The sequence below is a fragment of the Pseudomonas sp. 6D_7.1_Bac1 genome (assembly GCF_025465945.1).
Taxonomy (GTDB): Bacteria; Pseudomonadota; Gammaproteobacteria; order Pseudomonadales; family Pseudomonadaceae; genus Aquipseudomonas.
Window position 1 is genome coordinate 57672 of sequence record NZ_JANLNW010000071.1, and the last position, 53959, is coordinate 111630.

Annotated in this window: 65 protein-coding genes and 1 pseudogene (2 of these 66 only partly in view); 45 read left to right on the plus strand and 21 right to left on the minus strand. The window is 59.5% G+C overall.

Annotation, left to right across the window (positions count from 1 at the left end):
- Positions 1-659 carry the beginning of an aconitate hydratase AcnA gene (gene acnA / locus NTD87_RS19030; protein ID WP_262115716.1) on the minus strand. It extends 2092 nt beyond the left edge of the window, so the window shows 659 of its 2751 coding nt (coding positions 1-659); it begins with the start codon at positions 657-659; the stop codon falls past the left edge of the window.
- A gap of 210 nt (positions 660-869) precedes the next feature.
- On the opposite strand from acnA, the gene rlmM reads away from it, so the two are divergent.
- Both rlmM and tusA read left to right on the plus strand, forming a co-directional pair.
- Positions 870-1943, plus strand: coding sequence for a 23S rRNA (cytidine(2498)-2'-O)-methyltransferase RlmM (gene rlmM, locus NTD87_RS19035; RefSeq protein ID WP_262115718.1), 1074 nt, complete (start codon positions 870-872; stop codon positions 1941-1943).
- Between the two features lie 177 nt (positions 1944-2120).
- Positions 2121-2372, plus strand: coding sequence for a sulfurtransferase TusA (tusA, locus tag NTD87_RS19040; RefSeq protein WP_071550969.1), 252 nt, complete (start codon positions 2121-2123; stop codon positions 2370-2372).
- Here tusA and NTD87_RS19045 read toward each other — a convergent pair.
- A complete protein-coding gene (locus NTD87_RS19045) occupies positions 2369-3778 on the minus strand; it encodes an MATE family efflux transporter (RefSeq protein ID WP_262115720.1) in 1410 nt (469 codons plus the stop codon). The two genes, tusA and NTD87_RS19045, sit on opposite strands and share 4 nt — an antisense overlap.
- 334 nt (positions 3779-4112) lie before the next feature.
- Between NTD87_RS19045 and pdxB the strand changes: the two genes are divergently transcribed.
- The gene (gene pdxB / locus NTD87_RS19050; RefSeq protein ID WP_262115721.1) at positions 4113-5255 is read left to right on the plus strand and encodes a 4-phosphoerythronate dehydrogenase PdxB; all 1143 of its coding nucleotides are present in this window, start codon (positions 4113-4115) and stop codon (positions 5253-5255) included.
- A 30-nt stretch (positions 5256-5285) separates the two neighbouring features.
- Here pdxB and NTD87_RS19055 read toward each other — a convergent pair whose 3' ends face one another.
- From NTD87_RS19055 to NTD87_RS19070, 4 genes are all read right to left on the minus strand, one after another.
- Complete coding sequence (locus NTD87_RS19055; protein ID WP_262115723.1) at positions 5286-6197, minus strand: alpha/beta fold hydrolase; 912 nt, start codon at positions 6195-6197, stop codon at positions 5286-5288.
- A 147-nt stretch (positions 6198-6344) separates the two neighbouring features.
- Positions 6345-6983 (minus strand): DUF2239 family protein, encoded by a 639-nt coding sequence (locus NTD87_RS19060; RefSeq protein WP_262115725.1) that lies wholly within the window; start codon positions 6981-6983, stop codon positions 6345-6347.
- Positions 6984-7163: 180 nt separating this feature from the next.
- Positions 7164-8525 carry a heavy metal sensor histidine kinase gene (locus tag NTD87_RS19065; RefSeq protein ID WP_262115727.1) on the minus strand — a complete coding sequence of 454 codons (1362 nt, stop codon included), beginning with the start codon at positions 8523-8525 and terminating at the stop codon, positions 7164-7166.
- Positions 8525-9205, minus strand: a complete 681-nt coding sequence (locus tag NTD87_RS19070) for a heavy metal response regulator transcription factor (protein ID WP_262115729.1) — start codon at positions 9203-9205, stop codon at positions 8525-8527. The genes NTD87_RS19065 and NTD87_RS19070 overlap by 1 nt, the downstream gene beginning before the upstream one ends.
- Positions 9206-9360: 155 nt before the next feature.
- Between NTD87_RS19070 and NTD87_RS19075 the strand changes: the two genes are divergently transcribed.
- Both NTD87_RS19075 and queF read left to right on the plus strand, forming a co-directional pair.
- Positions 9361-9900 (plus strand): cupredoxin family protein, encoded by a 540-nt coding sequence (locus NTD87_RS19075; protein WP_262115731.1) that lies wholly within the window; start codon positions 9361-9363, stop codon positions 9898-9900.
- A gap of 61 nt (positions 9901-9961) precedes the next feature.
- Complete coding sequence (gene queF, locus NTD87_RS19080) at positions 9962-10792, plus strand: NADPH-dependent 7-cyano-7-deazaguanine reductase QueF (protein ID WP_262115733.1); 831 nt, start codon at positions 9962-9964, stop codon at positions 10790-10792.
- Positions 10793-11043: 251 nt separating this feature from the next.
- Here the strand turns inward: queF and NTD87_RS19085 are convergent, their stop codons facing one another.
- Positions 11044-11307 (minus strand): DUF4404 family protein, encoded by a 264-nt coding sequence (locus NTD87_RS19085; RefSeq protein ID WP_262115735.1) that lies wholly within the window; start codon positions 11305-11307, stop codon positions 11044-11046.
- Positions 11308-11430: 123 nt separating this feature from the next.
- Positions 11431-12051, minus strand: a complete 621-nt coding sequence (locus NTD87_RS19090; protein ID WP_262115737.1) for an HAD family phosphatase — start codon at positions 12049-12051, stop codon at positions 11431-11433.
- A 191-nt stretch (positions 12052-12242) separates the two neighbouring features.
- Here NTD87_RS19090 and NTD87_RS19095 point away from each other — a divergent pair, with 191 nt between their 5' ends.
- Positions 12243-12932 carry a VacJ family lipoprotein gene (locus NTD87_RS19095; protein WP_262115739.1) on the plus strand — a complete coding sequence of 230 codons (690 nt, stop codon included), beginning with the start codon at positions 12243-12245 and terminating at the stop codon, positions 12930-12932.
- Between the two features lie 60 nt (positions 12933-12992).
- Here the strand turns inward: NTD87_RS19095 and NTD87_RS19100 are convergent, their stop codons facing one another.
- On the minus strand, positions 12993-13292 hold the full coding sequence (locus tag NTD87_RS19100; protein WP_262115741.1) for a PilZ domain-containing protein: 300 nt from the start codon (positions 13290-13292) through the stop codon (positions 12993-12995).
- Between the two features lie 276 nt (positions 13293-13568).
- Here NTD87_RS19100 and rssB point away from each other — a divergent pair, with 276 nt between their 5' ends.
- Positions 13569-14750: a two-component system response regulator RssB gene (gene rssB, locus NTD87_RS19105; RefSeq protein ID WP_262115848.1), complete on the plus strand. Its 1182-nt coding sequence runs from the start codon at positions 13569-13571 to the stop codon at positions 14748-14750.
- Positions 14750-15232, plus strand: coding sequence for an anti-sigma factor antagonist RssC (gene rssC / locus NTD87_RS19110; protein WP_262115743.1), 483 nt, complete (start codon positions 14750-14752; stop codon positions 15230-15232). The genes rssB and rssC overlap by 1 nt, the downstream gene beginning before the upstream one ends.
- A 123-nt stretch (positions 15233-15355) precedes the next feature.
- On the opposite strand, the gene tal is transcribed toward rssC, so the two are convergent.
- Both tal and dusA read right to left on the minus strand, forming a co-directional pair.
- Entirely contained in the window at positions 15356-16282 is a 927-nt protein-coding gene (gene tal, locus NTD87_RS19115; RefSeq protein ID WP_262115745.1) for a transaldolase, read from the minus strand.
- A 178-nt stretch (positions 16283-16460) separates the two neighbouring features.
- Positions 16461-17471: a tRNA dihydrouridine(20/20a) synthase DusA gene (dusA, locus tag NTD87_RS19120; protein ID WP_262115747.1), complete on the minus strand. Its 1011-nt coding sequence runs from the start codon at positions 17469-17471 to the stop codon at positions 16461-16463.
- 103 nt (positions 17472-17574) lie between these two features.
- Between dusA and NTD87_RS19125 the strand changes: the two genes are divergently transcribed.
- Positions 17575-18699, plus strand: a complete 1125-nt coding sequence (locus tag NTD87_RS19125) for a site-specific integrase (RefSeq protein ID WP_262115749.1) — start codon at positions 17575-17577, stop codon at positions 18697-18699.
- Position 18700: 1 nt separating this feature from the next.
- On the opposite strand, the gene NTD87_RS19130 is transcribed toward NTD87_RS19125, so the two are convergent.
- Genes NTD87_RS19130 through NTD87_RS19170 form a run of 9 tightly spaced genes read right to left on the minus strand, consistent with a single transcriptional unit; the run spans position 18701 to position 23632 of the window.
- Positions 18701-18976, minus strand: coding sequence for a pyocin activator PrtN family protein (locus tag NTD87_RS19130; RefSeq protein ID WP_262115751.1), 276 nt, complete (start codon positions 18974-18976; stop codon positions 18701-18703).
- Positions 18973-20964, minus strand: coding sequence for a DNA cytosine methyltransferase (locus tag NTD87_RS19135; RefSeq protein ID WP_262115753.1), 1992 nt, complete (start codon positions 20962-20964; stop codon positions 18973-18975). The genes NTD87_RS19130 and NTD87_RS19135 overlap by 4 nt, the downstream gene beginning before the upstream one ends.
- Positions 20957-21565: a hypothetical protein gene (locus NTD87_RS19140; RefSeq protein ID WP_262115755.1), complete on the minus strand. Its 609-nt coding sequence runs from the start codon at positions 21563-21565 to the stop codon at positions 20957-20959. The genes NTD87_RS19135 and NTD87_RS19140 overlap by 8 nt, the downstream gene beginning before the upstream one ends.
- The gene (locus NTD87_RS19145) at positions 21562-22041 is read right to left on the minus strand and encodes a hypothetical protein (protein ID WP_262115756.1); all 480 of its coding nucleotides are present in this window, start codon (positions 22039-22041) and stop codon (positions 21562-21564) included. Before NTD87_RS19145 ends, NTD87_RS19140 begins: the two co-directional genes overlap by 4 nt.
- Before the next feature lie 57 nt (positions 22042-22098).
- A complete protein-coding gene (locus NTD87_RS19150; RefSeq protein ID WP_262115758.1) occupies positions 22099-22416 on the minus strand; it encodes a pyocin activator PrtN family protein in 318 nt (105 codons plus the stop codon).
- The gene (locus tag NTD87_RS19155) at positions 22409-22588 is read right to left on the minus strand and encodes a hypothetical protein (RefSeq protein ID WP_262115759.1); all 180 of its coding nucleotides are present in this window, start codon (positions 22586-22588) and stop codon (positions 22409-22411) included. The genes NTD87_RS19150 and NTD87_RS19155 overlap by 8 nt, the downstream gene beginning before the upstream one ends.
- Entirely contained in the window at positions 22575-22859 is a 285-nt protein-coding gene (locus NTD87_RS19160) for a phage antirepressor KilAC domain-containing protein (protein WP_262115760.1), read from the minus strand. Before NTD87_RS19160 ends, NTD87_RS19155 begins: the two co-directional genes overlap by 14 nt.
- A 9-nt stretch (positions 22860-22868) precedes the next feature.
- Positions 22869-23459: a hypothetical protein gene (locus NTD87_RS19165; RefSeq protein WP_262115761.1), complete on the minus strand. Its 591-nt coding sequence runs from the start codon at positions 23457-23459 to the stop codon at positions 22869-22871.
- On the minus strand, positions 23456-23632 hold the full coding sequence (locus tag NTD87_RS19170) for a hypothetical protein (RefSeq protein ID WP_262115763.1): 177 nt from the start codon (positions 23630-23632) through the stop codon (positions 23456-23458). The genes NTD87_RS19165 and NTD87_RS19170 overlap by 4 nt, the downstream gene beginning before the upstream one ends.
- Positions 23633-23821: 189 nt before the next feature.
- Here NTD87_RS19170 and NTD87_RS19175 point away from each other — a divergent pair, with 189 nt between their 5' ends.
- Complete coding sequence (locus tag NTD87_RS19175; protein WP_262115765.1) at positions 23822-25222, plus strand: KAP family NTPase; 1401 nt, start codon at positions 23822-23824, stop codon at positions 25220-25222.
- Positions 25223-25252: 30 nt separating this feature from the next.
- Here NTD87_RS19175 and NTD87_RS19180 read toward each other — a convergent pair whose 3' ends face one another.
- Positions 25253-25984, minus strand: a complete 732-nt coding sequence (locus tag NTD87_RS19180; protein ID WP_262115849.1) for a LexA family protein — start codon at positions 25982-25984, stop codon at positions 25253-25255.
- Between the two features lie 79 nt (positions 25985-26063).
- On the opposite strand from NTD87_RS19180, the gene NTD87_RS19185 reads away from it, so the two are divergent.
- The 35 genes and pseudogenes from NTD87_RS19185 to NTD87_RS19355 all read left to right on the plus strand — a co-directional run.
- Positions 26064-26324 (plus strand): hypothetical protein, encoded by a 261-nt coding sequence (locus tag NTD87_RS19185; protein ID WP_262115767.1) that lies wholly within the window; start codon positions 26064-26066, stop codon positions 26322-26324.
- A gap of 336 nt (positions 26325-26660) precedes the next feature.
- Positions 26661-27179 (plus strand): phage regulatory CII family protein, encoded by a 519-nt coding sequence (locus NTD87_RS19190; protein WP_262115769.1) that lies wholly within the window; start codon positions 26661-26663, stop codon positions 27177-27179.
- On the plus strand, positions 27172-27399 hold the full coding sequence (locus NTD87_RS19195; RefSeq protein ID WP_262115771.1) for a TraR/DksA family transcriptional regulator: 228 nt from the start codon (positions 27172-27174) through the stop codon (positions 27397-27399). Before NTD87_RS19190 ends, NTD87_RS19195 begins: the two co-directional genes overlap by 8 nt.
- The gene (locus NTD87_RS19200; protein ID WP_262115773.1) at positions 27389-29605 is read left to right on the plus strand and encodes a VapE domain-containing protein; all 2217 of its coding nucleotides are present in this window, start codon (positions 27389-27391) and stop codon (positions 29603-29605) included. The genes NTD87_RS19195 and NTD87_RS19200 overlap by 11 nt, the downstream gene beginning before the upstream one ends.
- Complete coding sequence (locus NTD87_RS19205) at positions 29598-29960, plus strand: hypothetical protein (RefSeq protein WP_262115774.1); 363 nt, start codon at positions 29598-29600, stop codon at positions 29958-29960. The genes NTD87_RS19200 and NTD87_RS19205 overlap by 8 nt, the downstream gene beginning before the upstream one ends.
- 527 nt (positions 29961-30487) lie before the next feature.
- A complete protein-coding gene (locus NTD87_RS19210; RefSeq protein ID WP_262115775.1) occupies positions 30488-30832 on the plus strand; it encodes a phage holin family protein in 345 nt (114 codons plus the stop codon).
- A gap of 206 nt (positions 30833-31038) precedes the next feature.
- Entirely contained in the window at positions 31039-31641 is a 603-nt protein-coding gene (locus tag NTD87_RS19215) for a terminase small subunit (RefSeq protein ID WP_262115776.1), read from the plus strand.
- A 4-nt stretch (positions 31642-31645) separates the two neighbouring features.
- The gene (locus NTD87_RS19220; RefSeq protein ID WP_262115778.1) at positions 31646-33661 is read left to right on the plus strand and encodes a phage terminase large subunit family protein; all 2016 of its coding nucleotides are present in this window, start codon (positions 31646-31648) and stop codon (positions 33659-33661) included.
- Between the two features lies 1 nt (position 33662).
- A complete protein-coding gene (locus tag NTD87_RS19225; RefSeq protein WP_123584688.1) occupies positions 33663-33869 on the plus strand; it encodes a phage head-tail joining protein in 207 nt (68 codons plus the stop codon).
- On the plus strand, positions 33869-35350 hold the full coding sequence (locus NTD87_RS19230) for a phage portal protein (RefSeq protein ID WP_123584689.1): 1482 nt from the start codon (positions 33869-33871) through the stop codon (positions 35348-35350). Before NTD87_RS19225 ends, NTD87_RS19230 begins: the two co-directional genes overlap by 1 nt.
- Positions 35347-36507, plus strand: a complete 1161-nt coding sequence (locus tag NTD87_RS19235) for a head maturation protease, ClpP-related (protein ID WP_262115780.1) — start codon at positions 35347-35349, stop codon at positions 36505-36507. The genes NTD87_RS19230 and NTD87_RS19235 overlap by 4 nt, the downstream gene beginning before the upstream one ends.
- Positions 36504-36848: a head decoration protein gene (locus NTD87_RS19240; protein WP_123584691.1), complete on the plus strand. Its 345-nt coding sequence runs from the start codon at positions 36504-36506 to the stop codon at positions 36846-36848. The genes NTD87_RS19235 and NTD87_RS19240 overlap by 4 nt, the downstream gene beginning before the upstream one ends.
- Before the next feature lie 62 nt (positions 36849-36910).
- Positions 36911-37906, plus strand: a complete 996-nt coding sequence (locus NTD87_RS19245) for a major capsid protein (protein WP_262115781.1) — start codon at positions 36911-36913, stop codon at positions 37904-37906.
- A gap of 2 nt (positions 37907-37908) precedes the next feature.
- Positions 37909-38229: a hypothetical protein gene (locus tag NTD87_RS19250; RefSeq protein ID WP_262115783.1), complete on the plus strand. Its 321-nt coding sequence runs from the start codon at positions 37909-37911 to the stop codon at positions 38227-38229.
- On the plus strand, positions 38226-38891 hold the full coding sequence (locus NTD87_RS19255) for a phage tail protein (RefSeq protein ID WP_262115784.1): 666 nt from the start codon (positions 38226-38228) through the stop codon (positions 38889-38891). The genes NTD87_RS19250 and NTD87_RS19255 overlap by 4 nt, the downstream gene beginning before the upstream one ends.
- Positions 38884-39399 (plus strand): hypothetical protein, encoded by a 516-nt coding sequence (locus tag NTD87_RS19260; protein ID WP_262115785.1) that lies wholly within the window; start codon positions 38884-38886, stop codon positions 39397-39399. Before NTD87_RS19255 ends, NTD87_RS19260 begins: the two co-directional genes overlap by 8 nt.
- A gap of 29 nt (positions 39400-39428) precedes the next feature.
- Complete coding sequence (locus NTD87_RS19265; RefSeq protein ID WP_262115850.1) at positions 39429-39962, plus strand: phage baseplate assembly protein V; 534 nt, start codon at positions 39429-39431, stop codon at positions 39960-39962.
- Positions 39963-40016: 54 nt separating this feature from the next.
- Positions 40017-40268 carry a hypothetical protein gene (locus tag NTD87_RS19270; protein WP_262115786.1) on the plus strand — a complete coding sequence of 84 codons (252 nt, stop codon included), beginning with the start codon at positions 40017-40019 and terminating at the stop codon, positions 40266-40268.
- A gap of 5 nt (positions 40269-40273) precedes the next feature.
- Positions 40274-40600, plus strand: coding sequence for a GPW/gp25 family protein (locus NTD87_RS19275; protein WP_262115787.1), 327 nt, complete (start codon positions 40274-40276; stop codon positions 40598-40600).
- Positions 40597-41478 (plus strand): baseplate J/gp47 family protein, encoded by an 882-nt coding sequence (locus NTD87_RS19280; RefSeq protein ID WP_262115788.1) that lies wholly within the window; start codon positions 40597-40599, stop codon positions 41476-41478. The genes NTD87_RS19275 and NTD87_RS19280 overlap by 4 nt, the downstream gene beginning before the upstream one ends.
- 1 nt (position 41479) lies before the next feature.
- Positions 41480-42088 (plus strand): phage tail protein I, encoded by a 609-nt coding sequence (locus NTD87_RS19285; protein ID WP_262115789.1) that lies wholly within the window; start codon positions 41480-41482, stop codon positions 42086-42088.
- On the plus strand, positions 42081-43526 hold the full coding sequence (locus NTD87_RS19290) for a phage tail protein (protein WP_262115790.1): 1446 nt from the start codon (positions 42081-42083) through the stop codon (positions 43524-43526). The genes NTD87_RS19285 and NTD87_RS19290 overlap by 8 nt, the downstream gene beginning before the upstream one ends.
- Positions 43527-43541: 15 nt before the next feature.
- Entirely contained in the window at positions 43542-43970 is a 429-nt protein-coding gene (locus NTD87_RS19295) for a phage tail assembly chaperone (protein ID WP_262115791.1), read from the plus strand.
- A 104-nt stretch (positions 43971-44074) separates the two neighbouring features.
- A complete protein-coding gene (locus NTD87_RS19300; RefSeq protein ID WP_262115792.1) occupies positions 44075-45241 on the plus strand; it encodes a phage tail sheath family protein in 1167 nt (388 codons plus the stop codon).
- A gap of 12 nt (positions 45242-45253) precedes the next feature.
- On the plus strand, positions 45254-45757 hold the full coding sequence (locus NTD87_RS19305; protein ID WP_262115793.1) for a phage major tail tube protein: 504 nt from the start codon (positions 45254-45256) through the stop codon (positions 45755-45757).
- A 14-nt stretch (positions 45758-45771) separates the two neighbouring features.
- A pseudogene (locus NTD87_RS19310) lies at positions 45772-46047 on the plus strand (phage tail assembly protein); the annotation flags it as partial.
- 39 nt (positions 46048-46086) lie between these two features.
- Positions 46087-46371 carry a phage tail assembly protein gene (locus NTD87_RS19315; protein WP_262115851.1) on the plus strand — a complete coding sequence of 95 codons (285 nt, stop codon included), beginning with the start codon at positions 46087-46089 and terminating at the stop codon, positions 46369-46371.
- A gap of 150 nt (positions 46372-46521) precedes the next feature.
- Entirely contained in the window at positions 46522-49380 is a 2859-nt protein-coding gene (locus tag NTD87_RS19320) for a phage tail tape measure protein (protein WP_262115794.1), read from the plus strand.
- Positions 49381-49389: 9 nt separating this feature from the next.
- Positions 49390-50235 (plus strand): phage tail protein, encoded by an 846-nt coding sequence (locus tag NTD87_RS19325; protein ID WP_262115795.1) that lies wholly within the window; start codon positions 49390-49392, stop codon positions 50233-50235.
- Positions 50210-50416 (plus strand): tail protein X, encoded by a 207-nt coding sequence (locus NTD87_RS19330; RefSeq protein WP_262115796.1) that lies wholly within the window; start codon positions 50210-50212, stop codon positions 50414-50416. The genes NTD87_RS19325 and NTD87_RS19330 overlap by 26 nt, the downstream gene beginning before the upstream one ends.
- Before the next feature lie 97 nt (positions 50417-50513).
- Positions 50514-51560, plus strand: a complete 1047-nt coding sequence (locus tag NTD87_RS19335) for a phage late control D family protein (protein WP_262115797.1) — start codon at positions 50514-50516, stop codon at positions 51558-51560.
- A 48-nt stretch (positions 51561-51608) separates the two neighbouring features.
- Positions 51609-52172, plus strand: a complete 564-nt coding sequence (locus tag NTD87_RS19340) for a glycoside hydrolase family 19 protein (RefSeq protein ID WP_262115798.1) — start codon at positions 51609-51611, stop codon at positions 52170-52172.
- A complete protein-coding gene (locus tag NTD87_RS19345; protein WP_262115799.1) occupies positions 52154-52696 on the plus strand; it encodes a lysis system i-spanin subunit Rz in 543 nt (180 codons plus the stop codon). Before NTD87_RS19340 ends, NTD87_RS19345 begins: the two co-directional genes overlap by 19 nt.
- A gap of 149 nt (positions 52697-52845) precedes the next feature.
- Positions 52846-53640, plus strand: a complete 795-nt coding sequence (locus tag NTD87_RS19350; RefSeq protein WP_262115800.1) for a DNA adenine methylase — start codon at positions 52846-52848, stop codon at positions 53638-53640.
- Positions 53641-53709: 69 nt separating this feature from the next.
- Positions 53710-53959, plus strand: the 5' end (the start) of a protein-coding gene (locus NTD87_RS19355) for a hypothetical protein (RefSeq protein WP_262115801.1). The gene runs 731 nt beyond the window's last position; the window shows 250 of its 981 coding nt (coding positions 1-250); the start codon lies at positions 53710-53712; its stop codon lies beyond the right edge, outside the window.

Consider the following 53959-nt stretch of genomic DNA (forward strand, 5'->3'; position numbering starts at 1 on the left):
CCATTGATCATGGTGGTGTGGGAATCGGTGCCCACCAGCGTATCCGGGAAGGCGTAAGTGCGACCGTCCTCATCCTTGGTCCACACGGTGCGGCCAAGGTATTCGAGGTTGACCTGGTGGCAGATGCCGGTGCCCGGCGGCACCACGCTGAAGTTGTCGAACGCGCTCTGGCCCCAGCGCAGAAAGGCGTAACGCTCGCCATTGCGCTGCATTTCGATGTCGACGTTTTGCGTGAAGGCGGTGCTGCTGGCGAACTTGTCGACCATCACCGAGTGGTCGATCACCAGGTCCACTGGCGACAGTGGATTGATGCGCTGCGGATCGCCGCCGGCCTTGGCCATGGCGGCGCGCATGGCCGCGAGGTCGACCACCGCCGGCACACCGGTGAAGTCCTGCATTAATACGCGCGCGGGGCGGTACTGAATTTCCCGGTCGCTGCGTCGCTCCTTGAGCCAGGCGGCGAGGGCCTTGAGGTCGGCGCCAGTGACGGTTTTTTCGTCTTCCCAGCGCAGCAGGTTTTCCAGCAGGACTTTCAGCGACATTGGCAGTTTGTCCAGATCGCCCAAGGCCTTGGCGGCTTCCGGCAAGCTGAAGTAATGGTAGGTCTTGTCGTCGATTTGCAGCGTTTTAAGGGTCTTCAGACTATCGAGGGACGGCATTGAAATGACTCCTTTGGGTCCGCACGGCTACGGACTGGCGGGACAGACAGAGTTCTTAACCTAGCCCTGTTTGGACATTAAGGCTAATAACTGGACTCTATAGGCAAGTCCAAGGTTCCGAACTCCGATATCATGCGCCGGTTTTCGTGACAGGCTTTGCTACAGGGCAAGTTTGCGCATCGATTCATCGCCATTTGCCCAGGAGATTCAATGAACACCCTCTTTATGCATTGCCGGCCGGGCTTCGAAGGTGAAGTCTGTTCCGAGATTTCCGAACACGCCGCACGGCTGAACGTGGCCGGTTATGCCAAGGCCAAAACCGCCAGCGCCTGCGCCGAGTTTGTCTGCACCGAAGAAGATGGCGCCGAACGCCTGATGCGCGGCCAGCGTTTTTCTCAGCTGATCTTCCCGCGCCAATGGGCTCGCGGCATCTTTATCGACCTGCCGGAAACCGACCGCATCAGTGTGATTCTCGCGCATCTGGCGAGCTTCCCGACGTGTGGCAGTCTGTGGCTGGAAGTGGTCGACACCAACGACGGTAAAGAGCTGTCGAACTTCTGCAAGAAATTCGAAGGCCCGCTGCGAAAAGCACTGACCGGCGCCGGCAAACTGGTAGAGGACGCCAGCAAGCCGCGTTTGCTGCTGACCTTCAAAAGCGGCCGCGAAGTGTTTGTCGGTCTGGCCGAGGCCAACAACTCGGCGATGTGGCCGATGGGTATTCCGCGCCTGAAGTTTCCGCGTGAAGCGCCAAGCCGTTCGACCTTGAAGCTGGAAGAGGCGTGGCACCATTTCATCCCGCGTGATCAGTGGGACGAGCGCTTGCACAGCGACATGACCGGCGTTGACCTGGGCGCCGCGCCTGGTGGCTGGACCTGGCAACTGGTCAATCGCGGCATGCTGGTGACCGCTATCGATAACGGCCCAATGGCTGAAAGCCTGATGGACACCGGGCTGGTTCAGCACTTGATGGCTGACGGTTTCACCTTCAAGCCCAAGCAGCCCGTGGACTGGATGGTCTGTGACATCGTCGAGAAACCAGCGCGCAATGCAGCGATGCTGGAAGAATGGATTGGCGAGGGGCATTGCCGCGAGGCGGTGGTCAACCTGAAGCTGCCGATGAAGCAGCGTTATGCCGAAGTGAAGCGCTTGCTCGAGCGCATCGAAGAAGGCTTCAAGGCGCGTGGCATTCGGGTCGATATCGGCTGCAAACAGCTGTACCACGACCGCGAAGAAGTGACCTGCCACTTGCGCCGGCATGATGTGAAAAAGCCGAAGTCCCGCTGATTCACACGGACCAATGTGGGAGCGAGCCTGCTCGCGAAAGCGGTGTATCAGCCGACTTCAATGCTGAATGACACACCGGAATCGCGAGCAGGCTCGCTCCCACAGGGACGGCGTACACCACAGATGACGATACACCCGACTTTGCGCGACAATGCCGGCAAGTTTCAGGAGTGAATGATGAGCGAAATGATCAATACGCCGGTAGACGGCACCCTTGACGCCACCGGCCTCAATTGCCCGGAACCGGTGATGATGCTGCACCAGCATATTCGTGACCTGGTGCCTGGCGGCCTGCTCAAGGTGATTGCCACTGACCCGTCGACTCGTCGCGACATTCCCAAGTTTTGCGTGTTTCTGGACCATGAACTGGTCGGGCAGCATGAAGAGGCAGGCACCTACCTCTATTGGATCCGCAAGAAACTCGCTTAACCCGCTGACCGACTGATGCGAATCCGCTTGCGTGCACTGCGTATCAGGCGGATGGACAGCATCAGCGCCGCGCAGCTCAAGCCCGCAATCAGACCTTCCCACAGCCCGCTCGGGCCGCTGGCCGGGCCGAACCAGTCGGTCAGCCCCAACACGTAACCCACCGGCAGGCCAATGCCCCAATAGGCGAACAACGTCAGGATCATGGTCACCCGGGTGTCCTGGTAACCGCGCAGGGCACCGGCGCAAATCACCTGGATAGCATCGGAAAACTGGTACAGCGCGGCATAGACGATCAGCATCGAGGCAATCTGGATGACGGTCTTGTCGGCGGTGTAGATCGAGGCGATAGGTTCGCGCAGGAGCAGAATCAGGCTCGCCGAGAACGCGGCAAACACCAGTGCCGCGCCCAGGCCGACCTTCGCCGCGAAGCGTGCCTGATACGGGTTCCCGGCCCCTAGCGCCTGACCCACTCGTACGGTGACCGCCATCCCCAGGGAATAAGGAATCATGAACAGCAGCGAGCTGATGTTCAGGGCGATCTGGTGCCCGGCCACGACGGTCGACCCGAGGCTGCCGATCAGCAGGGCGATGACAGCAAAGATGCTGGACTCGGCAAATACCGCGATACCGATCGGCAGGCCGATGCCGACCAAACGTTTGATCACCGCCCACTGAGGACGATCGAAACGCACCAGCACACGCGTGGGGGCATAGAAGGACGCCCAGCGGGTCCAGCCGGCCATGCTCAGGGCCATGAACCACATGACGATGCCGCTGGCCCAGCCGCAACCGACGCCGCCGAGGGCCGGCAGGCCGAAATGACCATAAATCAGCGCGTAGTTCACCGGAATGTTGAGCAATAGACCGCACAGGCCAATGACCATGCTTGGTCGTGTGCGGCCCATGCCATCGCTGTAACAGCGCAGTACATAGTAGAAGGCAATGCCGGGAAAGCCGAAGGCGATACCTTGCAAGTAACCCATGCTCGGTTCAATCAACTGTGGGTCGACTTTCATCCAGTGCAGGATGGGCTCGGCGCTAAGCAGCAGGCCACTGCCCATCAGGCCGACACAGAGTGCCAGCCACAACGCCTGGCGTGCCAGCGGACCGATCTCGTCGTGCTGCCCTGCGCCAAAGCGTTGGGCGATCTTCGGGGTGGTGGCCAGCAGAACGCCGGTCATCAGCAGGTAGACCGGAATCCAGATCGAATTACCCAGGGCCACCGCAGCCAGGTCCCGTGGGCTGACCCGGCCAGCCATCACGGCATCGACGAAGCCCATGGCGGTGGTTGCCAGTTGCGCGATCATGATCGGCAGGGCCAGGCCAAGCAGGCCTTTGAGTTCCAGGCGAACCGGGGCCGGGCGGTCGAGGGAAATAGCGGCGGGGCGGTCAGTTACGGAATTCACAGGCGAAGCGTCCAGAGGTTTGATGCGCAAGGCGGCGCATTCTACGCGTTGACGCACCAGTCAGGAAAAAACCTGTGTTAGGGATTTGTAATGGTTTCTTGGGTGCTCTAGATCTTCCCGTGGCGAGGGAGCTTGCTCCCGCTGGGGCGCGAAGCGGCCCCGGAATCAGCAACCGGGTTTCATCAGGCTCGCCGCATGCTGAGACTTTACGACTGCCTCGCCCGAGCGCGGACCGGCCGGCGGGGGCAAGCCCCCTCGCCACAAGTAGTGTATTGCCTGCTGGCTCATCACCTTCATCTACGCCTACACTGCCGATCCGCCAAAGGAGCCTGCCATGCTGATTGTTGCCGACGAAAATATCCCGCTGCTCGATGCGTTCTTTGAAGGTTTCGGCGAAATCCGCCGTGTACCGGGACGCTCCATCGACCGCGCCACGGTCGAACAGGCCGACGTGCTGCTGGTGCGCTCGGTGACCAAGGTCGACCGTGACTTGCTCGAAGGCAGCAAGGTGCGGTTTGTCGGCACTTGCACCATTGGCACCGATCACCTGGACCTGGACTACTTTCAGCAAGCCGGCATCACCTGGTCCAGCGCGCCAGGCTGCAATGCCCGAGGCGTGGTCGACTATGTGCTGGGTAGCCTGCTGACCCTGGCCGAAATCGAAGGCGTCGATCTGGCTGAACGCACTTATGGGGTGGTCGGTGCCGGTGAAGTGGGCGGTCGACTTGTGAAGGTTCTGCAAGGCTTGGGCTGGAAGGTGCTGGTCTGTGATCCACCACGCCAGGCTGCCGAAGGGGGCGAGTACGTCAGCCTGGAGCAGATCGTCGAACAGTGCGACGTCATCAGCTTGCACACCCCGTTGAGCAAAACCGGCGAGCAACCGACCTGGCATTTGTTTGATGAAAACCGTTTGAACCAACTCACGCCCGGTGCCTGGCTGATCAACGCCAGCCGTGGCCCGGTGGTGGACAACACCGCGCTGCGCGAAGTGCTGCTGGAGCGCGAAGACCTGCAAGCGGTGCTGGACGTGTGGGAGGGCGAGCCGAGTGTTGATATCGCGTTGGCCGAACTGTGCGTGATTGCCACCCCGCATATCGCCGGCTACAGCCTCGACGGCAAGCAGCGCGGGACTGCGCAGATCTATCAGGCGTTTTGCCAGTTCCTCGGGCAGCCCGCCCACGTCTCCCTTGATGAGCTGTTGCCGGCACCGTGGCTGGCGCAAGTCCACTTGAATGCCAGTTGTGATCCGGCCTGGGCTCTGGCGATGGTGTGTCGTGGGGTGTACGACCCGCGCCGCGATGACGCGGATTTCCGTCGCAGTCTGGTGGTCAGCGGTGCCGAACAGCGCACGGCATTTGACCTGCTGCGCAAGCATTACCCGGAACGCCGAGAGATTGATGGGCTCAAGGTACACATTGACGGCGAGTCGCCGGCCCTGCGGCAAATGGTGGCGGCGTTGGGGGCAACGGCTGTCTAGCGATTTGCAGGCCCAGCCTGCGTCACTTGATCAACACGGTTCATGACCTGACAGCGCGCGGCGTGCGTTATCTGCGATGACTCCGGCCAAAAATCCAAACAGCGGGGGTGGAAGATCGTGGCCCATTCCCTCGACTATCAGTAGTTTGGCTCCTTTAATATTAGCCGCCGTGTCCTTCCCGGCTTCCGGGGAAACGAGTGGGTCGTCTGACCCATGCAACACAAGCGTCGGAGCAGTTACGTTAGCTAGTCGTGATCTTAAGTCACCGGCTACCGCGATGGCGGCGATTTGCCGCCAAAACCCCGTTGGGTTGTATGCTCGTTTGACTTCGGCCAAGGCTTGGTCACGTTGAGCGGGTTCGTCGAACGGATAGCCTCGCCCGGCAATCACTTGAGAAAAAGCAACGCAATGTGCGAGATAGCCCTTTTCGTCTTTCAATGGATGTGGCGCGGGCAATGTCATCGCCGCCATCACTGCAGGGCTGGCCTGCGGCAGCTCACGGTTGCCAGTGCTCGACATAATGGAAACCAGCGATAGAACGCGTTCAGCATGCTCGCTGGCCAACAGTTGCGCGATCATGCCGCCCATTGATCTCCCAACCACGTGCGCTCGTTTGATCATCAACGAATCGAGAAGTCCTACAACGTCGTTCGCCATATCGAAGAGCGTATAAGGAACATTGGGCGTTTCGCCGCGAGAGACTGCGTCGGCAATTGCAGCGAGATCGGGCATTGACGCATTATCGAAGTGAGTTGAAAGACCCGCGTCGCGATTGTCAAAGCGAATCACGCGGTAGCCTTGTTCTGCCAATATCCGGCAAAACGTTTCGCTCCAGCGAATCATCTGCGTACCCAGACCGGAAATCAGCAGAACAGCTTCCGCGTCGTTATCGCCAAAACAATCGTATTCAATTTCAATTCCGTTCGCTTTAGTCTTGGGCATGGCGTGTGGTCCTTAAATGTTCTTGTGTCGGCTCGCCCCGTGATCGGGTTACGGACCGCATACACACCGGCTCGGGTTTTCATCTCCAGATACTGTCGCTTCAGCGTTTGTTTATTCGTCATCATCAAGCCTTTTGTTCCAAATCAGTCACGGCGCAAGCGATGGCGCTTCTGTCAGCGGCAGCGGGTAAGCCAGGTACCTGACGTAATCGCGAACGTCGGGCGGCCAAGCCTCGGTCTGTTGGCGGAACTTTGCCGCGTCGTTCGCGAACAGCGCACGCGAGGCCTCTTCAAAGCCAGCCATATCGCCAGCCACGGCTGACATGAAGTGGTAAGCACATTCACTTGCCCGGCGTTGCTGGTCTCGATCTACGTTGGCCCGGCGTGCCTCCTCAACCAGTTTTCGCAAAGTCACCGATGCACCGCCTGACTGTGTAGCCAACCAATCCCAGTGGCGTGGCAGTAACGTGACCTCGCGCGCGACTACCCCAAGCTTTGGCCGGCCACGGCCACGTGGCTCATCGGATTCCCCGGAATCGATCAGTGCCGATTCGTTTCCCTGAAGCTGGGGTCCCTCTGGTGGTAGACGTGCCAACATCTGGGCATCGCTTCCTCGAAGGTCTATATCGACAACTCGGCCAGTCTGGTCGCAGAAGGTCAGCAGCGGACTGAGTACGCCGGACGCCAGGGCACGTTTCACAGCCAATGCATTGACCGGCAAGCTGCCAGAGGCGATGCGCTTGTGGCCGTCGAAGCTGGTATAGGAGGGAGTAGCGGTATCAATCACGGTGAGATCTAGCTTGAGTTGGATGGGCGAATAATACCCGGGTTAAATTCTGCGTCAATAATGTCCGGGTAAAAATTGGCCGCCGTGCTCTGTGACCGGCGCGTCGGTAGTGCCAAGGCTCGCAACCGCTACGAAGCGGCAGTTCACAGCAGCAATTCTTCCAATCTTTTCTTGCTGGCCTCAAGCCCCCTTTGGCAACGCCATCAAAAACCGCGTCCACCCCTGGCCTGATTCGCAATGAATCGTTCCACCATGGGCGCGGATGATCGATTGAGTGATCGCCAACCCCAATCCCGCGTGCTCGCTGCTGCCTTCACGGCGTGTCGGGTCTGCGCGGTAGAAGCGGTCAAACAAACGTGGCAGTAATGCTTCGGGAATACCTTCTCCGGAGTTCTCGATACTCAGGCTCAACCCTGTCGGTTCATCGACAATCCGCACCTGAACCTCACCGTGTGGCGGGGTAAAGCGCAGCGCGTTGTCCAGCAGATTGGAGAGGGCGCGGCGCAGCATGCTGCGGTCGCCACTGAGCTCGGCGTCGCCGAGGCGGGTCAGCTTGACTTGGGCGTCTTCGGCCAGCGGCGCGAAAAACTCCAGCAGCAGATCTGCTTCCTCGGCCAGTTGCAGCGGTTCGCGTTTTGGCATCAGCAAGCCGTGATCGGCCTTGGCCAGGTACAGCATGTCATTGACCAGTTGCGCCATCCATTGCAGTTCTTCGAGGTTGCTGTGCAGGGCCTCGCGATAATCTTCCAGCTCGCGCGGGCGGGTGAGGGTGACCTGGGTGTGAGTCAGCAGGTTCGACAGCGGCGTGCGCAACTCGTGGGCGATGTCGGCGGAGAAGGCTGACAACCGCTGGAACGAGTCGTCGAGACGGCCGAGCATGGCGTTGAAAGTGTGGGCCAGCTCGGCGAGCTCGGCGGGCATTTGATCTTCGGGCAGGCGTTGGGTCAGCGAATGGGCGGACACCCCGGCCGCCACTTCACTCATGCGCCGCAAGGGCCGCAAACCACTGCGCGCCGCCCAGGCACCGAGCAGTGCGGTAGCCAGCGCGGACAGGCCGACGGTCAGCCAGATCAAATGCTGCATGCGCTGCAAAAAGTGCTGATGGTGGGTGATGTCGAGCATCAGCGTCAGTTGCGCGGAATCGGCCTTGTCCGGCGCCAGTGCAGCGTTGTAGACCCGATACGCCGTGCCGGTGCTGTGCAAACTGTGTAGGCCGGGCTGGGTTGGCAAGTCGGCAGGCAGGTTCGCCGCACTGTCGAACCACACGCGACCATCGGCACCGCGCACGCGCAATGTGAGGTCTGGTTGATGGCTCATTTCGTCCTGCAGCCTGGCGTTACGTTCGGCGAACAACTGCGGGTCGTCGGCACCTGCCAAGACGCTGCGCAGGGCGATCAGCTTGCCGTCGAGCAGTTGCTGGTCGAGTTCAATGAAGTGCGTCTCGCTGGCGCGACTGAACAGCACGCCAGCGAACAACGAAACCACGGCCGTGCAAGCGGCAAACAGCAAGGCCAGGCGGCCGCTCAGGGACAGGCGGCGCATCAGGCGGGACGCTCTTCAAGCACGTAACCCATGCCGCGCACGGTATGAATCAATTTGTTCGGGAAGTCGTCGTCGATCTTCAGGCGCAGACGGCGGATCGCCACTTCAATGACGTTGGTGTCGCTGTCGAAATTCATGTCCCAGACCTGCGAAGCGATCAGCGATTTTGGCAGCACCTCGCCCTGACGGCGCAGGAGCATTTCCAGCAGGGCGAACTCCTTGGCGGTCAGGTCGATGCGCTGGCCGCTGCGCTCGACCCGGCGCCGAATCAGGTCCAGGCGCAAATCCGCCAGTTGCAGGCTGGTTTCCTGCGGCGTCGTGTTGCCGCGCCGCAATAGGCTGCGCACGCGTGCCAGGAGTTCGGAGAAGGCGAAGGGCTTGACCAGGTAATCGTCGGCGCCCAGTTCCAGGCCATGGACCCGATCTTCAACGGCGTCGCGAGCCGTGAGAAACAGCACCGGGGTGTCCAGGCCGGCGCTGCGCACCGCGTGCAGGATCTGCCAGCCGTCACGGTCGGGGAGCATCACGTCGAGGATCAGCAAGGCGTAATCACCGGTCAGCGCCAGATGCTGGCCAGTGTTGCCGTCGGCCACCAGTTCGGCGTTGAAACCGGCCTCAGTCAGGCCCTGGCGCAAGTAATGGCCGGTTTTCGGTTGGTCTTCGACGATCAGCAGTTTCATGGGCAACTCAAGATAAATGGAACAGATGCGTTATACCGTGGCCGGCAGCCATGCAGCGCAACCTTACAAAGTTGTAATCTACTCGTCAGCTGGCTGGCAGCGGCGCGACAGTAGAGTTTCCCACAGGCTGAACCTCATCTTGTTGGAGTGTGATCATGTTTTTGCGTCATCGATTGGTACTGGCTGGCTGCTTGTTGGCGTTGAGCTTTCCCGTGTGGGCGTCCCCTGCGCAGACCTATGCGTTCGGCGAGCCGGCCCCGGCGGCCAAGGCCACGCGCACGGTCGAAATCGTGATGGGTGATATGTCGTTCACGCCCAAGGCGCTGGAAATCAAAGCCGGCGAGACGGTGCGTTTTGTGCTGATCAATAAAGGCCAGTTATTGCACGAGTTCAACCTGGGCGATGCGGCGATGCACGCCAGGCATCAAGAGGAAATGCTGAAAATGCAGCAGAGCGGCATGCTGACTCCGACCGCGATGAAAACCGCCGCGGCGCCCATGGATCACAGCTCGATGCCGGGTATGGATCACGGCGCAAGCATGACGCACGACGATCCGAACAGCGTGCTGGTGGAGCCGGGCAAAACCGCCGAGCTGACCTGGACCTTCAACAAGGTCGGCAGCCTGGAATTCGCCTGCAACATCCCCGGTCACTATCAGGCGGGCATGGTCGGCAAATTGACTGTCAGTCAGTAAGCACTCAAAGGCGGGAGCAAAGGCTGATAGAATCCGCTGATTCTTCAGTCAGGTTTCCGCCATGCATCCCGCAGCCGAACATTCGCCGCTGGGCAAATCCAGCGAATACATCGCCACGTACACGCCGTCCTTGCTGTTCCCGATCCCGCGCACCGCGAAATGGGCCGAGCTGGGCCTGACGGCTGAAACCCTGCCGTACAAGGGCGTGGACTTCTGGAACTGCTTCGAACTGTCCTGGCTGTTGCCATCGGGCAAGCCAGTGGTGGCCATCGGTGAATTCAGCATCCCGGCGGACTCGCCGAACATCATCGAATCCAAATCCTTCAAGCTGTACCTGAACTCGTTGAACCAGACGCCGTTCGCCGATACCCAAAGCCTTGAAGCCACCTTGGTGCGCGATCTGTCGGCCGCCGCGGGCAAGCCGGTGGGCGTGCGGATTCGCAGCTTGAACGAGGTTCAGGCTGAAGGCGTCGTGGCGCTGCCAGGCGTGTGCATCGATGATCTGGATATCAGCGTCAGCAACTACGAGCATCCGCGCCCGGAACTGCTGCGTTGTGACGATTCGCGCATCGTTGAAGAAAGCGTGCACAGCCATCTGCTCAAATCCAATTGCCCGGTGACCAGCCAGCCGGACTGGGGCAGCGTCGCGGTGCAATACCGTGGCGCGGCGCTGGATCACGCCAGCCTGTTGGCCTATCTGGTGAGCTTCCGTCAGCACTCGGATTTCCACGAGCAATGCGTCGAGCGGATCTTTCTCGACCTGCAACGCCTGCTGAAGCCGGAAAAACTGACCGTGTATGCGCGTTATGTGCGTCGCGGCGGGCTGGACATCAACCCGTATCGCAGCACTGAAGCGGTGCAACTGCCGAATCTGCGGTTGGTGCGCCAGTAATACCTTGATGGCTTGACGCAAAACCCTGTGGCGAGGGAGCTTGCTCCCGCTCGGCTGCGCAGCAGTCGTAAATCCTGAATATGCGATATGTCTGGCAAATCACGGTTGCAGGGTTTAGGGCCGCTTCGCGACCCAGCGGGAGCAAGCTCCCTCGCCACATTGGGTCGGTGGTGTGGGGTGAACTGCGTTCAGTGCCGCAAAAACGAAAAAGCCCCGCTATCACTAGCGGGGCTTTTTTGCATCCCTGGGGGTCAGATTCCGATGTTGCCCAGGGTCTGCACAATGTTGCGCAATATGGTGGCCAGCGCCGGGTGGTCCACTTCAAAACGCTCTACGGCAAGGTTTACGCCGTCCGCCAGATTGCTGTCCGGCGTTGCAGTTTCCAGTTTGATCTGCGCCTCAATCTTGCGCATCAGTTCTTGCAGGTGTTCACGTTCTTCCAGTGTGAGCGGTGGGCTCTGCTCCAGTTGCTCGCGCAGAGCGTTGAGCTGTTCTTGCAGTTCGCGGGCAGGCATGGCGTTCATCCTTTTATCGATAGGCACTGGCATAGACCGCAGCGGTAGGCCAAAGGTCTGCATCTGACCTTTAGATTAATCCACTGGCGAGCGAAGTGCATGATCTTGATCAAGAACGCCCCATCAGGGCTTTTCACCCTTGCGTCGGCGCAGGCCGATGTCTGACAGGCAGGTGTCGAGTTCGCCCAGATGATCGATGACCGAGTGCACGCCGAGGCCGAACAGTTGCACGGTGGCCTTGCCGCGTTTGAGCTCTCGTTCCTGTTGGCTCAAGGCTTGCCATTCATTGGGCGCGAGCCCGCAGAGCGAGCCGCAGGATGCCAGGCCAATGGTCCAGAGCCCCGCATTGAGGCCTGATTGCAGCAAGCGTGGTTCGCCGCTGACCAGTACGCAACCGTCCAGGCGATCGATGTTCAACGCCATCAATGCTTGCCAGCATGCATCGGGGGAAGGCCATTGCCCGACGTTCAGCATATGCGGACTGGCGATGACCCAGTCCGGCAGCGAAGTGGCCAGCGCGAGACTTTGTGCGTGCGGCAACTCGTCGAGCCAGGCACAGGGGATGCCTTGAAGTTGCAGGCTGTACAGGGCTTCCAGAGCACCCGGTGTCAACTGCGCACGCTCGGCGTCGTCGCTGTTGTTCTGACGGCAGCGGGCACCGAAATCCACCAGGCAGCCGCTGAGGCCGAAGAGCACGGCGGTCGGGTTCGGAGTGGTGTGGGGTAGGGCTTGAGCGTGGGCCATTTCAACATCCCTGAAATAGCCTGAGAGGTTATGGGGGGACCATGACAGTTGAGTGACATCGGGGTGTATCGGCCTGACCAGGGCCGGTTCGCTGCAGGGTGGCTGCCTAAAAATGCTTATCCGTCTTATACTAACGCGCAAATTGCCCGGGTATTGAGGCCCGCGCCAGTACAGTCCAAGGAGTTTTTGCTATGCGCTGGAGCAATCGTCTAGCTCGACTATGTGTGTGTGCCAGTGTATTGCTGGTTCCGTTCGCTGCCCAGGCGGCGTCGGAAGATGACCCTTGGGAAAGCGTTAACCGTCCGATCTACAAGTTCAACGACGTGCTCGACACTTATGCCTTGAAGCCTATTGCGCAGGGCTATCAGTTCATTACGCCGACGTTTCTTTCGGACGGCATTCACAACATGTTCCGCAACATCGGTGACGTCGGCAACCTGGCCAACGACATCCTGCAGGCCAAGCCGCGCGCCGCTGGCGTCGATACGGCTCGCGTGCTGATGAACACCACCATTGGCCTGGCGGGCTTCTTCGATGTGGGCACCAAAATGGGCCTGCAACGCAACGACGAAGACTTCGGTCAGACCCTCGGTCACTGGGGTGTACCGAGCGGTCCTTACGTGATGCTGCCGTTCTTCGGCCCAAGCACATTGCGTGATGCACCGTCCATGTACGTCGACACTTACACCGAACCCTACCGTTACATGAACGACATTCCGGCGCGCAACATGGCGTATGGCATGAAGGTGATCGACACCCGTGCGAGCCTGTTGTCGAGCGAGAAGCTGATCACGGGCGACAAATACATCTTCATTCGCAACGCTTATCTGCAGAACCGCGAATTCAAGGTCAAAGACGGCAAGGTTGAAGACGATTTTTAAATCGTCACCTGCACAGCAAGAAGGCGGCCATTTGGCCGCCTTCTTTGTTTGCGTTCACGCTCAATTCATTTTCAGGATTGTAAGCCCAAGTTTCTGGCCGCCAGCGTCCAGCGCAGTGACCCAGACCACTTCGGTCTCGGCTTCCAGGCCTTCTAGTGCGGCATGCTCGGAATCGATGCGTACGTTGAGCGTGTCGCCCACCTGGAACGAACGAGCGGCCTGGACCTGCATACCGCTGCTGGAAAGGTCGATACAGACGGCTGGAATCAAATCGCCAGCGTGGATCAATGTGACGTCCGCATCGACCCGCATGCGGATGTAATCGCGCTTTTCACTGTAGTCACGATCGGTTTGGCTCATGGGCTCGATCCTTCCATTGTGTTGCGGTTTTGGCTGTTCTTATAACTCCCGGTGATTTGGGCTGTAAAGACACTTGATGACCATCGGCGTGAGCTTGAAACGCCTCGCGGATGGGAGTACCGTCTGCGCCTTAGAAGGGCACCTCTGATGAACACGCTTGTAGGGCAAATGCTCGAAAGCAGTGCGCCAGAGAGGCTAGAAAGCGAATCCAGTAGTGTGTGCCGGGCCGAATGCCCTGCCAGCTACGCCAACCTAATTCTGGCGCCGTTTGCCCACATGCAAAAAACCAGTGCCACGCTGCTGATAATCGATGACGACGAAGTAGTGCGCGCGAGTCTCGCGGCCTATTTGGAAGACAGTGGGTTCAGCGTCCTTCAGGCCAGCAATGGCCAGCAGGGGCTTCAGGTATTCGAGCAACACCAACCCGACCTGGTGATCTGCGATCTGCGTATGCCGCAGATGGGCGGGCTCGAACTCATTCGTCAGGTCACTGACCTTTCGCCGCAAACCCCGGTGATCGTGGTCTCGGGTGCCGGCGTCATGAACGACGCCGTCGAGGCCTTGCGCCTGGGCGCGGCGGACTACCTGATCAAACCGCTGGAAGATCTGGCCGTGCTCGAGCACTCTGTGCGCCGAGCCCTGGATCGTGCGCGTCTGTTGCTGGAAAACCAGCGTTACCGGGTAAAGCTCGAGACCGCCAACCGCGAGCTCGAAGCCAGCCTGAACCTGTTGCAGGAAGACCAGAACGCCGGGCGACAGGTGCAGATGAACATGCTTCCGGTCAGTCCCTGGATGATCGACGAGTTCAAGTTTGCGCACCAGATCATCCCGTCGCTGTACCTGTCGGGCGATTTTGTTGACTACTTTCGGGTCGACGAGCGTCGGGTAGCCTTCTACCTGGCGGACGTTTCAGGGCATGGCGCTTCATCGGCATTCGTGACGGTGCTGCTGAAATTCATGACCACGCGCTTGCTGTTTGAATCCAAGCGCAATGGCACCTTGCCAGAATTCACCCCTTCGGAAGTCCTCGGCCATATCAACCGGGGCCTGATCAGCTGTAAGCTGGGTAAACATGTCACGATGGTCGGTGGAGTCATCGACGAGGAGACGGGTTTGTTGACCTATAGCATCGGCGGGCACCTGCCGTTGCCAGTGTTATACACGCCAGAGAGTGTGGGTTATCTCGAAGGACGCGGTCTGCCGGTGGGCTTGTTCAATGAAGCCACCTACGAAGACCACGTTATCGAGCTGCCGCCGGTGTTCAGCCTGACGCTGATGTCCGACGGCATTCTGGACCTTTTGCCAGAGCCGACACTCAAAGAGAAAGAGGCCGCCTTACCACAACGGGTAAGAGCGGCGGGCGGCAGCCTGGATGGTCTGCGGCAGGGTTTTGGATTGGCCACGCTAGGGGAGATGCCGGATGATATCGCCCTGTTGGTGTTGAGCAGGAATCTTTAATGAGTACCGGTAGAATCCAGTTCGCCGAGCAGGACGGCACCTTCGTCCTGAAGTTCGTCGGTGAAGTTCGCCTGACATTGTGTTCGGCGTTGGATGCGACTATTGAGAAGATCTTCACCGCGCTGAATTTCAACGCGATCGTGATCGATCTGACCGAAACCCGCAGCATCGACAGCACCACGCTGGGCCTGTTGGCCAAGCTGTCGATCATGTCGCGGCAAAAGGTCGGCCTGCTGCCGACCGTCGTCACCACCCACGAAGACATCACCCGTCTGTTGGAGTCCATGGGCTTTGAACAGGTGTTCAACATTGTTGACCGCCCGATCCCGTGCCCGGAATGCCTGACTGACCTGCCAGACCAGGATCAGTCCGAAGAAGTGGTGCGGATCAAGGTGCTGGAAGCGCACAAGATCCTCATGGGCCTGAACGACTCTAACCGCGAAGCTTTCCATGACCTGGTGAACGCCCTGGAGCGTCACTGAGGCAAGGCTGGACCTGTGGCGAGGGAGCTTGCTCCCGTTGGGCTGCGAAGTAGCCCTAAAATCAGCGCACAAAAAAGGGCGAACCTGTGAGGGTTCGCCCTTTTTGCGCTTGCCTGGAATCGATCAGAGCTTGGCTTGCAGCAGCGCTTCCAGCTTCTCCTGGTCGCGAGCGAACTGACGAATACCTTCAGCCAGTTTCTCGGTGGCCATGGCGTCTTCGTTGGAAGCCCAGCGGAACTGCGCTTCGGTCAGGCTCTGACGGGCCTCGCCAGCGTGACCTGGCGCCAGTTTGCGCTCCAGCTTGCCAGTATCGGCAGCCAGTTTCTCGATCAGGTCCGGGCTGATGGTCAGGCGATCACAGCCGGCCAGTTGCTCGATCTGATTGAGATTACGGAAGCTCGCGCCCATGACCACGGTCTTGTAGTCATTGGCCTTGTAGTAGTTGTAGATGCGCGTCACCGACTGCACGCCCGGATCGTCGGCACCGACGTAGTCGTTGCCGGTGGCTTTCTTGTACCAGTCGTAGATGCGACCCACGAATGGCGAAATCAGGAACACCCCGGCCTCGGCACAGGCAACCGCCTGAGCGAAGGAGAACAGCAGGGTCAGGTTGCACTGGATGCCTTCGCGTTCCAACTTCTCGGCGGCGCGGATGCCTTCCCAGGTGGAAGCGATCTTGATCAGCACGCGGTCACGGCCAATGCCGGCCTTTTCGTACAGCTCGATCAGACGGTGCGCGCGCTTCAGCACGGCGTCGGTGTCGAACGACAGGCGCGCATCCACTTCAGTGGAAATACGCCCCGGAATCACTTTCAGAATCTCTTGACCGACCGCGACACCAAAGCGGTCGCTGGCCAGGCCCACGTCGCCTTTGCAGTCGCTGACACAGGCGTTCAGCAAATCGGCGTAAGCAGGAATGGCCGCAGCTTTTAGCAGCAGGGAAGGGTTGGTGGTGGCATCCACCGGTTTAACGCGAGCGATTGCCTCGAAGTCGCCGGTATCGGCCACCACGGTGGTGAATTGTCTGAGTTGTTCCAGCTTGGAAGTCATGAGCGTGCTCTATCCTGTGGGTCTGTTGACATTACCCGAGCGCTGACGGCCACTCAAGGGCGCAAATGCGTAACAACGGCCTGGGGCGGCAACAACCTGAGAACAGGCGTTTGAAAGGCCCGGCGCTATCCGCTCATTACGATGCCGAAAGGGGGCACAGGTTCAACCGGAGCGACAGTTAGCGCCCTTCAAGCAACTCCGCCGCCTGATCCAGCAACGCCAAAGGCTCCTTGGCCTTGTGGATATCCACCGACAACAATTGCCGAAACTTGCGCGCCCCCGGAAAACCGGTGCCCAGGCCCAACACATGCCGAGTGATATGGTGCATCGCACCGCCCGCATCCAGGTGCGCGGCTATATAGGGTCGCAACTGCGCCAACGCCTCGGCCCGGCTGATCACCGGCGCGGTGCTGCCGAACAGTTGCTGATCGACCTCAGCCATCACATAAGGATTGTGATACGCCTCACGGCCCAGCATGACGCCGTCAAAGATCTGCAAATGCTCATGACAGGCCTCCAGCGTCTTGATCCCACCGTTGAGAATAATCTCCAACTCCGGAAAATCCGCCTTCAACTGCGCCGCCACGTCATAGCGCAGCGGCGGAATGTCCCGATTCTCCTTCGGCGACAACCCCTCCAGAATCGCAATCCGCGCATGCACCGTAAAGCTGGTGCATCCGGCGTCCCGAACCGTCCCGACGAAATCACACAACTGCGCGTAACTGTCCCGCCCATTGATCCCGATCCGATGCTTCACCGTCACCGGAATCGACACCGCATCGCGCATCGCCTTCACACACTCCGCTACCAACACCGGATGCGCCATCAGGCACGCGCCAATCATATTGTTCTGCACCCGATCACTCGGACAGCCAACATTGAGGTTCACCTCGTCGTAACCGTGCTCCTGAGCCATACGCGCACAGGCGGCCAGATCGGCTGGGACGCTACCGCCCAACTGCAACGCGAGCGGGTGTTCGGCTTCGTTGTGGCGCAGGAAACGCTCGTGGTCGCCGTTGAGCAGCGCGCCGGTGGTGACCATTTCTGTGTAGAGCAAGGCGTGCTTGGAGAGCAGGCGCAGGAAGAAACGGCAATGACGGTCTGTCCAATCCATCATAGGTGCAACGCTGAAGCGTCTAGACACTGTAGTGCTTGAGTTTACTGGGTATGTAGCTGATTTCTGTATCATTTTGCTCTACGTGTTTTCAGCGTGTTTTAGGGCGTTTTCAGGCGTTTTTCTAAGGTCGGTGGTACAATGTACCACTCACTTTCTAATTTGTACCACCGACGCCATGGCAACCATTAGAGCTAGAAAAAAGGTCGACGGATCGGTCAGTTATACGGCCCAGATCCGCCTTAAGCAGAAAGGTGTAATAGTCTACCAAGAGAGTCAAACCTTCGCCCGGAAACAGGCCGCTCAAGTCTGGGCGCGTCGCCGTGAGGCCGAGTTAGATCAGCCAGGTGCGATCGAGCGAGCGAACCGTAAAGGTGTCACTCTTCAGGACATGATCAAGCAGTACCTGGACGAAATGGAAAAAGTCCGGCCGCTGGGTAAAACCAAGGAAGCCACTCTCAATGCTATTGCAGCATCTGAGTTTGGCCAGACCGTTGACTCGGACATCAACAGTCAGCGCTTGGTGGACTTTGCACTCTGGCGGATGAGCAAGGAGGGCGGCGGCGTCCTGCCTCAGACGGTCGGCAATGATCTGGCGCACCTTGGGGCCGTCCTATCAATTGCACGCCCCGCGTGGGGTTACGAGGTCGATGCCCATGCCATGTCAGACGCCCGAAAGGTACTGAAAAAATTGGGTTACAACATGAAAAGCCGTGAGCGTGACCGGCGGCCCACCAAGGACGAGCTGGAAAAGTTGCTGAAGCACTTTGTCGGCATTCAGCAGCGACGCCCCAGCTCGATCAACATGCTCAAGGTCACCGGCTTCGCGTTGTTCTCCACGCGTAGGCAGGACGAGATCGGTCGAATTCTCTGGGAGGACGTCGATGAGGAGCATCAGCAGGTGATGGTGCGGGACATGAAGAACCCTGGCCAGAAGATCGGCAACGACGTTTGGTGCCATCTCCCCGATGAAGCCTGGCGCATTCTGCAGAGTATGCCAAAAGAGCGCGCAGAGATTTTCCCCTACAACTCGTCATCAATCGCCACGGCCTGGGCGAAAGCGTGCAAGTTTCTGATGATCGAAGATCTGCACTTTCACGATCTGCGGCACGAAGGGGTGAGCCGGTTGTTTGAAATGGACTGGGATATCCCGCGAGTGTCCAGCGTTTCCGGGCACCGGGATTGGAACTCGTTGCGCCGGTACACCCACCTGCGCGGGAGAGGTGACCACTATGAGGGCTGGTCGTGGTTGGAGAGGATCATTCAGGCGCCCGTGAAGCTGGGCGCCTGGGGGAAGCAGTAAATTAGCTGGCTCGGCGGAACCCGTTGAGCTGGTTGTATTCCTTCACTGCTGCCTCTCGTTGCAGGTCCAAGTAGGCAGCCAAGTCCGTGATGTGGATACCCTTGGCGCTTTTCTGGCTTGGCTCTAGCCGGGTGATAGGGATTTTGATCTGGCCGGCCATGACTTTGCGCTGGAACATATCGGTGGTTAGGTGCGTGAAGTAGTCCTTGCACACTTGCTCAAGTGGAATTATTGCCCGTCCGTTGTATTGCGCCATCAATATAAAGGCAGTGTTCATGCCTGAGCCTCCTTCTGGGCCACGCTCAGAGCTATCGCAACCGGCTGTACCCAGATCGATACGTTGCTTAGCATGAATGTCTCTCCGGCCTCCGCGAGCAGCAGTGTCATACCGAACACGTCGGCCATAGCTTTGGCTGCTGCACGGGGCACTGCGTTGCCAATGCGTTCCCGGTGATTGCCATCATTGATACCGTCCAGCTGGAAGAATCGCGCTTGCTCCTGCTTGCGGACACGTTGCATCACCTGAATTTCATGTGCGGTCTGTGGATCTGTTGACCAGAGTTCGTCCGGATCAAACAGCGATTGCAGGGCGGCCAGCTCCAGGGTGGTGAAAGGGCGGTGCCAGGTGCCGTCGAGGCTGGTGATCATGCAGGTCATTCGGTCGTTGGGCGCCGGCATCCGCTGGTCTGCAACCGACCACCGGCCGTTGTCGTGGCGGGCGCTAGCGGAAACAGCTCCGGCCGTTTCCTTCCAATCGACTACCCCGTAATGCCCTCCAGTAATGTAGGCATCACCCTTTTTGCGTGACATGCCCGTGCGCGGATCGGCGATGGATAGAGCGCCACTAGCGACCTGCTGCGAGCCGGTGACGGTCTTGGCCGTGTCGCACCAGGGCGTGATGCGCAGCTTTTGTGTGCTCGCGTCCGGGTGCCAGTTCTTGTAAGTAGGATCTGCCACGGCAAAAGCGCCTTGCCCGGTGGTGCTGCCGGCGATGACGGTACCGGCCGGCTTGTTGTAGTCGGTGACCAGGTATTTGCCGAAGCCCTTGGATGGTTGCCGAGGGTCGGCCACAGCTTGTCCACCAGAGCTTGGCCCATGACCGGCGGTGACAGTGCCGGCGGGGTGGTCGTTGTGCACCACACGGAACACGTTGTTGTGGCGTTCGCCGCTCATCCGAGGATCTGCAACGCTGAATGTCCCTTGTCCAGGGCTGCGTTGCCCGGTGACAACGCCGCAGTGACGGTCATAGGGCAGCACGCCGAACTGGGTGTATTCGAATTTGCTGGTGGGTCGCGGATCGGCTACTGAGAACTTGCCGTTGGTTGGGCTGGACCGGCCGGCCACTGTGCCAGCGGTGTCCTGCCAATCATGAACGCCGAGATAACCGGCCCGGTATTCCGGCACGATCACGAAGTCACGCAGGTGACCGTCCTCAATCGCAAACCGGCTCAGACTGCGCCAATCCTTACCGGCTTCGACCAGGGCCAGCCGTACCCACGTTTTCCACTGCAGCGCCGGAACCCGATGCATCGGCCCGGCCTGCTCGATATCGCCGGCTAGGGGCATCCGGCTCAGCACGTCACCCACTGCCCGCAGGCTTCGTTTTTCCGGCTCATACAGGAATGCTGGCACTTTCTCGACGTGCCTGGCCACCAGCAAGAAACGCTTGCGGCTTTGGGCCAGCCCGCCGATTTCGCCGCAGTCGTGGGTGGTCTCCGCCACGGCGTAGCCGTAGAAGCTGAGCAGCTTGTTGATCTGGTCCAGCAGGTGCCGGCCACGGGTCGCCAGGCGTGGCACGTTTTCGAACACGATCAGCGATATGGGGTTGTGCTTCCAGGCCTCGCACATGAGCCACACACAGCGCAACGTCAGCTCGTTGAGGGCCTGATACTTCGGCGTCTGGCTCATGGTCTCGGATAGCAGTCCTGAGGCGCCCTTGCAGGGGCTGCTGATGAATATCGCGTCGGGATCTTGGTTTCCGGCTGCTCGGCGCAGATCCTCGGCCGTGGCTTCTCGCCAACCGGCGGGCGGCTGCTTACCGTGGAACGCGATGTACTGCTGGAGGGTGAACAGGTCCATCAGCGTGCCAGGCACGCCCGTCATCATTTCGAAGTCGCGTAACCCGGCCGGATCAACGTCGACGCCACCCAGACAGTGCCACTCGGCTTGGACCGGGCCAAGGGCTGGCTTGGAATCGTTGAAGCCCGCCGCGCCGCTGCCGACACCGCAGCACATGTGGAAGTGGGTGAGAACGCGCTTAAGCATTGGCGTTCTCCTCGGCAATGACCGCTTGCGCTTGGCTCTCACTGGCTTCGATGTAGCTACGCAGAACGTCTAGATCATTCGATTGCAATAGTTGATGAGTCTTATCTAGCGCTAACTCGGCTTCGTTAAACCAGTTATCACTTTTGTGGTCGTCTTTGAATGCAGCAACTCCTTCGGCAAGCACCCACGCGAGTTCGTTCAGATGAACGACAGTGGCATTCAGCTTCGTCTGAAGTGCGTTCCGTTCATCCTGTGCTGAAGGGGCCTTATACCCCACAGCAGGCTGCGCGGGCGGGGGATTCTGAGCGATTAGCGTTGCATTGGGTGTGGCTGCCTCGCGCAGCTTTTCGTGGGGTATAAGCGCCTCGGTAGTGCTGCTGGAAGGAGCAATAATGCCTGCTGCTGCGCAGCAGAGGCTGTTTGTTTCTAGTGTGTCGACGCTGGCTTCCTTGCGGAGCAAAGCGGTCGTGGATTGGGTGTTGTGCTGGTCCTTTTGCATACCGCTTTCCTCCGAGGTTCGATTGCGCGTTGGTCCTCCAGCCGCTGGCAAGGCGTGAGCCGGGGTGCGGTGGGTACCGAATTGGGGACGGTTCTCGCTCATGCAGCGTTCTCCTGATCTGCCGGCTCCAGCAGAGCTGCGATGGCGAGCGCCTGGTCGCGAAGGGTGCGGGTTTCGCGTTCGAGTTTTTTGCCGGTGCGAAAGGCGCTGAACGTCTCAGATGCAATCCGAAGTTTGTCGGCGATATCCAGAAGGGTCAGTCGTGCTGGCTCGCCTAGTTTTGAGGCTGCCAAGGCTCGCTCGTAATGTGCGTACAGTTTCTTACGTTGGTTATGCGCCTGCTCAAGGGAGTGGGTGAGGTTGCGGATCTCTTCCGAGTTGTCGGCGCTCTGAATTGCTTTGCCTTCGTCGATTCCGTCTCGATATCCAACGCAGCCGCCGACGTCGTAGCCTTCGCTGTAGCCTTGTGACTGGCCCTCGGCGTGACCATTGCTGAAGCCGTTTCGGTAGGCGAGCCAGTAGACGGCGGCCGTCATGAGGGCGATTGCTATCAGCGCGTAGATTTGAACTGCAGTCATGTGGTGTGCTCCTGGTGATGTCATTGGCTGGTGGTGGCAGCCGTTCGGTTTTGAGTGTTACTCGTTGGTTTCTTCCTGCTGTCGCTGCATGTCTTCGTCGGCCTTGTAGGCGCGGATGTCGATCAGCGAGGCGACGTGGCGGATGTGGGCGTATTTTGGCGCCTTGCGGCTGGTGTCTAGCGTGGTGATGGGAAGCTGAATCCGGCCGCTGTTGATTTCGGCCACGAACGATTGCTCGTTGAGGTTGCGGAAATACTGCTCGCGGACCTTTTCCAGCGGGATCAGCACGTCGCCGAAGGTGCGGTAGAGTAGTTCGACGGTGGCTGATTCTGGTGCGGGTTGTAGCCGCAGTGGGGTTTGGCTTGCGTTACTCATTGGCTTGCTGGGCCTCCTTGCGTTGTGTTCTTGCCGGGTGATTCCAGGCGTTCAGGCAGTGGCGTTTGGTCAGCTCCCGCAGATGCTCCGGCACTTCGAGAAGCGCGGCGTTGCGCTCCTCGCGTGTGCGCATGGCGACGATCTGGCGGGCGTATTCCCTAGGCCACGTCACGGTGGTCTACCGGTATTTCTGGTAGAGCGAGACCCAGTTGTTCGGCGAGCCAGCGAATGCCGGGTTGCTTCACTCGGGTTGACTGGCTGTATTGCATGCCGAGCTTCTCGTGGTACCAGTTGCCGTTTTTGACTCGCAGATACTCGCGATCACGAGTCGGATAGGCTGGTAGGTTCTGATCGTTGAGCAGGCCCGTTTCCCGCATGAGGTTGATCAACTTGGGCCGGGTGATACCCAGGTGCTTGGCGGCTTGGGCGAGAGTGCGTTCCATGGTGGCCTCCTAAGCTGCGTGCGCAGCGGGAGTCGCTGCGGCGGCCAGGTGGTTGATGGACTCGGCCACTTTCTCGTAGATCTCGATGTCGTTACCGCACACGGTGAAGCACTTGGTGCGCGGACTTTTCACGCCGATGCTCATGATGGTGGTGACGCCGGTACGCGTTTTGGTGCGATGGATAGCGACATGGATGGGGAGTTCGAAGCCCATGTCGAGGCTCACTACACCGCCGGTACGCACCAGCTCGAACACCCGCTGCTTGTGCTCGGTATCGAATCTCCCGTACTGGCGGCTTGCATGAGGGAGGTTTAGCAGGTCGGCCGTGTTACTGGTATCGAACGGGCCGTTGGCAATCTCCTCGATAAAGTCGGCCAGTTTGAGGTGCATCTTTTTTTCGTTCTGCAAGGTAAGCGTGTGGCGCTCGCTGCCCAACTCGACAGTGAAGAGGGTGTCAGACTTGCTGCGTTCAACTTTCAGGCGGAACGCCAGGGCTTCGCGCTGTGGTGTCGACCGTAGCGTGTGATTGAAGGTCTCGCTCAGATTGACCTGGGCGTTGAGCAGTTGCAGGGTGCGGTTGTCGAGTTTGAACTTGCTCATGCTGCGTGCCCTCCGCCATTGGGATCGAAAGGAGCGGGTGTGGTGCGGGCTTTCTGCTTCGGTTTGGTGGTGACAAACGAGCAACCGCATTCGCGGGCCAGGCGGCGAATCTCGAAGATGCGGAAGGGGTCAGCAGCGGCCGGATGGACGTGCAGGGTGGCTGTGGTGTGCATGGTGTTGCCTCGCTCTGTGGTGGAAGAGTGAGACGAATATCAACCATTGGTTGCGATAAGTCAACCATTGGTTGATATGTGCCGCGTTTCCATGTTTTCCATGGCTGCTCATACTCTTTCGATGGTAAGGTCAAAAGCTGTGGGTAAGTAGTTCACTCTAAAAATTTTCTTATTTAAAGGACATGGTAAGTGAAGCTAAAAAGCAAAGGATTAGAAATTCCTTCCGATGACATATTTCAGAACGATAAACTTCGGCGTAAAGGAAGTGTTGAAAATCTGACGCTGTTGCTTAACAATATTTCTTCTCCTTTAGTGTTTTCCGTTAATGCCCCATGGGGCGCTGGCAAGACGACATATCTTCGGATGTTGCACTCGAGTCTAGAGTCTGAAGGGAGAAAGACTATATATTTCAGTGCGTGGGAAACAGATTTTGCATCTGATCCGTTGTTGGCATTTTTAGGTGAAATCAATATCGGTTTAAAGGGTTTTTTGGGCAGTAGTCCAACGAAAAATAAAGCTTGGGAGACGGCTAAAAAAGCAGGTGCACATATTCTTAGGCGAGGTCTTCCTGTTGGCGTAAAAATCGCTACGGCTGGACTTATTGACGCCGATAAATTGATAGAGGATGAGTCAGCTAAACTTGCAGAGGCGCTTTCCAAGGATGTGATAGATGCATACTCAAAAAATAAGGAGGCGATTGCTGAGTTCAAGTCAAGTGTTGGGCAAGTACTTGAAAAAGATGGTGGTGGCACTGAAAAGCTTTATATTTTTGTAGATGAACTAGATCGATGCCGACCTACTTATGCTATTGAGTTGCTTGAAAGAGTTAAGCATCTGCTGGATATTGAAGGGTTAGTATTTGTTTTGGCTCTGGATAAAAACCAGCTTTCACATAGCGTCAGAGCTGTATATGGCTCAGAGTTTGACGCTTTGGGTTATTTGAAGCGTTTTATTGATGTTGAATTTAATCTGCCGCCTGCAAACTTTGATTTGTTTATCGATCATCTTTACAAACATTTTGAATTTGATAGGTATTTTGCTGCGAGAAATTTCGGGGATATTGCCTTTGATGGAAGAGACTTGGTTTCATCAATAAAAATAATTGCCGACAGTCAAAAAATGCCACTCAGAAGTATTGAGCAGTTTTTCGCAAAGGTAAAATTGGTTCTATTGAGTGTAACCACAAAAAATTATTTGTATCCAGAACTTGTGGTGTTTTTGCTCTTTGTTAAAGATGGGTACTCAGATATTTATGCGGAATTTTCGAGGCAAAATGGTGATGTAGAAAGATTGGTCGGTATTATAGATAAGGTTATGGTGAGTGAGGGAAGGGATGCAGACACTCTAAGGCAGCATATTGAAGCATCGATTATTGCTGGAAGCTTGAGCGCTGAGAATAAATGGGCGCAGGATTATCTAAAGAAGATCACAAGTTTAAGTCAGGTTGCTACTACCCCTGAGTTGGCAAGGCAGCACTACAATAGGGTGGTAGAGTTGACTGGGTATTTCACTCGTGGAGGTAATAGGGTGCCTTTGGATGTGATTCTTAATCGTATAGAAATGTTGAATGGTTTTAATTTCGAAGAGTGATTGTTCTGCGTTATGTTTGCTTTTGATAAACTACTCAGGAATAAAGGACCCTACAACCTTTCCACAAATATGTGTCTCCTCCGTGATATCAATGATTGGGTATTGCGGATTTATTGGTCGCAAAAATTGACGCCCAGCATCCTCAACTAGAATTTTAAACGTTGCCTCATTGGTACGTGGAACCCTAGCGATCACTCGGTCACCTGTCTTGGTCTCAGCCTCTGGATCAACAAATATGATGCAACCGGTAGGGTAGCTACGGCCTGGCCCTGGGTTCGTCATTGAATCGCCAAGAACTTTCAACGCATACCCATGGTTGCTGATTGGAACAGGGCAGGACAGCCAAGAGTCAGCATCATAGGACTCAAAATTCGAAATCGCCTCACACCATGCACCTGCCTGAACCCACGAAATCAGCGGAACCTTGCCAAAACGTTGGTTGATTTCACTGACGTTGCTCTCATCACCGACCACCAGCTGGCGCACATTGTTTTCGCCGGTCTGTTCCTTCGGTAGCACTCCGTATTCAAGCCATTCCCGGCGCACCTTCAACCACGAGCAAAGCGCAACCATGCTGTCGGCTTCGGCTATGGCCTCTCCGTTCAGCCACTTGCTGACGGCCTGCGTGGTCTTATCAACCCCCAAGCTCTTCAACTGACGATGGATGTCCACGCCACGACCCCGGCTGCGTACGCCGGCATCGTCGAGGGCTTCATGTAGGCGCGAGCTGAAAGCGACGCGTAGTGTATTTTTATCAACCATAGGTTGATAGTGCCACGGAGCTTGCGCAATAGTCAGTTGATGTTTAATATCAACTCCGAGTTGATAAATGGAGGTTGCCATGCTGGACCCCGCAGATTTTCCGAACGCCATCGCGTTCGCGTTTGAGGCAGTAGGCGGCATCGGGGCCGCCGCGAAGGTGTGCGACAGGAGTTATCAGGCGTTGAACAAGTGGCGCCTGGCAGCCAGCCTGCCGCGAACCGACTACACCGGTGAAACCAAATACGCAGTTCTTTTGGCATCGGCTGCAAAGCAGAAGGGCAACTCGTTTGAGTCCACCTGGTTGCTGAATGCATCTGCGCCGCAGAAAGCTGCTGCATAGCATAGTCAGAAAAAAGGCGGCCCAAGGGCCGCCCAGTTCCTCCCGGCACGCACCACCACAGCGGTGTCGGGTCGCGGCAAAGATAAGCGGGCACACCACATGCGAACCGTCGATCTTTACCGCGCTTTCCAAGGCACGGATGCCTTGGTGTTGCTGCCTTCTCCACCACAGATTGGGCAGCTGTTGCGCCAGAGGTGAACGATGGATCGTTTGCCTCGGCACGGTGCCGGTGTCGATCCTGAAGATCTAGCCGGCGTTTGGGCCCTTTCAAGCCACGCGGCAAATGTATCACCACTGCATGTCGCGCGGCACTGGCAACTTACAAGGATTAATGCCATGAGCCGAATCGCTCTGAGTTGCGTTGATCGAGCACAGCGGGAAATCCTGCCGCTCGACTTGGCGCTTTACCATGCTGCTCGGGACTATCCCGGCGGTGCCGCTGCAATCGCCGCCACCACCGGCCGCAATCCCACCACGCTGCAACACAAACTCTCACCCACACATCCGAGCCACACGGTCAACATTCAGGAATTCGGCGAGATCCTGGAGCTGACCAAGGATCGCCGCATCCTTGATGCCGTGCATGCCTTGGTCGGCGACACGATCTGGCAGGAGTTAGCTGAGACGTACACCAATGACATGCCTGAGACGCTGACCACCGGTATTGCTGCGTACTTCCGGCAGGTTGCCGACCTGGCGGACACCTGGGCCAAGAGCATCGGCGATGGGGTGGTGTCGGACCACGAACTGGCCGAGATTCGCCTACAGGTGTTTCGCGGCATTCAGGGGCTGCTGGGGATGTTCAACCGCGCCAAGTATGTCAACCAGACTACGCGGGGTACGGATCGTGGCTGATATTGCAGACTTTGCGAATGACTTAGTGCAGGAGCGTCTTGATCAGGCTCTGGCCGCTCGAAATGCAGTCAAACCTGTGACGGCAGCTTACTCATTCATGTACTGCGAAAACTGCGGTGAGCCGATCCCAGAAGCTCGCCGCCTCGCTGTGCAAGGGTGCATTTACTGCGTGTCCTGTCAGGCGGTTGATGAAGTGTTGGAGGCCCGCCATGCTCGATGAGGTTCTGAATCAGTTCGCGTACTATGGCCTGGAGCCCAAGCAGCCTTTGGTGTTCGGCAAGCTGACCCGCTGCAAAACCACCCAGGACAAGGGCAAGGAAAAAAACGGTTGGTACGTCGTCCACGAGCATCGGACTGAAAAGAACGAAACGCTGATCTTCGGGAGCTTTGGTGACTGGCGTTCGGGTGAGACGCAGAAGATCAAGGTCAAGGCCGGGCGGATGTCGCCAGAAGAGCGTGAGGTCATGCGTGCTCGGCAGGAAGACGCCAAACGTCGAGCCGCTGAGATCGCTGCAAATGCCGCACGCAGAGCGGCGAACCGGGCGGCGGGGTTGTTCAAGCGCATGCCGGAGAAGGGCCGCAGCGACTATCTGGATCGAAAGCAGATCGTCGGTTTTGGCGTTCGTTACGCACCGCGCTCCGGCGCGTTTTTGGTGCCTATGTGCAATGTGCGGGACCAGATCGTCGGCCTGCAGGTGGTGTTTCCAACCAAGCAGGAAGACACCGGCCGGGACAAATCCTACTGGCCTTACGGCATGTCAAAAGAGGGCGCCTTTCACCTGGTTGGTCCGCACCCTGAACCGGGCGAGCCGGTGTTGGTGTGTGAGGGTTACGCAACAGGCGCTAGCCTGCACATGGCGACCTCGCTGACCGTGGCCATCGCCTTCGATGCGGGCAACTTGCTGGTGGTTTGCAAGGCCATGCGTGAGCGCTTTCCGGGTTGCCCACTGATCGTCTGCCGCGACGATGACTGGAAGACGAAACGCCCAAATGGCGAGCCCTGGAACCCCGGTGAAGAGAAGGCGAACAACGCGGCTTTGATCGTTGGTGGTCAGGTGGTTGCTCCAATCTTCTCTGGTGAGCGGGAAGACAAGTGGACTGACTTCAACGACCTGCACGTTGCCGAAGGCTTGGAGGCGGTCCGCCGCCAGGTGTTGGCGGTGGTCAAACCACCTGCAGCAGGTGGCTGGAAGGATCAACTGGCTCGCACTGAAAACGGTGCCCTGATCGCGCACATGCAGAACGTCGAATTGATCCTCGGCAATGATGAGCGCTGGGCTGGGGTTATCAGCTACAGCGCTTTCAGTTCGAAGATCGTCAAGCTGCGGTCAGCCCCCTACGGCGGCGGCACCGGCGACTGGGCCGACATTGATGATGTCCGGGTGATGAAGTGGCTTGCGCAGCAATACAACCTGCGGGTGAAGTCGACCCAAGTGATCGAGGCGGTGAGCGTTGTGGCCCATGACCATGCGTTTCACCCGGTGCGGGAGTACCTGAACAAGCTTGAATGGGACCGGGTGCCTCGACTCGAAAGCTGGCTCACCGATGTCATGGGTGTTCAGGCAACTGACTACTCGGCCAAGGTCGGTAAGCGCTGGATGCTTTCGGCGGTGGGGCGGGTGATGAAGCCCGGCTGCAAGGCTGACTCGGTGATGATCCTCGAGGGCGCGCAGGGGGCTGGTAAGTCGACGGCGATGAGCATCCTCGGCGGTGAGTGGTTCATGGACACGCCTTTCGCCCTGGGCGACAAGGATGGCTTTCAGGCGATTCGTGGCAAGTGGATTGTCGAGTTGGGGGAGTTGGACAGCTTCAACAAGGCTGAGAGTACCAAGGCCAAACAGTTCTTCTCCGCGTCCACCGATACCTACCGCGAAAGCTATGGCCGCAGAACGAACGACGTGCCACGCCAGTGTGTGTTCGTGGGTACGACCAACCAGGACGAGTACCTTAAGGACGCCACCGGTAACCGACGTTATTGGCCGGTGGCCTGTACCAAGGTCGATCTGGAGAAACTGCGTGAGATCCGCGACCAGCTCTGGGCTGAAGCGATGTTCTGCTATGAGGCGGGTGACATCTGGTGGGTGACACCTGACGAAGCCCCGATGTTTGCCGAGGCACAGGACGAGCGTTTTGTGGTGGACGAATGGGAAGGGCCGATTCTGACCTGGTTGGAGGAGTCGCAGATTGGCGAAACCACCTCTGGCAGTGAGGTGCTGACCAATGCGCTGAAGCTCGACTTCGGCCATTGGGGAAAGCCCGAGCAGATGCGTGTCGGGGCGATCATGCACCGTCTCGGCTGGCGGCGTACCCGCATGCCGGCGCTGGTGAAAAGCGGGCAGCGGCCTTGGGCATACAAGAAGCCGGCAGGTTGGGGCGGTGCTTCTGCGTTGCAGAGGGAAGCGTTCGAGGAGCCTTGCTTTGATTAAGCGAATCGACGAGATGCTGAAACTATGGGCCGAGGATCTGCACAGCCAACGCGAAGGCGGGTCGGAATTGGGCGGTGGCAACATGATTGCCATGTTGATGGAGTGCAAGGGGGAGCTGATTCGCGGGACTCGCGGCAGCCGGGTGTTGTTGGATGAATCGGCGGACATCGAGCTGATCGTGAACAAACACTTGCCACCGCAGTTGTCGGTGGTCGTGCGTGAGCACTATTGCAATCACGAAAGTTTCCTGTCACAGAAGTACACCCATTGCGGTTGCAGCCGCGAGACCTATTACCAGCGCCTGCATGAGGCGCATCTGTGCATCGCCGGCATGTTGATGGGGAAGGCCGCGTGACCCCAGGCATGACTCCGGTTGTTGCTGTCCCACTGGCCCGCCTTGTCCCGCTGCGTTTTAACGCGGTGGGGCAAGCGCGGGCCGCGTCGTTGTTGAGCTGTCCCACCGTCCCACCTTCTGGAGCGTCCCGCCCATGTGAGCGCAGCGGACACCAGCACGCGCCCGTGGCGCGCATGCGTGTTATTCAATTCCTTCCTTTACACGAGAAAGAAGATAGAAAAGTAGGACAGTGGGGCGAAGCCCCGAATTTAGGCGCTCTCAGGCGTCCCACTTCGACTCTGAAAGGTGGGACAACTGGGACAACGCCAAAGCAACAGATAGCCGAGGTGGTGTATTCACCGACATTGCCTAGGCGTTCACCCTGCGTTACCCACATATTCACCGGGTGGCATTAAAGTGGGGTTGCTGCCACCGGAATCCACCTGTAAAAAGTAGTCATCTTCGATAGGTGCGACCGCAGAGAGCGGCAGGCACCACACACCAAACCCGGCCCTTGCGCCGGGTTTTTGCGTTCATGGGGTAGGACGATGTCAAACGAGCAGCAAGCGCTTATAGATATGCCGATCTGGATGGTGATCGTGCTGTCGCTGGTCGGCGGGGTTTCAGGCGAGATGTGGCGGGCAGACAAGGCGGGGGTTCGCGGTTGGCCGCTGATTCGCCGATTGGCCCTGCGGTCGGGGGCCTGTGTGGTCTGCGGGCTTGGCACCATCATGTTGTTGCACGCTGCCGGGGTATCGATCTTGGCATCAGGCGGCATCGGATGCCTGACCGCGATGGCCGGCGCTGATGTGGCCATCGGCTTGTACGAACGCTGGGCCGCCAAGCGATTGGGCGTGTGTGAAGTGCCTCCGGCCGGGGGGGAGCAAGGGTGATTGGCTGGAGGCCACGGAATACGTGGCTTTCAGAGGTTGCGCACGGTTTTGGTGCGCGATTTTGACGCCGGGGACCCTGAGGGTATCCAAGGGGTACGGGGTCGGAAACCCGCGGGAAAGTGTTAGCGGCAGCGTTGCCAGCTTACTGAAATTCAATCCATTGAAATTGAAAGGTTCCCATTGAAAAGCCGTTGAAAGGAGGGCTTATGACAGAACCAACGTACCTGTCGAAGAGCGCCTTCGCGGCTCGGATCGGCAGGGCGCCCAGCTACATCACCTGGTTGAAAAACAACAACCGCTTGGTGCTGAGCGCCGATGGTAAACAGGTCGATGTTCTGGCCAGCGAAGCGCTGATCCGCGACACCGCTGACCCCAGCAAGACTGCCGTCGCTGATCGACACCACCAGGACCGGCTTCAGCGTGACGTTTACAGCCAGTTATCCAGCCAGGTCGAACCGACTTCAACGGCTGCGCCGCCGCCCGCGATCACCCCTGCGGGGCAGCTGCCCGACTTCCAGAAAGCCCGCGCACTGCGCGAGCACAACCTGGCGCAGCTCGCTGAGATTGAGTTGCACAAGGCCAAGGGCTCGCTGGTCGCGATGGCTGCGGTGCAGACCGGCGCCTACAACGCCGGTCGCATGCTGCGCGATCAGCTTTTTGGCATGCCTCCGCAGTTGGCCCCCGAACTGGCATCCATGACCGACCCTTGGGAAATTGAAAAGCACCTGACGGCGGCGATCCGTCGCTCGCTGGAAGACGCCGAACGCATGTCTTCAGCGGACCTTGAACACGCACTGACCACGAGTTAAGCCCATGCCCACGGAAATTCCTGACGGTGCAGAGGTGTACCGCGAGGCGTATTTCCGTGGGCTACGGCCTGACCCGGACGTCTGGATCGATCAGTGGGCCGACGAGTACATGCGGATCCCGCGTGACACCGGCGCCGCTGAGCCGGGCCAGTACCGCACCTCGCGCACGCCGTATGCCCGCGAGCCCATGCGTTGCCTGTCGCCGGCTCACCCTTGCAAGCGCGTGATCACCATGGTCGCGTCGCAGCTGATGAAAACGCAGATCGGTCTGAACTGGATCGGCGGCCTGATGCACATGGCGCCGTCGAACATCCTGGCGCTGCTGCCCAGCCTCGGCCTGGCCAAACGGGTGTCGTCGCGGATCGGCAAAACGATCAAGGCCACGCCTGTACTGCGGGAGCGGGTGGCGGCCAACCGGTCGCGGGACTCGCGCAATACCATGGATACCAAGGAGTTCGAGGGCGGTACGTTGTACGTCACCACCGCCGGCTCGGCCGCCAACCTGTCGGAGCTGTCGGCGCGCTACGTTTACGGCGACGAAATCGACCGCTGGGAAGTGGACATCGGCGAGGAGGGCGACCCTATCGAGCTGGCGGAAACCCGAGGCAGTACCTTTGGCCGCAACGCCAAGTTCTACTTCTCCAGCTCGCCGACGATCAAGGGCGCCTCGCGGATCTCCGACCTGTTCGATGGCAGCGACCAGCGTCACTACTACGTGCCATGCCCGACCTGCGGGCACATGCAAATCCTTGAGTGGGAACGGCTGCACTACTCGAAGGACTTTAGCTTGGTGCATTACCAGTGCGCCGGACCTGAATGTGATGTGCTGATCGAGGAGTACCACAAGGGCGAAATGCTCGCCAACGGCGAATGGCGGGCGCACGCCGAAGGCGACGGCGAGACCGTTGGTTTCCACCTCAACGCGTTGTATTCGCCGTTGGGTTGGATGGACTGGAAGTCGCTGGCCAAGCAATTCGAGAAGGCGAAAAAGGCCCAGGCCAAAGGCGATCTTGAGCCCATGCAGGTGTTTTATAACACCCGTCTGGCGAAGGTTTGGGACGCGGCTCAAGAGCAGACCAAAGCCGACGTGCTGAGACAGCGGGCGCGGTTGGAAACCTTCACCCTCGGCTCACTGCCGGCGACGGTGATGATGATCACCGGTGCCGTCGACGTTCAGGCCAATCGCCTGGAGTTCATGGCCATGGGCTGGGGGGCGGGTATGGAGCGCTGGGTCGTGGACTACCAAGTAGTCTCGGGCGATCCTGCAGACGAGCGCACCTGGGCGGCGCTGGATGAATTGCTCAAGGCTAAATATCGCCATCCGTGCGGTGTCGGTCTTGGCATTCTCGCGGTGGCCGTCGACTCCGGTGGTCACCACACCGATGAGGTCTACCAGTTCTGCCGCGTTCGTCGCTGGCGCAACGTGTTCGCCATCAAAGGTGCGAGCAAACCCGGCAAGCCGGTCATTGCTCAACGGCCGTCCATGGTCGACGTGACCTGGAAAGGCCAGACCGAACGCAACGGTGCCGAACTGTGGTTCGTGGGTACCGACACGGCGAAGGACTGGATCTACAACCGCTACCCGTTCGAGTCCGGGCCGGGCGCGTTGCACTTCGCCAATGACCTGCCGGACGACTTCTTTGACCAGTGCGTGGCGGAGCGCAAGGTCGCCCGCTACGTGCGGGGTCACAAGCGCATCGAATGGGTCAAAGGCAAGGCCGAGCGCAACGAAGCGCTCGACCTGATGGTGTATTGCCTGGCCATGGCGCATTACCTGGGCCTCAACCGCTACAAGGAACATGACTGGGAGCGCGTGCGTCAGTCCCTGGCGCAGTCCGGACTGTTTGACGAAGCCTTGGGCATCAAGCCTGTTCAAGGTGAACGGGTCGATAACCCTGGTCCTGCGACACCTGCTCGGCAACCGGCTCCACCACCCGCTGTTCCGGTCGTGCAAACGCGCCCCGCAGCAACACCACCTCAACGCCGCAGCTCCAGCAGCGGTTACCTGAAGAGACGCTGATATGTCATTTACCCAGAAGCACCTCGACGCGGTTGAGGCGGCCATTGCTCGCGGTGAAAAAACCGTGCGCTACACCGACCGCACCGTGGAGTACCGCACGGTCGATGAGCTGCTCAAGGCTCGCGAAGAAATTCGTTCGTCGCTGGTCAACGCTGCCGGACCGCGCTCGCGTGTGGTTCGGCTGTACCACGGGGGCAAAGGACTCTAATGGCCCGCCATTTCCCTACGCTAACCCGTAACGGATTCGTGTTGCCGTCGAACATCAAGGCCAGTTACGAAGGCGCCGGAGAGGGTCGTCGCTCCACTGGTTGGGATGCTCCCGACAACGGGATCAACAGCATCAACACCCCGGCACTGCGCAATCTGCGGTCGCGCTCCCGGGCAGCGGTTCGTAATGACCCGTATGCCTTCAACGTGATCGACAAGCGCGTCAGTAATCTGATCGGCACGGGCATTACCCCTCGGCCGACGACCGATGATGACGCTTTACGCAAGTTGCTGCAGGAGCTGTGGGGTGATTGGGTCGATGAGTCAGACGCCGATGATCGTACCGACTTCTACGGCCAGCAGGCTTTGGTGGCACGCACGGTTGAAACCTCGGGCGAGTGCTTTGTGCGGCTGCGACCGCGCAGCCCGGACGAGGGCTTGGCGGTTCCGCTGCAGCTCCAGATTCTGGCGCCGGAGTTCGTGCCGCATGACAAGTACGAGAGCACCAAAACCGGCAACACCATCCGCGCCGGGATCGAGTTCAACCCGGGCGGCAAGCGCGTGGCGTACTGGATGTACCTGTCGCATCCGCGCGATGCGGCGTCGCTGAACGCCGGCTACAACCAGTTGGTCCGCGTGCCGGCAGCCCAGGTGCTGCACATCTTCGAGCCGGTCGAACCCGGTCAGTTGCGTGGGGTGCCACGATTGTCGCCGGTGCTGAAGCGTCTGCGCAGCCTGGACAACTACGACGATGCCGTGTTGTTCCGCCAGGAGGTGGCCAACCTGTTTGCCGGCTTTATCAAACGACCTACGCCGGAGTCTGGACCGGTACCCAGAGATCCGGTGACCGGCGCGCCGCTGAGCCTGGATCGTGATGGCTTCACGCCGATGGTCGCCCTTGAACCCGGCACTATGCAGGAGCTCGGGCCAGGAGAAGAGGTTGAGTTCTCCAAGCCCCCGGATGCAGGCAATAACTACCCGGATTTTATGCGGCAGCAACTGATGGCTGCAGCCGCAGGATCGGGCACGCCTTACGAGATCCTCACCGGCGACATGCGTGGGATCAACGACCGAGCGCTCCGTGTGGTGCTCAACGAGTTTCGGCGCCGCCTGGAGCAACTGCAATTCAGCGTATACGTCCACCAGCTCTGTCGCCCGGTGCGGGCTGCCTGGATGGACATGGCGGTGTTGTCGGGTGTCCTGGTACTAGACGACTACGCGCAGAAGCGCCGCGACTACCTGCGTACCCGCTGGGTGCCGCAAGGCTGGGCCTACATCCAGCCGGTGCAAGACGTTCAGGCGAGGCGGATGGAAGTACAGGCCGGGTTCGGTTCTCGCAGTGAAATGTGTCTGCGAACCGGCTACGACGCTGAAACGGTCGATGCGGAAAACGCCGCCGATCTGGCACGGGCTACAGCACTGGGCCTCAACTACAACACTCTCGACGCCGTCCAGCCAATCGACGACAAGGAGCAACCATGAGCAAAAGAGCGCAACCGCGCATTTACAACAGGGCTGGCCAGCGGGTGCAGGTGCAAGACAAAACCTGGTATGCCCTGCAAGCCAGCGGGGAGGCCGCCGAGCGAGTTTTCGAAGTCTTCGTTTACGGCGAGATCGGTGCCTGGGGCATTACCGCCAATCAGTTTGTGCAGGATCTGCGCGCCATGGACGACGGCGTCTCGCCGGTGATCGCGGCGTTCAACAGCATCGGCGGCGATTTGTTTGACGGGCTGGCCATGCACAACGCGCTGTCGCGTCTGGGCGAACGTTGCACCGGCCGTATTGATGCATTGGCCGCCAGTGCCGCCAGCGTGGCGGTGTGCGGTGCACATAAGGTGGTGATTGCAGCCAACGCCATGTTGATGATCCACAACCCATGGACCTATGCGGCTGGGGACGCCGAAGACTTCCGCAAGGTGGCCGACGTCCTTGATCAGACGATGGAGGCGATCATCGCAGCCTACAAGGCGAAGGCGCCGGATATCGATGAGGTCGAACTGCGGCGGCTGGTCGCCGCTGAAACCTGGCTCACCGCCAATGAGGCCGTGGCCCTGGGCCTGGCCGATGAAGTCGGCGACGGGATCAAGGTCAAGGCCTGCCTCGGCCAGGGTGCTGTGTTGCAGCGTTACCAGCACGCACCGGCTGAATTGCTGGCCCAACTCGACGAACCACCCGAAGCGGATCTGGAGCCAGAGCTGGAACCGGTCGATCCACCATTGGTGCCGCCGGTAGTCGATTCGGCCAAGTTGGCATTGATGATCACCCAGCGTTGCACGGCGGCGGGCATCAGCAATCTGGTCGAGCCGCTGCTCAGCTCGACCCAGCTCGAAAGCGAAGAGATTGTTCTGGCCGGCCTGGCCCGTGCCAAGGCGGTGAATGACCTTTGCGTGGCGGCACGCTTGCCGGAATTCAGTGCCGAGTATGTCGCGGCTGGCTTGGATGCTGCGGCGGTTCGGGCACGTCTGTTCGACAAGATCGTCACCAGTGGCAAAGGCTTTGAAATCGACAACAGTTTGCCGCTCGACAACGACCCTGCACCCAAGGTGCTGGCCAAACAACCTGATCCATCCTCGATCTGGGCTGCTCGACAAATCGCTCAGTCCGGAACTGCGCACGGCGCGAAAGGAGTAAGACCATGACCATCAAAAAAGAGCCGATCCACGCAGGTGAATTTCTCCTGTCCGAGGGCGCCGGGAACATTTCGCGGGAATCGATCAACGTTGCGGCAGGCCCGGCGCTGGAGCCCGGGCAGATCCTCGGTCTGGTCACGGCGACGGGCGAGTTCGCGCCGTACCACCCGACCGCCGAAGACGGCACCCAGACCGCCGTGGCGATTCTCTTCGGGCCTCTGGGGGCGTCGGACATCGTGCGCCGTGGTCGCGCTGTCGTACGTTTGGCTGAAATCAGCGAAGCGCATCTGACCGGGCTGGATCTCGATGCCGAAAAGGCTCTGGCCACCCATTTTCTGATCGTTCGTTAAGACGCTCAGTCACGTTTACCCAGCCCGCCTTGAGCGGGTTTTTTCATTTCTGGAGAGTACCCATGGCCGAGATCGCCATTTTTGACGACGAAGCGTTTACCGTGACCGCGCTGACCGCTGCACTGAATGATCAACCTTACCTGCCGGGTCGCATCAGCGCCCTGGGCCTGTTCCGCGAGGAGGGCATTACCACCCTGACCGTACAGATCGAAAAGGACGGTGACACCCTGGCGCTGGTGCCGGCCGGTGAGCGGGGTGGCTCTGGTCTGGTGGTCGCGGCCAGCAAGCGCAACTTGATCCCGTTCAACACTGTGCACTTGCCGGAACGCTTCACCATCAAGGCCGACGAGATCCAGGGCATTCGCGCCTTCGGTACTCGCACCGAACTGCAAGCGGTGCAAGACGTGGTCAATACCCGTCTGGCCAAAGCGCGCCGTCAGTTGGACGCGACCCATGAGTTCCAACGCATGGGCGCGCTCAATGGTTTGATTCTCGATGCCGATGGCCGGACACCGCTGTTGAATCTCTATGATCGCTTCGGTGTTGAGCGTCAGACGTTGTCCATGGGCTTGGCCGACAAGAGCACTGAGCTGCGGGTCCAGTGTGTTGAGGCGTTGGACATGCAGGAGGACGCGCTCGGCAGCGTGACCAGCACCGGTTCCCGCGCGTTCTGCGGCAAGCACTTCTGGAACAAATTGATCGTTCACCCTTCGGTCACCGAGACCTACCTCAACAGCCAGCAAGCGGCGTCCTTGCGCGGTGACGCTCGGGAGAGCTTCGAATTCGGCGGCATTATCTGGGAGCGCTACCGTGGCAAAGTCGCTGGCGTGTCTTTCGTCCACGACGACAAAGCGTTGCTGGTCCCTGAGGGTGTGCCTGATCTGTACATCTCGGTGTTTGCTCCGGCGGACTACATGGAAACGGTCAACACTCAGGGCATCCCTTACTACAGCATGATCGAGCCGCTGCCGTTCAACAAAGGCATGGCCGGTGAAGCCCAGTCCAACCCGTTGCACCTGTGCACCCGACCGCGTGCACAGATCCTGCTGGAGCTCTGACCATGGGCTTTCGCGATCTGATTGCCGAGGTCGACGCAGTGGTGTTCGAAACGCTGGGCGATACCGCACGGATTGAGGGTCGCGAAGAACCGGTGTTCGGTATGTTTGCAGCACCTTGGCTGCAACCGAAGTTCGGCAAGCTCAACACCGGACTCCGTGAGCCACGTTTCGAGATCCGCGTCAGCGATTCGCAGGGCCTGGAGCCGGGCCTATTGGTTAGCATCGATTTGCCTGCCTTGGATGGCGGCGGCGATTACGACCTGCTGCAGCTGGAGCCGAGTGGCGACGGCCTGGTCGCCTTGATCCTGAGGATGCGCCCATGAGTGTCGGTAGCTATTTCAAACCCTCGGCCGGCGGCGGGATGATTTCTATCCAGTCCTCGGCCACGGACCTTCAGGCGTTTCAGGACTTTGCCAAGTTGGTGCCCAAGGCGGCGGCCACCGCGCACCGTCGAGCGATCAACAAGACACTGGGGTGGTTGCGTACGCACATCGCTCGGGCCGTCAGTCGGCAGGAGCGCATTGCCGTCGCGGCGGTGCGTCAACGGTTGCGCAGTTACCCTGTGTCCGGCGGGGCTTCGAGCGGCAAGCTGTGGTTTGGGCTCAACGCTATCGAGTCGAGCCGGATCGGCCGAGCACGGCAGACCGGCAGCGGCGTGTCGGTGGCGGGGCGGCGTTACCAGGGGGCGTTCCTGAAGAAGGTCTACGGCAACAAGCCCGACATCTGGATTCGTACCGCGAGCAAGCATTTCAATGCGGACGACTATCCCGATAGCACGGTGTCACCGGGTCGCGGGCCGAGCTCGGGGTGGGTTGCGGAAAATGGCAGTCGCTTTCCGTTAGCCAAGGCAAAAGTCTCTCTGGAGCAAGCTCGGCCGCACTTCGAAAGCTGGGTTCAAAAGGCGGATGAACGCCTGCTGGAGATCCTGAAACAGGAACTCAACTTTGAGCTGCAGAAGTACCTCAAGAGGATAGGCAATGTCTGACGAGCCTTTGAGCCTGGACCAGCTTTATCAGGCTGTTGAACAACATCTGACGACCCATCTGCCAGGCGTGCAAGCCGTGACGGTCTGGCCGAACATTTCGGACCGTGTCGCGTTGCCGGCGGTGTTTCTGGAGCTGGCCGAGATTGAGCCAGGTCCGGACATTGGCACGGGCGAAACAACATTGGTGTGCAAGTTCGAGGCGCGCGTCATCGTTGACCCGATCAAGCCGCATCATCAACGGCATGCCGTGCAATTGGCGACCCAGCTCGCCGTGTTGCTGCGCGCACAAACGTGGGGGTTGCCGGTCGAACCCGCCGAGTTCGTACAAGCGCAGCAGGACTGGACCCAGCCGGCGCTGGATGGCTACACCGTCTGGCTGGTGGAGTGGACTCAGCAGGTGTACCTCGGCCCCGAGGACTGGCCATGGCCTGATGAGCCGCCGGGCTCGTTGTTGTTTGGCTTTAACGGCGACCTCAAAGAGGACTTTGTCCCGGTGGAGGACGTGTGAGTGGCTACGTAACCTCCCAGCACGACCGGATGCTTGCGGGGATGGTCAAGGGTTGCTTTGTGGTGGCGGTCGATCTGGCTGCCTCCCCGCCGGTGTGTCGGGTTTCGGATGGCGAGTGGACTAGCGCCTGGGTGCGCTGGCACAGCATCGCCGCCGGCAAGGCTAGGCACTGGCGGGCGCCGTCCATGGGTGAGCAGGGGACTTTGGTCAGTACCAGTGGTGACGTGTCACAAGGCACGTTTATCCCGGGCTTGTACGGTAATGCCGGCCCGCCGCCGGATAACCGCGACCATGTGGAAGTTTGGCGGTTTGAGGATGGCGGCTCGCTGGTCTACGACTGGCAGGCCAAGAGCTACACCATCACCCTACCTACCGGTGCGGTGACGATCAAAGTCGGTAGCACGGAAGCCGTCGTAACGGATAGCGCCGTTACCGTAACGGCTGCAAATATCAACCTGAAAGCGGCGGTGGCCATCGACGGTGCGTTACACGTCACGAAAGGCATCACCAGTGCCGGCGCGATCATCGACGCCGGTGGCAACAGCAACCACCACTCGCATTAATTTCAACTCACGACAGCCCGCCCAGTGCGGGTTTTTTCATGCCTGGAGAAACACATGGCCAAGATCGTCGACACGCTTGTCACCGACGAACAGGTGTCTGCATCACCGATGCGGGAACCGCTACTGCTAACGACACCGGAGCGTTTGAAGTTTCGCGACAAGGTCTACACCTCGCGGCTGCTGATCGTTCCCGGCACCGACCGCACCCTGCCGGTGAACAAGGGGGTGGTAGAGGTTCCGGTGTCCGACATCGATGCCGTCAAGCTCCTGAAAGCCAACGAAGAATTCGAACCGCTGAAGGAGTGATGTAGATGATCGGAATGGATCGTCACACCGGCCAGCCCATTTCCGGCATCGCGCACTTGCGGCAATCCGTTCCAGACATATTGGGTACGCCGTTGGGCAGCCGCCGGCATCGACCGGATTACGGCAGCAAGCTCCGGCGGTTTGTTGACTTGCCCGTTAACGAGGGTTGGAAAAGCGCGGTACAGGCTGAAGTCGCTCGCGCCCTGGGGCGTTGGGAGCCGCGTTTGAAACTGGATCAGGTGCGCGTCCTTTCCGTTGTCGGCGGGCAAATCAACCTGAAAATCGTCGGGGAGTACCTGGGCGACGGCGTCACGTTGGAGGTAGCCGTATGAGTATCGTGGATCTGTCGTCGTTGCCGGCGCCGACTGTGTTGGAGCCTCTGGACTTCGAAGAGGTGTATCAGGAAGGGCTGGGTGTCTTTCGCGGGTACATGGGCGGCAACTGGACCGCCGCACTTGAAAGCGACCCGGTGGTTAAGGTGCTGGAGGTCGGTGCTTACATCAAGGTCGGCAACCGCGCTCGGGTCAATGACGCTGGTAAGGGGCTGTTACTGGCGCATGCCATTCGCGGCGACCTGGATCACCTAGGGGCGAATGTCAATCTGCCGCGCCTGGTGATTCAGGCCGAGGATCTGCTGGCGGTGCCACCGGTGCCCGAGGTCAAGGAGGACGACGACCCGTATCGCGAGCGCATCCAGTTGGCCTATGAGGGGCTGACCACGGCCGGACCGCGTAACAGCTACATCCTGCACGCGCGTAACGCCTCGGGGATGGTGGCGGATGCCACGGCCGAAAGCCCGGCGCCTTGTTGCGTTACGGTAACGGTGCTGGGCTTGGATGGGGAAGGTGTGGCGCCACCGGAGCTGTTGGCCACGGTGGCCGCCGCGTTGAATGACGATAACGTGCGTCCGGTGGGTGATCGGGTGACGGTGCAGAGCGCCCAGGTGATCCGCTATCAAATCGACGCGATTCTGCACATGGCCAGCGCCGGCCCCGAGGCGGATGCCAGTTTGGCTGAGGCGAAAAATCGATTGGCGGCCTGGATCAATCCGCGCAAGCGGCTGGGCGTTGAGGTGGCACGGTCCGGCGTAGACGCCCAGTTGCACGTTGCCGGCGTTTCCCGGGTTGAGCTGGTCGGATGGCAAGATCTGGCCCCAACCAAGGCTCAGGCGGCGTTCTGTACGGGCTACACCGTGGCGCTGGCGGGCTGACATGAAAAGCCTACTGCCGATCAACAGCACGCAACTGGAACGGGCCTTGGAGGCGACGTTTTTCGAGAAAACGATTGTCCCGCTGCGTGACCTCTACAACGCCGATACCTGTCCGGTGCATCTGCTGCCCCATCTAGCGTGGGCGTGGTCGGTCGACCGTTGGGATTATCGGTGGACCGAGGCGACCAAGCGCGCGGCTATCAAGGCGTCTTATTACATCCATGCCCACAAGGGAACCATCGGCGCGTTGCGCCGCGTGGTCGAGCCCCTGGGCTACCTGATCGAGATTATCGAGTGGTTCAACACAGTGCCGGAGGGGGTGCCGGGCACCTTCGCGCTGAAGGTCGGTGTCCTCGACACCGGCATCACCGAGGAAATGTATCAGGAGCTTGAGCGCCTGATCGACGACGCCAAGCCCGTTACCCGGCACCTGACCGGGCTGGCGATCAGCCTCGAAACCCAAGGCGCTTTGAATATCAGTGTCGCCCTGTACGAAGGCGACGAAATCGACGTTTACCCGCCGGTCATGCGTGACATTGAAGTCACCGGCTGCTTTGGCGTGGTGGGGCGCGAACACTCCATTGATACCCTGGACGTTTATTATGATTGATGCGAATTCGCAGTTTTTCGCGATCCTCACGAACGTGGGGATGGCCAAACAGGCGAACGCCGATGCACTCGGCATTCCCTGGAAGATCACCGAAATGGGCGTGGGTGATGCCAACAACACTGACCCTATCCCCAGTGCTACGCAAAAAAAGCTGATCAACGAGTGGCGCCGCCGGCCGCTGAATCAACTCAGGGTCGACCCGGTTAACCCGGCGGTAATTATCGCCGAGCAGATTATTCCGGCGGATGAAGGCGGCCGCTGGATTCGCGAGATTGCGCTGTATGACGCGGACGGTGACATGGTGGCGGTGGCCAACTGTGCGCCGAGCTTCAAGCCGGTGCTGTCGCAAGGTTCGGGGCGCACCCAAGTCGTGCGGATGAACTTCATTGTCACCAGCACCGGCAACATCACACTCAAGATTGATCCGGCTGTGGTGCTGGCGACTCGCGAGTATGTCGACACTGCGATCATTAACGTGTTGCCGCCCAACAAAGCTCCCGGCACCTATACGCGAGTAACAATCAACGAACGAGGTATTGTTCAATCAGGCAGCAACCCAACCACGCTGGGGGGCTATGGCATCACGGATGCGTTTAGTCGCTCAGGCGGTGACGTGTCGGGGCCTGTTAGTTTGCTTGAGGCGTGTAGCGTCAATGTCGTAGCTGCTACCTCGCAGAGCTGGGCGGCGGGCGTACATGCCGTGACCAAAAACGAGCGAAAAATCATTGGTGGTTTTGGGGCTTGGGGGGCTAACGACACGCTCAATAATGTCTATATGGGCATTGGTTCCGAGCCATGGTACTCGGGCTACGGTGTGCGGGTGAATACTGCCGGGACTACGATCACCGGGCCGCTTATTGCCTCTGGCGCAGGGCTGACTAATCTTCGCTGGGGCGCTATTTACGACCCTCCGAACACCCTCGCGGGGTATGGGGTTGCCTTTGCCAGTCAGACCGAGGCCGAGGCGGGTGCGGATACCAACAAGCCGATGAACGCCCTGCGGGTATGGCAGGCCATTGCTGCGAAAGTGGTTCAGGCCACCGAAAGCGTGCGTGGCATTGCCAATATCGCCTCGCAGGCGTGGGTCAACGCCGGTACTGATGACACCTCCATCGTCACGCCGAAGAAAATGCGCTGGGGCTTTGCGACCAGCAAGGGGGCCCCCGGCTACATTCTGTTCCCCACTTGGCTTGGCAGTCTGATGATTCAATGGGGCACAGCGGGTACAGTTGCTGCTGGCTCGGGCATCACGGTGACTTACCCGATTGCCTTCCCCAACAACATGGCCATGACGCTGGTGGGGAATAGCTTTAGCAACGGTGGTACCACTGCGACTTCGAGTCTCGGGGTTCAGTACGGAGGCCTGACGCAATTTTACGTTTATGCGATTGGTAGCTTGGGGCAGCCAAATGCTCCATGGATTGCCGTGGGCTGGTAATTAGGAGAGCAAGACATGTCACTTCACTATTCAGCAACCACCGGCGGCTTTTACGACAGCGGCATTCACAAGACCATGCCGGCAGACGCAGTTGAAATCACCGCAAAAGAGCGAGCCGATCTGTTGGCCGGTGAGCGGCAATCCAAGGTAATTGTTGCCGACGGAAACGGGCGCCCAGTGCTGATTGATCCGGTCGAAGACCCAAGTGCGCGGGTCACTCAGGAACGCGCTTGGCGTGATGCAGAACTTGAAGGCGTCAAGTGGTTGCGAGAGCGACACCGCGACGAACTGGAACTGTCTGTAAAAACCAGTCTGAGTGCTGAGCAATACGCCGAACTATTGACCTATTTGCAGTTGCTGCGTGACTGGCCGGCATCGCCCGATTTTCCTGACTCAGCACGCCGTCCGTCTAAGCCGGACTGGATTGCCCAGCAAGCCCGATAAACGCCCCGCATTGACGGGGCGTTTTCTTTTCCGTTACGCGTAACACGAACACCCCTCACAGCCTCGCTTATGCGGGGCTTTTTCGTTTCTGGAGATTGAGCTTTATGAGTTTCTTTCACGGCGTTACGACCACCGATGTCAAGACTGGTGCGCGCACCATTTCGTTGCCGTCGTCTTCCATTATCGGGCTGTGCGACACCTTCACCCCGGGCGTTCTCGGTGGTGGCATCGCCAAGGCCGGCGAGCTGAAATTGATCACCACCGAGCGCGAAGCCATTGCCGCCTTCGGCGCCGATTCGGCGATCACCAAGGCCTGTAAGGCGATCTACAGCAAGGCCAAGGCTGTGATTGTCGCCATCGGCGTGCCCAAGCTGGAAGACGCCGCGCTGCAAACCTCGGCGATCATTGGCGGGGTGTTGGCCTCGGGTCAGCGTACCGGCCTACAGGCCTTGCTCGATGGCAAAAGCCTGTTCAACGCCCAGCCGCGGTTGTTGATCGCGCCGGGGCATACGGCGAAGCAGGCGGTGGCCACGGCGCTCGATAGCCTGGCGCAGAAGCTGCGGGCCATCGGTATCATCGACGGGCCTGGCACCACCGATGAGGCCGCCATGGCCTACGCGGAGAACTTTGGCAGCCGCAACCTGTTCATGGTTGACCCCGGTGTTCAGTACTGGGACACCGACCTCAGCAAGACGGTCGATGCGCCGGGCTCGGCCTGGGCGGCGGGCTTGTTCGCCTGGACCGATGCGGAATATGGCTTTTGGGCGTCGCCGTCGAACAAGGAGTTAACCGGCATCACCGGCACGACCCGAGCCGTCGAGTACTTGGACGGCGACGAGACGTGCCGGGCCAACCTGCTGAATAACGCGAATATCGCGACGATCATCCGGGACGATGGCTACCGCCTGTGGGGCAACCGCACGCTGTCGAGCGATCCAAAATGGTCGTTCGTCACCCGCGTTCGCACGCTGTTCATCCTTATGGATGCCGTTCAAGCCAGTCACAAATGGGCCGTTGACCGTTCGATCACCAAGACTTACGTCAGTGATGTGACTAACGGTCTGGATTCGTTCATGCGCGACCTGAAAGCCAAGGGCGCGATTATCAACTTCGAAGTGTTCCCGGACGCCGAGCTGAACACGGTCAGCCAAATCGCCGAGGGCAAAGTTTATTGGCGCATTCGCTATACCGACGTGCCGCCGGCGGAAAACCCGAATTTCCTTTTCGAAGTCACCGATCAGTGGATGACCGAAGTTCTTGAAGCAGCCTAAGGGGCCTAGTCAATGATTCCTCAAACTTTGTTTAACACCAACCTGTTTGTCGACGGGGTGAACTTTGCCGGCGACGTGCCAAGCCTGACGCTGCCCAAGCTGACCACCAAGACTGATGAGTATCGAGCCGGCGGCATGGCCGGTGCCATCGAGATGGATCAAGGCCTTGAAAAGATGGAGGCGTCCTTTGTCACCAAGGGCGTGCGTCGTGAGTCGCTGAAGCACTTCGGCCTGGCCGATGGTACGGCCTTCAATGCCACTTTCCGGGGTGCTTTCAAGGGGCAGAAGGGGGCGATTACTGCCGTTGTCGCCACCCTGCGTGGGCGCCTCAAAGAGGTCGACCTGGGCGACTGGAAGGCCGGTGACCCGGCCGAGATCAAGCACGCGATTGCGGTGACCTACTACAAGCTCGAAATCGACGGCCGCCTGATGTACGAAATCGACATGGTTGCCGGCGTTCAGGTTGTCGATGGCAAAGACCAGCTCGCCGAAGTGCGCACTGCACTCGGCCTCTAAGGGAATAGATTCAGATGACTCAAGCAACAGATAAAAAACTGCCGGAATGGCTGTCGATCACCCCTGAACGCGCCGTCGTGACGCTCTCGCGCCCAAGCGATGCCAATGGGATCAAGGTCGATACGTTGACCTTGCGAGCCCCGGCCGTGCGTGAAGTCCGGGCGGCCGACCGGGCTTCTAATGGTGATGAAGAGCAGCGTGAACTGATGTTGTTCGCAGGCTTGGCCGAGGTCGGCCTCAAGGATTTGGAAGGCCTGAAGCTGGTGGACTATCGCCGTGTACAGGCGGCCTATTCGCGCCTGGCGCCTGATACCGATTATTCGACGTCGATGCCGGCGTGGTTGTCGATCACCACCGATCACGTGCTGGTCACGCTGTCGTGCCCGAGCGAAATCAACGGCGTCACGGTCGATAAGTTGGCGCTGCGTTCCCCAACCGTGCGCGACGTTCGCTCGGCGAATCGTGAGGCGGGTGGCGATGACGAGCAACGCGAGCTGGTGTTGTTTGCCGAGTTGGCCGGTGCGCCTGTCGCGGATCTGGAGGGCCTGAAGCTGGTGGATTTCAACCGCTTGCAGGCCGGCTATTTTCGTATGGACCAAGACAACGGGGTTTGACCCCGGCGTCATAAAGATGGCCGCGAAACGTTTGGCAGCGGAAACTGGATTTTCCGCTGCCGAGATACTGTCGATGCCATTTGCCGAGATGGTGTGGTGGCTCACGGATTGAGCCGCTACCGGTAATTCTGTGCAACGGGGAGCCATGACATGGCGAACAAAATTGCCCTCGGGCTGGTGATCGGTGGCGCCGTCAGTTCGACGGTCGGCGCTGCGTTCAAAGACGTAACGGGGCGCATCAAGAGCCTCGAAGCGGAAGGCAACAAGGCACGCGTGCTGCAGCGCACGATTGGCGACACCATTCGTCTGCGCGATGAATGGAAAAAGGCCCACGACAGCGGTGCCGCCGGGGCGTCCAAATTGCTCAGTCGGTTGAACTCCAACCTCGACAGCTTGAAAAAACAGGGTGTCGAGGTCGGCCGGCTGGAGAAGGCCTATCGGTCCATGGGCCAGACAGCCAACAAGGCCGAGCTTAAGGCCAAGGGGCATCAGCAGCTGGATGCCGGCAAGTCCGGCATGACAAAAGCGGTGGGTGCCGCTGTCGTTGGTGTGGGGGCTCTGGCGGTGCCGACGAAGGTCAGTGCGGACTTCGGGGCCATTGTTCGTGACATCGCGATCAAGGCTGGGATTGCCAACAAGCCACAAGAACAGGAGATGTCGCGCAAGATCATCGACACTTCGCGTGACACCGGTATGGCGCGCAACGACGTGGCCGATGTGGTCAACCAGTTGGTTGGCGCCGGTATGGAGTTGAGCAAGGCCCTGGAATACGCACCAGTCGCGGCCAAGTTTGTCGTGGGGCAAGGGTCGAGCGGTGTCGATACGGCGAAGATGATCAATGCCCTGGGGCAAAACGCCAAGATCACCGACGCAAAGCAGATGCAGCAGGCGCTGGAAGCGATCGCCTACCAAGGGCAGGCGGGCAGCTTTGAAGCGTCCGATATGGCCAAGTGGTTCCCTGAGCTGTTGGCGAACATGGGCAGCATTGGCATCACCGGCATGGACGCGGTGACGCAGTTGGGCTCCATGCTGCAAGTGCAGATGAAGACGGCCGGTAGCTCGGACGAGGCGGCCAACAACCTCAAGAACTGGATGGGCAAAATCGGCGCGACCGATACCGTCCAGGCCTACAAAAAGGCCGGCATCGACTACAAGGGCTCGATGCAGACCGGATTGCAAAACGGTATGTCCACGTTGGAAACCAGCATGGCGTTGGCTCAGAAGTACATTCAGGCCACCGATCCGAAGCGCGCTGCGGCGATGGCCAAAGCGACGTCGGAAATCAGCAAGGAAGCGGACCCGGAGAAAGCCAAGGCCATGATGGCCTCTTTGGAGGAGTCATTGCGCACCGGAGATCTGTTCGCCGACATGCAGGTTAAGGCTGCGCTTTCGGCTTTCATGCAGAACAAGGCGCTGTACGCTCAGCTTAAAAACGACTCACGCGATGCAACGGGCATCCTCGACAAAAACCTCAGTGAGCGGCGCGAGTCGTCTTCGCAGAAGTGGGCCGAAATGGCTCAGTCGATGGATGACGCCATGCGCAGCGTGGGCGATGCCCTGCGTCCGGTCACGGACACCGTGGCTGAGGCGCTGACCAAGGTCACCAAAAGCATTACCTCGCTGTCTGACAGCGCGCCCGGGGTTGTGACCGGGATCGCATTGGTTGGTGGTGGATTGGTAACACTGACGGGCTTGTTTAGTTCGTTCAAGATGGGCAAAGGGCTGTTCAACCTGGCGCGCGGATCGTTGGGCGGCGGCAAGGCTGGCGCGGTGCAAAAGGTCTTTGTCACCAACTCCGAGGACGGCAGCGGCGGCGACAGCAAAGCTTCAGAGCCCAAGGGCAAGGCCGGCAAAGCGCTGTCGCTGGTGGAAACCGGGCTCAAGGCGGTGGCGGCCTTCAAGGGTAAGTCTGCCGATGGCGGCGACGAAGCGGAGGGCAAGGACGACAAGAAACCCGGCAAGTTCGACGTGGTCGCGACCGGCCTCAAGGTGGTTTCGCTGGCGAAGGAAGCGACCTCAGGGGGCGGCGAGGGCGGTGAGGCAGGATCGGGTGACGACGGCGTCAAGAAGGTTTTCGTGGTTAACGCGGGGGCCATGGGTGGCGCCGCTGGAGGTCCAGGCGAAACACGCCGGCGTGGTCGCGGTGCAAGGCGTAATCCTTCGCGTCGTCGGTCACGCCCGCCTGTACCACGGCCACCGGTGCCCATACCACGGCCGCCGGTTCCACCGGTGCCGGTTCCGGCCGGTGCGATGGCCAAGCTGGGCGGGGTGGTGCAAGCGGTCGGCAAGATCGGCAAAGCCGCCAAGATGATTCCCGGTGGTTCGCTGATGGATGCCGGCGCCATGGCATTCGAAACTTACCAGACGGCCAAGACCCAGGACGAAAAGGCCGAGGGTTATGGCGCGGCCGCCGGTAATCTGGCTGGCACCATGGCCGGGGCGGCAGCAGGGGCGGCCATTGGCTCGGTAGTGCCGATTATTGGCACCGCTATCGGGGGCTTGATTGGCGCCTATCTCGGCAGCCAGGGCGGCGAGGCGTTGGGCGGTTCCCTGGGTAAGTCGCTGTTTGGTGGCAAAGATGACAAGCCTGAAGAAAAACCGGCAGCACCGATCACGCCGTTATTGATGGCGCCGCGCCCTGGTCCGGCGGTTCCCGGCTTGGCCGCCATGGGTCAGTCCTTCAATGGGGCGAACGGTTCCGGCACGTTGCTGATGGCTCAAGCGTCGGCCCCGCAAGGGCCAGTGCTGGGCGATGTCGCGCGCTCATTGGCCGTTCAGGCGCCGGCCAAGCCGGCGGCCGTGGCCATTCAGCCCAAGGAGCCAGAGAAGCCGGCACCGACCAAAGTGGATCAGCAGTTTCAGTACTCGCTGAACATGCCGGTCACGGTGCAGGGGGATGTCAAAGATCCGCAACGCATGGCCCAGGACCTGATGCCGCACATGCAGCGGATGATGGCGGATGCCGCGAAACAGAACGCCGCCAAGCTGTACGACGAACCCCACGTTTAAGGAGGCCTCATGGCTTATATGGAACAGTTGCAATCGGGCCTCAAGTACCTGGTGGAAGCGGGGGAAGCTGGCCGGCGCAGTGCGGACGGCATGCTGGGGCCGGTCAACGGCGCGATCAGCGAAATCACCGGCGCGGCGTCCGAGCTGGAAAATATCCCGTTTGTGGGGCCGGCTATCGGGGCCAAGCTTCAGCGGGTGATGCGCGGCGTAGATGCCGCTCAGGCCAAGGTCGGCCAAGTGGTGGCGGTGTACGGCCGTGCGACCCGGGCGGCCACTGAAGTACAGGAACGGTTGGGCACGCTGAAAGAACAGGCGGGCAAGGCGGCGACGGCGATCAACAACATCGCCGGCAAGGTCAGCCCGTCGCTGGCCAACATCGTGCCCACCAGCTCCTTTGCCGTGGATGCAACGCCGGCGCCGGAAGCGGTGAAGCCGTTCCCGCACTTGCTGATCATCCAGCCTCGTGACCCCAAGTTGCAGCCCTACTATTTCAATCTGGACACGGCGGCTTTCGACGAGCTGAGCCGCTCGACCGAATTTCGCTGGGCTTCCCAGGAACGGTTGTCGCGCCGTCCGGCGCAACAGGCCGTTGGAATGGGGGAGGAAAAGCTAACGCTCAAAGGGACGATTTACCCGGGTTTCAAGGGTGGCCTCAAGCAGCTTGATACGTTGCGCACCATTGGCGCCAGGCTTCAGCCGCTGACCCTGACCACCGGCTATGGCGAGGTGATTGGGACCTGGTGCCTGAAGACTATCAACGAGGAGCAGGGCGCGTTATTGCACGGCGGGATTCCCCGTAAACAAGGTTTCACACTGGAGTTTGCGCGCTATGGCGACGACATGCAGAACGTCTGATGGGGACATGCTCGATGTCATTTGCCACAACGTCTATGGCCATCTGAACGGCAGCACCGAGGCGGTGCTGGATGCCAATCAGGGACTGGCGGACGAGCCCCAACCCTACCGCGCTGGGGTGGTGATCGTGTTGCCGGATCTGCCCAGCCCGACCGAGGAGGGGATTAGCTTGTGGGTTTGACCTTGGGCGGCACCGCCGCCGGCGGCCTGCTGCGTTACGCGTAACGACACTTTGTTTTTTGACCCGCCTTGTGCGGGCTTTTTTTTGGACAAAATCCATGACTCCCACTTTTCGAATCGTTGCCGATGGCGCCGATGTCACGGCGCTGATCAATGATCGGCTGTTGTTGCTGCGCACCTCTGACAAGCCGGGCATGGACTCCGATGAGTTTGAGTTGCGCATTGATGACCGTGATGGCCAGGTGCAGCTGCCACGGCGCGGCAGCTCTATCGAGATCTACCTGGGCTATGCGGAAACGTCCCTGACGCGCCTGGGGCGTTACGCGGTGGACACGGTCGAAGTGTCGGGTCCGCCGGACACCATCGTGATCAAGGGCAAGGCCAGCGACATGCGCGGCAGTGGCAAGACCATCCGTAGCGGAAGCTGGGAGGGCGTGCCGCTGTCGAAGATCGTGGCCGACATCGCTGCGCGTAATGGCTGGCAGCCGGTGTGTCCGGTGACGACGAAGGTCGCCCGGGTAGATCAGCTCAGTGAGTCCGATTTTAATTTCATCACGCGCCTGGCTAAGCAATACGACTGCACGGCCAAGGTCGCTGACGGCAAGCTGTTGGTGATGCCGCGTCAAGGCGGGCAGACCGCCAGCGGCAAGGCGTTCGGCGCGATCACTCTGACGCGTAGCGACCTCAGTCGCTGGCAGTTCAGTCTGGGCGACCGTAATTCGCACAAGGCTGTGGCGACCAAGCACCAGAACAAGAAGGACGGCAAGCTGTCGGTCGTCACCGTCGACAACAACGACGCCCCGGCTGGCTTGCCGGCGGTGCATACCGACCGGCATATCTACCCGAACAAGACCGCCGCCGAGTCGGCCGCGAAGGCACGTTTGGCGGCGTTCAATCGCTCTACCGCTGACGTTCGCCTGGAGATGCCCGGCCGGACGGACATCTTTGCCGAGCGCCCCATCAACGCACAGGGTTTCAAGGTCGGCCTCGATGGTGAGTACTTGGCGGATTCGGTCGAGCAGGTTTACACCCAAGCCGGCTGGTCGACCACCGTCGAGTGCAATGCCGGCAAGCAAGGCAAATCCAAAGGCAAGAAAAAGAAAGACACGAAGCCGCTCAAGGTTATGAGCGTCCAGAAGTTGTAACGCATCCCATCGCCGCTTGAATGCGGTTTTTTTACGTCTGGAGTGTTTATGTCCGTCACTGAACAACAGCTACAACGCATCATGCCGAACGCCCGCCGCCAAGCGGGCGTTTTTGTTTCGGCCCTCAACGCGGCGATGCTCCGCCGGCAGATCAATACACCTCAGCGTCAGGCGGCGTTCCTGGCCCAGCTCGGTCATGAGTCGGGTCAACTGCAGTACGTCCGCGAACTGGGCGGTGATCAGTACTTGAGCAAATACGATACCGGCAATCTGGCGGTGAAACTGGGTAATACCCCGGAAGCTGACGGCGATGGCCAGCGCTATCGCGGTCGCGGTCTGATTCAGATCACCGGACGTAACAACTACCTGCGCTGCAGCTTGGCGCTGTTTGGTGATGAGCGCTTGTTGCGCACTCCTGAGCTGCTCGAGCTGCCGCAATGGGCCGCCGAGTCGGCCGCGTGGTTCTGGTGGGTACGTGAGCTGAACGCCCTGGCAGATCGGGGTGAGTTCGAGGCGATCACCCGCAAGATTAACGGCGGGCTCAACGGCCTGGCGGATCGGCTGGAGTTGTGGGGGCGGGCGAGGGCAGTGCTATGCGTTTTGTCGACCTGATCCCTGCGCCGTATCGGTTACTGGCCAGCGGCGCGCTGCTGATGGTATTGGCCGGTGGATCGGCTGCGTTAGCGTGGCAGGTTCAGGATTGGCGTTACGGCCAGCAGCTGGAGCAGCAAGCCCGCCTGCAGGCGGAAAGCCTCAGTCAACAGACACTGGCAGCGGCCGCGCAGCAACAAGCCGAGCAGGCTAAACGTCTCGCCCTCGAGCGCCGGCTTTCCGCCAGTGAACGAACCCATTACCGAGCCTTAAGCGATGCCCAACGTGATCAAGGTCGCCTGCGCGACCGCCTTGCCACTGCTGATCTGCGCTTGTCAGTCCTACTCGACACCACCGATTCAGCCAGCGGCACCACAGTGTCAGCCGCCACCACAGCCGGCGGCGTGGTTCATGGAGCCACAAGAGCCCAACTTGACCCAGCGCATGCTCAACGAATTATCGGCATCACCGATGCCGGCGACCAAGGATTGATCGCCCTGGCGGCCTGTCAGGCCTACGCCAAAGAAGTCTCAACACCGAAGTAAAAAGAGCGGCCGGGGTGGATGCGTCAACATCCAATCCGGCCGCCGTCCCTGCAGAATGTCCCTGCAAGTCTAGCCAAGGCTCTCGCTTCGTGCACAAAGCGCGGCGAGCCTAGCACCTGTCTATCTATACAGTAAAGGTCTTGCTTTCAATGTCTACACCCATCATCCCTTGGATGGGCGGCAAACGCCGCCTGGCCGACCGTCTCATTCCGCTCTTCCCACCTCACGAATGCTACGTCGAAGTCTTTGCCGGCGGTGCCGCGCTCTACTTCATGCGACCCCAGGCCGCGCCCGTGGAAGTCCTCAACGACATCAATGGCGACCTGGTGACGCTGTACCGTGTCGTGCAGAACCACCTCGAAGAGTTCGTGCGCCAGTTCAAATGGGCGCTCAGCTCGCGCCAGGTGTTCGAGTGGCAGAAGATGACCCGCCCCGAAACCCTCACCGACATCCAGCGCGCTGCCCGATTTTTCTACCTGCAGCACCATGCCTTCGCCGGTAAGGTCACCGGGCAAACCTTCGGTACCGCTACCACTGGGCCGGCCATCAACCTGCTGCGGATCGAGGAAAACCTCTCGGCCGCCTGGCAGCGTCTGTCCGGTACCTACGTCGAAAACTTGCCATGGCTTGAATGCGCCGAGCGCTACGACCGTGCCCATACCTTCCACTACATGGACCCGCCTTATTGGCAGACCGCCGGCTATGGGGTGGACTTTCCGTTCGAGAATTACGAGCGCATGGCCGACTTCATGCGCCGCTGCAAAGGCAAGGTGATGGTCAGCATCAACGACCATCCGGACATCCGTCGGGTGTTTGAGGGCTTTCACTTCGAGATGGTGGACATTCGTTATAGCAACACCAACCAAAGGCAGTGGAAGGCCGAGGTGTGTGGGGAGTTGGTGATCATGAATTGGGAACCGGCAGTGCTAGGAGGATTGTTCTGACGCACCCTATGCGCTTGGGGGCGTTGATGGCACACTGCCTTTTACCACTCAACTTATAGGGACTTAAGGTTGGCATCTCTCATTGAAGCTTTGGATTGGCTGCCTCGTCATTTTGGTGGATTGGCTCCCTCAGCAGAGCATGTAATTCCTCGAGGTTATTATTCACCTGGTTTTATTGCGGTTCTGGCGGCTTACCTTAATCACAAAGGCGTAAAGCCGGAGTCGCTCACCTATGCCTGCGAGCAGAACCAGGGATATCTTGCGGCTGTAGGTCTCTCGAAAGCACTGTGGGGGATTGATGACTACCAATTTGAGCGCA

Excerpts from the sequence above, each read along its gene's own strand:
- rlmM (WP_262115718.1), top strand. The coding sequence starts at position 870 with ATGAACACCCTCTTTATGCATTGCCGGCCGGGCTTCGAAGGTGAAGTC.
- tusA (WP_071550969.1), top strand. The coding sequence starts at position 2,121 with ATGAGCGAAATGATCAATACGCCGGTAGACGGCACCCTTGACGCCACC.
- pdxB (WP_262115721.1), top strand. The coding sequence starts at position 4,113 with ATGCTGATTGTTGCCGACGAAAATATCCCGCTGCTCGATGCGTTCTTT.
- NTD87_RS19055 (WP_262115723.1), bottom strand. The coding sequence starts at position 6,197 with ATGCCCAAGACTAAAGCGAACGGAATTGAAATTGAATACGATTGTTTT.
- NTD87_RS19065 (WP_262115727.1), bottom strand. The coding sequence starts at position 8,525 with ATGCGCCGCCTGTCCCTGAGCGGCCGCCTGGCCTTGCTGTTTGCCGCT.
- NTD87_RS19070 (WP_262115729.1), bottom strand. The coding sequence starts at position 9,205 with ATGAAACTGCTGATCGTCGAAGACCAACCGAAAACCGGCCATTACTTG.
- NTD87_RS19075 (WP_262115731.1), top strand. The coding sequence starts at position 9,361 with ATGTTTTTGCGTCATCGATTGGTACTGGCTGGCTGCTTGTTGGCGTTG.
- queF (WP_262115733.1), top strand. The coding sequence starts at position 9,962 with ATGCATCCCGCAGCCGAACATTCGCCGCTGGGCAAATCCAGCGAATAC.
- NTD87_RS19085 (WP_262115735.1), bottom strand. The coding sequence starts at position 11,307 with ATGCCTGCCCGCGAACTGCAAGAACAGCTCAACGCTCTGCGCGAGCAA.
- NTD87_RS19090 (WP_262115737.1), bottom strand. The coding sequence starts at position 12,051 with ATGGCCCACGCTCAAGCCCTACCCCACACCACTCCGAACCCGACCGCC.
- NTD87_RS19095 (WP_262115739.1), top strand. The coding sequence starts at position 12,243 with ATGCGCTGGAGCAATCGTCTAGCTCGACTATGTGTGTGTGCCAGTGTA.
- NTD87_RS19100 (WP_262115741.1), bottom strand. The coding sequence starts at position 13,292 with ATGAGCCAAACCGATCGTGACTACAGTGAAAAGCGCGATTACATCCGC.
- rssB (WP_262115848.1), top strand. The coding sequence starts at position 13,569 with ATGCAAAAAACCAGTGCCACGCTGCTGATAATCGATGACGACGAAGTA.
- rssC (WP_262115743.1), top strand. The coding sequence starts at position 14,750 with ATGAGTACCGGTAGAATCCAGTTCGCCGAGCAGGACGGCACCTTCGTC.
- tal (WP_262115745.1), bottom strand. The coding sequence starts at position 16,282 with ATGACTTCCAAGCTGGAACAACTCAGACAATTCACCACCGTGGTGGCC.
- dusA (WP_262115747.1), bottom strand. The coding sequence starts at position 17,471 with ATGATACAGAAATCAGCTACATACCCAGTAAACTCAAGCACTACAGTG.
- NTD87_RS19125 (WP_262115749.1), top strand. The coding sequence starts at position 17,575 with ATGGCAACCATTAGAGCTAGAAAAAAGGTCGACGGATCGGTCAGTTAT.
- NTD87_RS19130 (WP_262115751.1), bottom strand. The coding sequence starts at position 18,976 with ATGAACACTGCCTTTATATTGATGGCGCAATACAACGGACGGGCAATA.
- NTD87_RS19135 (WP_262115753.1), bottom strand. The coding sequence starts at position 20,964 with ATGCTTAAGCGCGTTCTCACCCACTTCCACATGTGCTGCGGTGTCGGC.
- NTD87_RS19140 (WP_262115755.1), bottom strand. The coding sequence starts at position 21,565 with ATGAGCGAGAACCGTCCCCAATTCGGTACCCACCGCACCCCGGCTCAC.
- NTD87_RS19145 (WP_262115756.1), bottom strand. The coding sequence starts at position 22,041 with ATGACTGCAGTTCAAATCTACGCGCTGATAGCAATCGCCCTCATGACG.
- NTD87_RS19150 (WP_262115758.1), bottom strand. The coding sequence starts at position 22,416 with ATGAGTAACGCAAGCCAAACCCCACTGCGGCTACAACCCGCACCAGAA.
- NTD87_RS19160 (WP_262115760.1), bottom strand. The coding sequence starts at position 22,859 with ATGGAACGCACTCTCGCCCAAGCCGCCAAGCACCTGGGTATCACCCGG.
- NTD87_RS19165 (WP_262115761.1), bottom strand. The coding sequence starts at position 23,459 with ATGAGCAAGTTCAAACTCGACAACCGCACCCTGCAACTGCTCAACGCC.
- NTD87_RS19170 (WP_262115763.1), bottom strand. The coding sequence starts at position 23,632 with ATGCACACCACAGCCACCCTGCACGTCCATCCGGCCGCTGCTGACCCC.
- NTD87_RS19180 (WP_262115849.1), bottom strand. The coding sequence starts at position 25,984 with ATGGTTGATAAAAATACACTACGCGTCGCTTTCAGCTCGCGCCTACAT.
- NTD87_RS19185 (WP_262115767.1), top strand. The coding sequence starts at position 26,064 with ATGCTGGACCCCGCAGATTTTCCGAACGCCATCGCGTTCGCGTTTGAG.
- NTD87_RS19190 (WP_262115769.1), top strand. The coding sequence starts at position 26,661 with ATGAGCCGAATCGCTCTGAGTTGCGTTGATCGAGCACAGCGGGAAATC.
- NTD87_RS19200 (WP_262115773.1), top strand. The coding sequence starts at position 27,389 with ATGCTCGATGAGGTTCTGAATCAGTTCGCGTACTATGGCCTGGAGCCC.
- NTD87_RS19210 (WP_262115775.1), top strand. The coding sequence starts at position 30,488 with ATGTCAAACGAGCAGCAAGCGCTTATAGATATGCCGATCTGGATGGTG.
- NTD87_RS19215 (WP_262115776.1), top strand. The coding sequence starts at position 31,039 with ATGACAGAACCAACGTACCTGTCGAAGAGCGCCTTCGCGGCTCGGATC.
- NTD87_RS19220 (WP_262115778.1), top strand. The coding sequence starts at position 31,646 with ATGCCCACGGAAATTCCTGACGGTGCAGAGGTGTACCGCGAGGCGTAT.
- NTD87_RS19225 (WP_123584688.1), top strand. The coding sequence starts at position 33,663 with ATGTCATTTACCCAGAAGCACCTCGACGCGGTTGAGGCGGCCATTGCT.
- NTD87_RS19230 (WP_123584689.1), top strand. The coding sequence starts at position 33,869 with ATGGCCCGCCATTTCCCTACGCTAACCCGTAACGGATTCGTGTTGCCG.
- NTD87_RS19235 (WP_262115780.1), top strand. The coding sequence starts at position 35,347 with ATGAGCAAAAGAGCGCAACCGCGCATTTACAACAGGGCTGGCCAGCGG.
- NTD87_RS19240 (WP_123584691.1), top strand. The coding sequence starts at position 36,504 with ATGACCATCAAAAAAGAGCCGATCCACGCAGGTGAATTTCTCCTGTCC.
- NTD87_RS19245 (WP_262115781.1), top strand. The coding sequence starts at position 36,911 with ATGGCCGAGATCGCCATTTTTGACGACGAAGCGTTTACCGTGACCGCG.
- NTD87_RS19250 (WP_262115783.1), top strand. The coding sequence starts at position 37,909 with ATGGGCTTTCGCGATCTGATTGCCGAGGTCGACGCAGTGGTGTTCGAA.
- NTD87_RS19255 (WP_262115784.1), top strand. The coding sequence starts at position 38,226 with ATGAGTGTCGGTAGCTATTTCAAACCCTCGGCCGGCGGCGGGATGATT.
- NTD87_RS19260 (WP_262115785.1), top strand. The coding sequence starts at position 38,884 with ATGTCTGACGAGCCTTTGAGCCTGGACCAGCTTTATCAGGCTGTTGAA.
- NTD87_RS19265 (WP_262115850.1), top strand. The coding sequence starts at position 39,429 with ATGCTTGCGGGGATGGTCAAGGGTTGCTTTGTGGTGGCGGTCGATCTG.
- NTD87_RS19270 (WP_262115786.1), top strand. The coding sequence starts at position 40,017 with ATGGCCAAGATCGTCGACACGCTTGTCACCGACGAACAGGTGTCTGCA.
- NTD87_RS19275 (WP_262115787.1), top strand. The coding sequence starts at position 40,274 with ATGATCGGAATGGATCGTCACACCGGCCAGCCCATTTCCGGCATCGCG.
- NTD87_RS19280 (WP_262115788.1), top strand. The coding sequence starts at position 40,597 with ATGAGTATCGTGGATCTGTCGTCGTTGCCGGCGCCGACTGTGTTGGAG.
- NTD87_RS19285 (WP_262115789.1), top strand. The coding sequence starts at position 41,480 with ATGAAAAGCCTACTGCCGATCAACAGCACGCAACTGGAACGGGCCTTG.
- NTD87_RS19290 (WP_262115790.1), top strand. The coding sequence starts at position 42,081 with ATGATTGATGCGAATTCGCAGTTTTTCGCGATCCTCACGAACGTGGGG.
- NTD87_RS19295 (WP_262115791.1), top strand. The coding sequence starts at position 43,542 with ATGTCACTTCACTATTCAGCAACCACCGGCGGCTTTTACGACAGCGGC.
- NTD87_RS19300 (WP_262115792.1), top strand. The coding sequence starts at position 44,075 with ATGAGTTTCTTTCACGGCGTTACGACCACCGATGTCAAGACTGGTGCG.
- NTD87_RS19305 (WP_262115793.1), top strand. The coding sequence starts at position 45,254 with ATGATTCCTCAAACTTTGTTTAACACCAACCTGTTTGTCGACGGGGTG.
- NTD87_RS19315 (WP_262115851.1), top strand. The coding sequence starts at position 46,087 with ATGCCGGCGTGGTTGTCGATCACCACCGATCACGTGCTGGTCACGCTG.
- NTD87_RS19320 (WP_262115794.1), top strand. The coding sequence starts at position 46,522 with ATGGCGAACAAAATTGCCCTCGGGCTGGTGATCGGTGGCGCCGTCAGT.
- NTD87_RS19325 (WP_262115795.1), top strand. The coding sequence starts at position 49,390 with ATGGCTTATATGGAACAGTTGCAATCGGGCCTCAAGTACCTGGTGGAA.
- NTD87_RS19330 (WP_262115796.1), top strand. The coding sequence starts at position 50,210 with ATGGCGACGACATGCAGAACGTCTGATGGGGACATGCTCGATGTCATT.
- NTD87_RS19335 (WP_262115797.1), top strand. The coding sequence starts at position 50,514 with ATGACTCCCACTTTTCGAATCGTTGCCGATGGCGCCGATGTCACGGCG.
- NTD87_RS19340 (WP_262115798.1), top strand. The coding sequence starts at position 51,609 with ATGTCCGTCACTGAACAACAGCTACAACGCATCATGCCGAACGCCCGC.
- NTD87_RS19345 (WP_262115799.1), top strand. The coding sequence starts at position 52,154 with ATGCGTTTTGTCGACCTGATCCCTGCGCCGTATCGGTTACTGGCCAGC.
- NTD87_RS19350 (WP_262115800.1), top strand. The coding sequence starts at position 52,846 with ATGTCTACACCCATCATCCCTTGGATGGGCGGCAAACGCCGCCTGGCC.